The organism is Buchnera aphidicola, from assembly GCF_900128725.1.
GTDB lineage: Bacteria > Pseudomonadota > Gammaproteobacteria > Enterobacterales > Enterobacteriaceae > Buchnera_F > Buchnera_F aphidicola_K.
Map to the genome: position 1 here is coordinate 403,700 of NZ_LT667500.1, position 43,974 is coordinate 447,673.

At 27.0% G+C, this 43,974-nt stretch carries 40 protein-coding genes, 8 tRNA genes and 1 pseudogene (1 of these 49 running past the window's edge); 18 read left to right on the forward strand and 31 right to left on the reverse strand.

The window, feature by feature from the left end; translation table 11 throughout:
* From tusD to aroK, 5 genes are all read right to left on the reverse strand, one after another.
* On the reverse strand, positions 1 to 137 hold the 5' end (the start) of the coding sequence (gene tusD, locus CINFORN2912_RS01810) for a sulfurtransferase complex subunit TusD (RefSeq protein WP_075434146.1). Its footprint begins 250 nt before the window's first position; only the first 137 of its 387 coding nucleotides appear in the window; its start codon is at positions 135 to 137; its stop codon lies beyond the left edge, outside the window.
* A 365-nt stretch (positions 138 to 502) separates the two neighbouring features.
* Positions 503 to 1,516, reverse strand: coding sequence for a tryptophan--tRNA ligase (gene trpS / locus CINFORN2912_RS01815; RefSeq protein ID WP_075434148.1), 1,014 nt, complete (start codon positions 1,514 to 1,516; stop codon positions 503 to 505).
* A 72-nt stretch (positions 1,517 to 1,588) separates the two neighbouring features.
* A complete protein-coding gene (gene rpe, locus CINFORN2912_RS01820; protein ID WP_075434150.1) occupies positions 1,589 to 2,251 on the reverse strand; it encodes a ribulose-phosphate 3-epimerase in 663 nt (220 codons plus the stop codon).
* 125 nt (positions 2,252 to 2,376) lie between these two features.
* Complete coding sequence (gene aroB / locus CINFORN2912_RS01825) at positions 2,377 to 3,489, reverse strand: 3-dehydroquinate synthase (RefSeq protein WP_075434151.1); 1,113 nt, start codon at positions 3,487 to 3,489, stop codon at positions 2,377 to 2,379.
* 47 nt (positions 3,490 to 3,536) lie between these two features.
* Positions 3,537 to 4,073: a shikimate kinase AroK gene (aroK, locus tag CINFORN2912_RS01830; RefSeq protein ID WP_075434252.1), complete on the reverse strand. Its 537-nt coding sequence runs from the start codon at positions 4,071 to 4,073 to the stop codon at positions 3,537 to 3,539.
* Between the two features lie 215 nt (positions 4,074 to 4,288).
* Between aroK and CINFORN2912_RS01835 the strand changes: the two genes are divergently transcribed.
* Positions 4,289 to 4,376, forward strand: a tRNA-Ser gene (locus tag CINFORN2912_RS01835).
* Between the two features lie 285 nt (positions 4,377 to 4,661).
* Here CINFORN2912_RS01835 and CINFORN2912_RS01840 read toward each other — a convergent pair.
* Complete coding sequence (locus tag CINFORN2912_RS01840) at positions 4,662 to 5,243, reverse strand: NfuA family Fe-S biogenesis protein (protein WP_075434153.1); 582 nt, start codon at positions 5,241 to 5,243, stop codon at positions 4,662 to 4,664.
* Positions 5,244 to 5,355: 112 nt separating this feature from the next.
* On the opposite strand from CINFORN2912_RS01840, the gene CINFORN2912_RS01845 reads away from it, so the two are divergent.
* Positions 5,356 to 6,153 (forward strand): alpha/beta fold hydrolase, encoded by a 798-nt coding sequence (locus tag CINFORN2912_RS01845; RefSeq protein ID WP_075434155.1) that lies wholly within the window; start codon positions 5,356 to 5,358, stop codon positions 6,151 to 6,153.
* A gap of 64 nt (positions 6,154 to 6,217) precedes the next feature.
* Here the strand turns inward: CINFORN2912_RS01845 and ssb are convergent, their stop codons facing one another.
* The gene (gene ssb / locus CINFORN2912_RS01850; protein ID WP_075434157.1) at positions 6,218 to 6,760 is read right to left on the reverse strand and encodes a single-stranded DNA-binding protein; all 543 of its coding nucleotides are present in this window, start codon (positions 6,758 to 6,760) and stop codon (positions 6,218 to 6,220) included.
* Between the two features lie 222 nt (positions 6,761 to 6,982).
* Here ssb and dusA point away from each other — a divergent pair, with 222 nt between their 5' ends.
* The 4 genes from dusA to hemW all read left to right on the forward strand — a co-directional run bounded on the left by dusA (position 6,983) and on the right by hemW (position 11,869).
* On the forward strand, positions 6,983 to 8,026 hold the full coding sequence (gene dusA / locus CINFORN2912_RS01855) for a tRNA dihydrouridine(20/20a) synthase DusA (RefSeq protein ID WP_082253692.1): 1,044 nt from the start codon (positions 6,983 to 6,985) through the stop codon (positions 8,024 to 8,026).
* A 317-nt stretch (positions 8,027 to 8,343) separates the two neighbouring features.
* Positions 8,344 to 9,714 carry a replicative DNA helicase gene (gene dnaB, locus CINFORN2912_RS01860; protein ID WP_154101270.1) on the forward strand — a complete coding sequence of 457 codons (1,371 nt, stop codon included), beginning with the start codon at positions 8,344 to 8,346 and terminating at the stop codon, positions 9,712 to 9,714.
* A gap of 500 nt (positions 9,715 to 10,214) precedes the next feature.
* On the forward strand, positions 10,215 to 10,634 hold the full coding sequence (gene ruvX, locus CINFORN2912_RS01865) for a Holliday junction resolvase RuvX (RefSeq protein ID WP_075434158.1): 420 nt from the start codon (positions 10,215 to 10,217) through the stop codon (positions 10,632 to 10,634).
* 86 nt (positions 10,635 to 10,720) lie between these two features.
* Positions 10,721 to 11,869, forward strand: coding sequence for a radical SAM family heme chaperone HemW (hemW, locus tag CINFORN2912_RS01870; RefSeq protein ID WP_075434160.1), 1,149 nt, complete (start codon positions 10,721 to 10,723; stop codon positions 11,867 to 11,869).
* 13 nt (positions 11,870 to 11,882) lie between these two features.
* Here the strand turns inward: hemW and trmB are convergent, their stop codons facing one another.
* A complete protein-coding gene (gene trmB, locus CINFORN2912_RS01875; protein ID WP_075434162.1) occupies positions 11,883 to 12,614 on the reverse strand; it encodes a tRNA (guanosine(46)-N7)-methyltransferase TrmB in 732 nt (243 codons plus the stop codon).
* Positions 12,615 to 12,728: 114 nt separating this feature from the next.
* Between trmB and CINFORN2912_RS01880 the strand changes: the two genes are divergently transcribed.
* Positions 12,729 to 14,003, forward strand: a complete 1,275-nt coding sequence (locus CINFORN2912_RS01880) for an oxidative damage protection protein (protein ID WP_075434164.1) — start codon at positions 12,729 to 12,731, stop codon at positions 14,001 to 14,003.
* Between the two features lie 79 nt (positions 14,004 to 14,082).
* On the opposite strand, the gene sbcB is transcribed toward CINFORN2912_RS01880, so the two are convergent.
* Together sbcB and CINFORN2912_RS01890 are read right to left on the reverse strand one after the other, a co-directional pair.
* Complete coding sequence (sbcB, locus tag CINFORN2912_RS01885; protein ID WP_082253694.1) at positions 14,083 to 15,531, reverse strand: exodeoxyribonuclease I; 1,449 nt, start codon at positions 15,529 to 15,531, stop codon at positions 14,083 to 14,085.
* Positions 15,532 to 15,654: 123 nt separating this feature from the next.
* Positions 15,655 to 15,727: transfer RNA gene (locus CINFORN2912_RS01890), tRNA-Asn, on the reverse strand.
* A gap of 158 nt (positions 15,728 to 15,885) precedes the next feature.
* Here CINFORN2912_RS01890 and CINFORN2912_RS01895 point away from each other — a divergent pair.
* Positions 15,886 to 15,958 (forward strand) — tRNA-Ile (locus CINFORN2912_RS01895).
* A gap of 67 nt (positions 15,959 to 16,025) precedes the next feature.
* On the opposite strand, the gene CINFORN2912_RS01900 is transcribed toward CINFORN2912_RS01895, so the two are convergent.
* The 6 genes from CINFORN2912_RS01900 to pgi all read right to left on the reverse strand — a co-directional run bounded on the left by CINFORN2912_RS01900 (position 16,026) and on the right by pgi (position 20,682).
* On the reverse strand, positions 16,026 to 16,430 hold the full coding sequence (locus tag CINFORN2912_RS01900; RefSeq protein WP_075434166.1) for a hypothetical protein: 405 nt from the start codon (positions 16,428 to 16,430) through the stop codon (positions 16,026 to 16,028).
* Between the two features lie 28 nt (positions 16,431 to 16,458).
* Positions 16,459 to 16,908: a 50S ribosomal protein L9 gene (gene rplI / locus CINFORN2912_RS01905; RefSeq protein ID WP_075434168.1), complete on the reverse strand. Its 450-nt coding sequence runs from the start codon at positions 16,906 to 16,908 to the stop codon at positions 16,459 to 16,461.
* Positions 16,909 to 16,965: 57 nt separating this feature from the next.
* On the reverse strand, positions 16,966 to 17,193 hold the full coding sequence (gene rpsR / locus CINFORN2912_RS01910; RefSeq protein ID WP_075434170.1) for a 30S ribosomal protein S18: 228 nt from the start codon (positions 17,191 to 17,193) through the stop codon (positions 16,966 to 16,968).
* Between the two features lie 77 nt (positions 17,194 to 17,270).
* A complete protein-coding gene (gene rpsF, locus CINFORN2912_RS01915) occupies positions 17,271 to 17,648 on the reverse strand; it encodes a 30S ribosomal protein S6 (protein ID WP_075434171.1) in 378 nt (125 codons plus the stop codon).
* Positions 17,649 to 17,925: 277 nt separating this feature from the next.
* Positions 17,926 to 18,867 carry a tRNA (adenosine(37)-N6)-dimethylallyltransferase MiaA gene (miaA, locus tag CINFORN2912_RS01920; RefSeq protein ID WP_075434174.1) on the reverse strand — a complete coding sequence of 314 codons (942 nt, stop codon included), beginning with the start codon at positions 18,865 to 18,867 and terminating at the stop codon, positions 17,926 to 17,928.
* A 174-nt stretch (positions 18,868 to 19,041) separates the two neighbouring features.
* Complete coding sequence (pgi, locus tag CINFORN2912_RS01925) at positions 19,042 to 20,682, reverse strand: glucose-6-phosphate isomerase (RefSeq protein WP_075434175.1); 1,641 nt, start codon at positions 20,680 to 20,682, stop codon at positions 19,042 to 19,044.
* Between the two features lie 155 nt (positions 20,683 to 20,837).
* Here pgi and orn point away from each other — a divergent pair, with 155 nt between their 5' ends.
* Positions 20,838 to 21,386, forward strand: a complete 549-nt coding sequence (gene orn, locus CINFORN2912_RS01930) for an oligoribonuclease (RefSeq protein WP_075434177.1) — start codon at positions 20,838 to 20,840, stop codon at positions 21,384 to 21,386.
* A 109-nt stretch (positions 21,387 to 21,495) separates the two neighbouring features.
* Positions 21,496 to 21,568, forward strand: a tRNA-Gly gene (locus CINFORN2912_RS01935).
* A gap of 176 nt (positions 21,569 to 21,744) precedes the next feature.
* Here CINFORN2912_RS01935 and rpmE read toward each other — a convergent pair.
* The gene (rpmE, locus tag CINFORN2912_RS01940; RefSeq protein ID WP_075434179.1) at positions 21,745 to 21,957 is read right to left on the reverse strand and encodes a 50S ribosomal protein L31; all 213 of its coding nucleotides are present in this window, start codon (positions 21,955 to 21,957) and stop codon (positions 21,745 to 21,747) included.
* 234 nt (positions 21,958 to 22,191) lie between these two features.
* On the opposite strand from rpmE, the gene hslV reads away from it, so the two are divergent.
* Together hslV and hslU are read left to right on the forward strand one after the other, a co-directional pair.
* On the forward strand, positions 22,192 to 22,722 hold the full coding sequence (hslV, locus tag CINFORN2912_RS01945; RefSeq protein WP_075434181.1) for an ATP-dependent protease subunit HslV: 531 nt from the start codon (positions 22,192 to 22,194) through the stop codon (positions 22,720 to 22,722).
* Between the two features lie 13 nt (positions 22,723 to 22,735).
* Positions 22,736 to 24,073 carry an ATP-dependent protease ATPase subunit HslU gene (gene hslU, locus CINFORN2912_RS01950; protein WP_075434183.1) on the forward strand — a complete coding sequence of 446 codons (1,338 nt, stop codon included), beginning with the start codon at positions 22,736 to 22,738 and terminating at the stop codon, positions 24,071 to 24,073.
* Positions 24,074 to 24,255: 182 nt separating this feature from the next.
* Here hslU and zapB read toward each other — a convergent pair whose 3' ends face one another.
* On the reverse strand, positions 24,256 to 24,498 hold the full coding sequence (zapB, locus tag CINFORN2912_RS01955) for a cell division protein ZapB (RefSeq protein WP_075434185.1): 243 nt from the start codon (positions 24,496 to 24,498) through the stop codon (positions 24,256 to 24,258).
* A 381-nt stretch (positions 24,499 to 24,879) separates the two neighbouring features.
* On the opposite strand from zapB, the gene CINFORN2912_RS01960 reads away from it, so the two are divergent.
* On the forward strand, positions 24,880 to 25,626 hold the full coding sequence (locus CINFORN2912_RS01960; RefSeq protein WP_075434187.1) for a ferredoxin--NADP(+) reductase: 747 nt from the start codon (positions 24,880 to 24,882) through the stop codon (positions 25,624 to 25,626).
* Between the two features lie 125 nt (positions 25,627 to 25,751).
* Here CINFORN2912_RS01960 and CINFORN2912_RS01965 read toward each other — a convergent pair whose 3' ends face one another.
* The 11 genes and pseudogenes from CINFORN2912_RS01965 to CINFORN2912_RS02015 all read right to left on the reverse strand — a co-directional run bounded on the left by CINFORN2912_RS01965 (position 25,752) and on the right by CINFORN2912_RS02015 (position 37,295).
* The gene (locus CINFORN2912_RS01965; RefSeq protein ID WP_075434189.1) at positions 25,752 to 26,666 is read right to left on the reverse strand and encodes a hypothetical protein; all 915 of its coding nucleotides are present in this window, start codon (positions 26,664 to 26,666) and stop codon (positions 25,752 to 25,754) included.
* 717 nt (positions 26,667 to 27,383) lie between these two features.
* Positions 27,384 to 28,195: pseudogene (gene dapF, locus CINFORN2912_RS01970) on the reverse strand (diaminopimelate epimerase).
* Between the two features lie 430 nt (positions 28,196 to 28,625).
* Positions 28,626 to 28,699: transfer RNA gene (locus tag CINFORN2912_RS01975), tRNA-Pro, on the reverse strand.
* An 87-nt stretch (positions 28,700 to 28,786) separates the two neighbouring features.
* Positions 28,787 to 28,859, reverse strand: a tRNA-His gene (locus tag CINFORN2912_RS01980).
* Between the two features lie 30 nt (positions 28,860 to 28,889).
* Positions 28,890 to 28,964, reverse strand: a tRNA-Arg gene (locus CINFORN2912_RS01985).
* A 505-nt stretch (positions 28,965 to 29,469) separates the two neighbouring features.
* The gene (gene rho, locus CINFORN2912_RS01990; RefSeq protein WP_075434191.1) at positions 29,470 to 30,732 is read right to left on the reverse strand and encodes a transcription termination factor Rho; all 1,263 of its coding nucleotides are present in this window, start codon (positions 30,730 to 30,732) and stop codon (positions 29,470 to 29,472) included.
* 283 nt (positions 30,733 to 31,015) lie between these two features.
* On the reverse strand, positions 31,016 to 31,348 hold the full coding sequence (gene trxA, locus CINFORN2912_RS01995) for a thioredoxin (RefSeq protein WP_075434193.1): 333 nt from the start codon (positions 31,346 to 31,348) through the stop codon (positions 31,016 to 31,018).
* Between the two features lie 137 nt (positions 31,349 to 31,485).
* Positions 31,486 to 33,426: a UvrD-helicase domain-containing protein gene (locus CINFORN2912_RS02000; RefSeq protein WP_075434195.1), complete on the reverse strand. Its 1,941-nt coding sequence runs from the start codon at positions 33,424 to 33,426 to the stop codon at positions 31,486 to 31,488.
* Positions 33,427 to 33,542: 116 nt separating this feature from the next.
* Complete coding sequence (gene ilvC / locus CINFORN2912_RS02005) at positions 33,543 to 35,024, reverse strand: ketol-acid reductoisomerase (RefSeq protein ID WP_075434197.1); 1,482 nt, start codon at positions 35,022 to 35,024, stop codon at positions 33,543 to 33,545.
* An 89-nt stretch (positions 35,025 to 35,113) separates the two neighbouring features.
* Positions 35,114 to 36,970, reverse strand: a complete 1,857-nt coding sequence (gene ilvD / locus CINFORN2912_RS02010) for a dihydroxy-acid dehydratase (RefSeq protein ID WP_075434199.1) — start codon at positions 36,968 to 36,970, stop codon at positions 35,114 to 35,116.
* A gap of 251 nt (positions 36,971 to 37,221) precedes the next feature.
* Positions 37,222 to 37,295: transfer RNA gene (locus CINFORN2912_RS02015), tRNA-Trp, on the reverse strand.
* A gap of 284 nt (positions 37,296 to 37,579) precedes the next feature.
* On the opposite strand from CINFORN2912_RS02015, the gene CINFORN2912_RS02020 reads away from it, so the two are divergent.
* From CINFORN2912_RS02020 to fdx, 5 genes are all read left to right on the forward strand, one after another.
* The gene (locus CINFORN2912_RS02020) at positions 37,580 to 38,788 is read left to right on the forward strand and encodes an IscS subfamily cysteine desulfurase (RefSeq protein ID WP_075434201.1); all 1,209 of its coding nucleotides are present in this window, start codon (positions 37,580 to 37,582) and stop codon (positions 38,786 to 38,788) included.
* 27 nt (positions 38,789 to 38,815) lie between these two features.
* Positions 38,816 to 39,208: a Fe-S cluster assembly scaffold IscU gene (iscU, locus tag CINFORN2912_RS02025; RefSeq protein ID WP_075434203.1), complete on the forward strand. Its 393-nt coding sequence runs from the start codon at positions 38,816 to 38,818 to the stop codon at positions 39,206 to 39,208.
* A gap of 174 nt (positions 39,209 to 39,382) precedes the next feature.
* Positions 39,383 to 39,895 (forward strand): Fe-S protein assembly co-chaperone HscB, encoded by a 513-nt coding sequence (gene hscB / locus CINFORN2912_RS02030; protein ID WP_075434205.1) that lies wholly within the window; start codon positions 39,383 to 39,385, stop codon positions 39,893 to 39,895.
* A 98-nt stretch (positions 39,896 to 39,993) separates the two neighbouring features.
* Entirely contained in the window at positions 39,994 to 41,421 is a 1,428-nt protein-coding gene (locus CINFORN2912_RS02035) for an Hsp70 family protein (protein WP_244268607.1), read from the forward strand.
* 102 nt (positions 41,422 to 41,523) lie between these two features.
* Positions 41,524 to 41,856, forward strand: a complete 333-nt coding sequence (fdx, locus tag CINFORN2912_RS02040; protein WP_075434209.1) for an ISC system 2Fe-2S type ferredoxin — start codon at positions 41,524 to 41,526, stop codon at positions 41,854 to 41,856.
* A 23-nt stretch (positions 41,857 to 41,879) separates the two neighbouring features.
* Here the strand turns inward: fdx and der are convergent, their stop codons facing one another.
* Positions 41,880 to 43,277, reverse strand: coding sequence for a ribosome biogenesis GTPase Der (der, locus tag CINFORN2912_RS02045; RefSeq protein WP_075434211.1), 1,398 nt, complete (start codon positions 43,275 to 43,277; stop codon positions 41,880 to 41,882).
* Positions 43,278 to 43,292: 15 nt separating this feature from the next.
* Entirely contained in the window at positions 43,293 to 43,781 is a 489-nt protein-coding gene (locus tag CINFORN2912_RS02050; protein WP_075434213.1) for a tetratricopeptide repeat protein, read from the reverse strand.
* Positions 43,782 to 43,974: the final 193 nt, after the last annotated feature.

Here is a 43,974-nt window from a genome sequence, read left to right on the forward strand (position 1 = left end):
TTATATACACCGGAAGAATAAAAAAAAATTTTTTTTACATAGTGATGTAACAAAAAAACAGATTTAACAAATAAATAGGCGGTCACAGAATTTTGAGTACCGTAAGGAGCTCCTGTTACAAAAACTATATAATTCATATTATTATCACTATTAAAAATACTTATTATGTTAAAATATATAAAAATATTAAATTAAATAACCATAATTATTAAGTACTTTATATTCAGGGCATTTACAAAAGGCACAATAATTAGTATAGAAATTACTAGTATTTTACAAATACTTATTCATAAAAATAAAATTAATGAATCATAAAATATTTAAAGAATTAAAGATGCTAATAAATAAAAATATCATATATTTTTCAATAAAGCAGAAAATATAGTGAAATATTTTAATAATAGCGTTTTATTACATAAAAAAAAGATATTTTATACCTTAATACAAGCAGAGTTCACCTCAATTATATCAATTGTTATATTTTATGGTCAGATATAAAAAATTATAAATCCAAGGCCTTAAAAACTTTATACAAATTTTCTGTACTATAATGTATAGCTTTTTTTTTTCCAAATTTTAAAATATCAATTAAATAATCTTCATCTTTTCTGAAACTGAAATATAATTTTTGAATCATAGATATTCGGTCACATACTAGGTCTGATAATTGTTGCTTAAAACTAGAATATTGGTGATCTTTAAACTCAAGTTCTATTTGAGAAATAGTCTTTTCGGCAAGAGATGAAAAAATTGATAATAAATTGGAAACTCCCGGCTTTCTTTGGGGATCGTATATAACTTGAGCTGGAAAATCGGAATCAGTTAAAGATCTCTTTAATTTCGAGCGTACAATATTAATGTCATCTAATAAAAAAATTGTATTGTTGACATTGGCATCTGATTTAGACATTTTTTTTTGTGGATCTTGTAGAGCCATAACGCGAAAACCCGTAGGATTTATTAAAACGCGCGGAATAGTAAAAATACCTCCGTATAGTTTATTAAACCGGCGCGCAATATTTTGCGCTAACTCTAGATGTTGTTTTTGATCTAAACCTACTGAAACATAACTTGTTTGATACAATAAAATGTCAGCAGCCATAAGGACCGGATAACAAAATAAAGACAAGTTAATGTCGACTTGACTATGTTTTGATTTTTGTTTAAATTGAGTCATTCTAGACAATTCACCAAAATAACAAAAATTACTTAAAAGCCAATATAGTTGGCTATGAGTATGAATTTGAGATTGTACGAAAATAACGTTATTTTCGGGATCTACCCCGCATGATAAATACAGCGCTACCATATCTAATATTTTTTTAGAAGAATGATATTTTGCGCGTTTTTTTCCAGTAGACATTAAAGCATGTAAATCAGCAACACAAAAAAAACACTGATAATATTTTTGTAAATTACCCCAACTACACATAGTTCCGCAATAATTCCCTAGAGTCAATGATCCGGTCGGCTGTATGCCGGTAAACATTACGCTTTTTTTTTTTAATTCTAGCATATACAAAAAATCCTTAAACAGAATAATGTTTGTAAATACAAACAAAAATATTAATCTGAATGTTTGTACACATCAAAGAACAGCATTTTTAAAATTTTGAATTGTATGCACATAATCGGATGACTTAAAAATAGAAGAACCCACGACGACAACATCAGCACCCGCTTTAATAATGTCTGCAACATTAAAAATATTGATTCCGCCATCAACTGATAACAAAATACTTTTATTGCTTTGATTAATTAGTCTGCGCACATGTCGAATTTTTTTAAATATATGAGTCAAAAAGCATTGACCTCCAAAACCCGGATTTACAGCCATTACTAAAATTAAATCTAGTTCTTCCATAATATAATCTAAGCAAGTTAAAGGAGTCGACGGATTAAGAGCGACTCCTGCCCCATAACCCATTTGCTTTATTAGTCGTATTGTTTTATCTAAATGATTAGTTGTTTCTGGATGAATAGTAATAAATTTAATATTTAAATTAGAAAACAACGAAAGTATCGCATCTACTGGAGAAGCCATTAAATGCACGTCAAAAAATACCTGAATTCCGTTATCTTGAATAGATCTGAGTATCATCGGACCCATTGTAAAATTCGGCACATAATGATTATCCATTACATCAAAGTGAATTAAATCACAACCTGCCTGTAAAATTAATTGAATTTCTTGCCCTAAATTACAAAAATTAGCAGATAAAATAGATGGAACTAATAAAAAATTTTTCATTGATTTCCTCTGACACTAATAATACTGTATTATACAGGATCAATATTTTTTCCTAGGTATTAGTTTAAAAATAATATACCTCCTCATATAAAATATTATATCCATATTATATAATTTGATACTCCTTAATATACAAAACTATACGTCTCTACTTGACTCGCTTGAATAGCACGTAGTAAAACATTTGTATCCACGAATGAAACGGTCTTGACTTTTCCGATTGAAAAAGGCAGCACAAACCGCATAGTATTGTTTAAAACCTTTTTATCTCTTGACATTAAGGAAATATAATCTTGAGGTAACATTTTTTTAGGTCCGCGTATAGGCAAACCTGTGATATATAAAATTTTTATTATACTTAATAAATCATGTTTATTTAAAAAATTAGAAAAATAAGATACATAAGAAGCGATAACAATACCCACAGACACCGCATTACCGTGTAACCAGTTTCCGTAACCCGTATAAGCTTCAATGGCATGAGCAAAGCTGTGACCTAAATTTAAAAAAATCCTTAAACCATTAACTTCTTTTTCATCTTCTTGAACAACTTTAGACTTCAAGGCGCAGCATTTTTTTATACAATGTAACAACGCCTCTTCTTGCAAATCTAATATATTAGAAATATTTTGCTCTAACCAAATAAAAAACGTCTTTTCAAAAATAATAGCATATTTAATAATTTCCGCCATTCCGGCAATCAAGTGTTGTTTAGGTAAAGAAGATAGAAAATTAATATCTACAAATACGCCTTGTGGTTGCCAGAAAGTACCTATCATATTTTTTCCTAAAATATGATTTACGCCTGTTTTTCCACCAATGGAAGCATCTACTTGTGCTAACAAAGTTGTTGGAATTTGAATAAAATTAACACCTCTTTGGTATATAGAAGCAACAAAACCAGTAATATCTCCAACAACTCCTCCACCCAATGCTATTAATGTTAAATCACGCCCATAAGCTTTTTTTAATAAAAAAGATAATATTTTTTCAACTACAGTTAAAGTTTTATACATTTCTCCATCTTGGATAATAAAATAAGGGATATGTTTAATTACATTAAAAACACATGGGTTTTTTTTACTACAAAAGATATTTTGAATAGTATCATTCGTAATTAATACACTATTTTTTTTTTTAAAAAAACTAGACAAAATATCTAAATTCGTTAATAATTTAGAACCAATATATATATTATAACTATTTTGGTTTAAAGGAACATGTATTATCTTTACCATTGCTTATTCCTGTTTATATTTGTCTAAAGTAGACACTAGCAACAAAATTAAAAAAATATAGAAAACTCATTCAGATCATACAAGAGATTAGATATAATTAATCCGGACTTTCTGTTACTAGTATCTATAATAATATTAGCGATATCTCTATATAATGGAGATCTTACCTCTAATAGAGAAGAAAGCGTTTTTTTGCTAATTTCATGATTTTGAGACAGCAACGGTCTATTTTTATTGGTACTTACTCTTTTTAATTGTTCATGAATTGTAGTTCTCAAATATATAACAATTCCTCTAGAAGATAATAAATTTCTCGATTTTAGTGACATAATCGATCCTCCGCCGGTAGCTAAAATTATACCCTTTTCGCCTGTTAACTCTTTAATAATTTTTTCTTCTTGAATTCGAAACTCCGGTTCACCCTTTAAATTAAATATATCACATATACTTAATCCCGCTCTTGTTTCAGCCTCTTGATCTACATCGTAAAACTTCATATTTAATTGAGTAGATAACAGATAACCTATAGTACTCTTTCCTGAGCCCATCGGTCCAACTAAAAAAATGTTTTTCTGTTTATGCACTTGCATGAAAACCCTCAAAATAATATAAAAAAATAAAATAAAGAAATATTATAAATCATTTACAATCATTCATATACAGTATAACGTATTTTTTTAGTAATTTGATGTAAATACTGCTTGTATAAAACGCAAATCTTGCTTTTAAAAAATAATTTTTTATATTATAATTAATATATAAAGTATTAATATATACTTTGTAAGAGCATACAAAAAACGGTGAGATGTCCGAGTGGCTGAAGGAGCATGCCTGGAAAGCATGTATATTTTAAACGAGTATCAAGGGTTCGAATCCCTTTCTCACCATGAAAATCTTATATACTAAAAATAAAAAACAAAGTTAAATTATTGCATCTAAATATTCAGTCAATAAATTTTTCGGTACCATTTTTAACGAGCGGTTAACAAAATTGTTATCAAATATACTGATACAATATATCGACCACAAAAAATCTATTCATAAGCAGATTCAACAAAATGCTTTTCATATGAACTAATAATTATATAAAAAAAATAAAAACAAGTTGTCTTGCATTCAATATTAATGCATATATCACATGTGTTGCTAAAAAGCTAATTAATATGTTAAAACTAATAATACGAGTGCTGTCCTGAAACATGATTTGTAACATCTTGAACGCCAGTAATCTCTGGAAAATATTTCATTAATTTTGCTTCTATTCCCGACTTTAATGTCATATCTATCATAGAGCAACCGTTACAACCTCCTAAAAATTGTAGAATGACGACTTTAGAACTACTAATTTTAATTAGCCGAACAGAACCACCGTGCAGCGCAAGTGTTGGATTAACTTTAACGAATAAAAAATTTTTTATATCTCTTTCTAATTGAGAAACTGGTCGCGATATTTTTAAAGATTTTGCATGGGGAGCCTTTAAAGTAATTTGAATCCCTAAATCATTTTGAATCAAGTCAATTTCAGTGTTCCTTAAAAAAGGAACTAAAAACCTGTTAACGTAGATATTAAATCCATTAAAAGAAAACTTTTTATCACAAGCATCATCAATCTCTTGATTATCACAGTATGCCAAGCCACATTCAGCGTGCATGGTCCCAGGTGAATTAATAAAAATTCTAATATTTGTTTCATTTTTTTGCTTAGATAATAATTGTATTATATATCGACGAGCTTGACGAGAGATAGTAATCATAGAATTTTTCTGTATAATATGTTATTATTAGATTTTTAAAAATAATAGAGATATATATAGTTTTTTACAATTAATTTTTTATTTACAAAAAATTTATATAAAAACCACTTGAATGAAAAAAAAAAATAAAAAAATATATTGGTCTATTCAAGGCAAGGGAAAAATCAACATAGTTTTTTTTCATGGATGGGGAATCTACTCCATTGTATGGAAAAATATTGTTAATTTACTAAAACCATATTTTACATTACATTTAATAGACTTGCCTGGATTTGGAAAAAGCATTTATTACCCGATCATGACATTTAAACAATTATCCCAATATTTATTAAAAAAAACAAAAAATAAGGTAATATGGCTAGGATGGTCCATGGGAGGATTAATAGCTCATTATTTAGGCTATTATTTCCCTAATCAAACTCTTGCTGTCATCTACGTAACTTCATCGCCTTATTTTATAAGAGAAAAAAAATGGCCCGGCACTACCATAGACACATTAAATGTTATGAAAAAGAATATATTGTTTAATTATGAAGAATTTTTTAAACAATTTATCATCTTGCACGCATTAAACTCCCAACAAAAAGATGTTCTAAATGTTAAAAAAAAATATTTATTTTTAAAAAAATATCCTAATCCAAAAAAAAAATCTATTGAAGTAGGATATCAGTGGTTAACCAAAACCGATCAGAGAAATCAAAAACTTTCTCATCATATTCCAATATTACGAATATATGGTGCACTAGATAATCTTGTCCCAATACAAACGTGTTATCACGCCAATTTGCTATGGCCTCATAGTAATTATTATATTATTGCTCATGCAAGACATGCACCTTTTTTATCTCATCCTCATGCTTTTTGTAACATTATAAATAAATTTATACAAGAAAAGACTTTATTGCGTTAACTAGGCATATACAAAAATTGTATTAATTTTCATTATTATCTATACATAAAAAAATTATAAAAAACTAAAACGGAATATCGTCATCATCAAAATCAATCTTTGATGCTGTATCCACTAAATGGGATTTATCATTATATTCTGAAGAAAGGTCATTATTAACATTTTTTTCAGAAAGGTTAGAAGTAGTTAAATTTTTGTCTAGGGCAATAGGCGTTTTTTTATTACCAGAAGATTCTGGATTCATATTGCTGTTTGTGTTGCGAGAACCTAACATTTGCATAGATCCAGTAACACTAACTACGACTTCAGTTGTATAACGATCCAGTCCATTTTGATCTTTCCATTTACGCGTTTGTAGAGATCCCTCAATATATACTTGAGATCCTTTTTTCAAATATTGACCAGAAATTTCTGCTATTTTACCAAACAAAACTACACGATGCCATTCAGTTTTTTCTTTAGTTTCACCTGTATTTTTGTCTCGCCAAACATCAGAGGTAGCAATAGTAATATTCACTACCGCCCCGCCATTAGGCATATAACGAACATCAGGATCTTGACCTAAATAACCGATCAAAATAACTTTATTTACACCTCTACTTGCCATGCTATTAACCCAAATATTATTAGTCTCAAAGTAAAATAATTATAATTAATATGTCATTAAATAAAAAAAACATAATTTCATAATCTTCATCGATATTCAGAAATTTAGTTATTCTGAAAGCATACATCTTAAAATTTTATACAAATAACTTGATATAAAGATATATCATTATACTAAATTTATACAATGATTCATAATATATTTTAAAAAAAAAATTAAAATATGATATTCTTGTTGATATCAGCAAATCATATCATTAAAAATATTAAAATACCTAATATGAAAAAAAATAATTTAAATATATTTTCAGTAGCCCCGATGCTGAAATATACTGATAAACATTGTTTATTTTTTTATAGACAATTAACAAAAAAAGCATTTTTATATACCGAAATGATTACTAGCCAGCAAATCTTAAAAAAAAAATTAATATTTAAAAGCAAAGAAATTAAAAAAACAAAACCTATAGCAATACAATTAGCTGGCAATGACCCAATAAATTTATCTAAATGTGCTAAAATTGCATACTCTAAAGGATTTGATGAAATTAATTTAAATATCGGCTGTCCATCACAAAACGCTCAATTTGGAAATTTTGGTGTGTGCTTAATGCACAACGCCGCTTTAGTGTATCAGTTAATAAAGTCAATATACTTTTCTGTCCCAATACCTATTAGCATAAAAATAAGGTTAGGGACTAGTAAACATCATAGTTATCAGTTTCTTAGTCAATTTATTCGCCGAGTATCAAAAAATAAATATTGTATTAAATTTATTATACATGCTAGAATTGCTGATTTGAGAATTAATAATACAAAAAAAAATCGCAATATACCTTTATTAAACTATCAATTTGTATATCAAATAAAAAAAGATTTTCCTCATTTAAAAATTATTTTAAATGGAGGAATCAAGTCTATTCAGGAAATTAAATATCACTTAAAGCACGTTGATGGCGTAATGATGGGCAGAGGAATATACAAAAATCCGTTACTTTTATGTAAAATCAATACAGAAATATTTGCTCAAAAAAATATCTCGTTAAATAAGTGTTTCCAAACAATGCTGATATACATTAATCAAGAGACATGTACCGGAACACCTATTTTTCATATTATGAAACACATGTTACATATCTTTTATAATCACCCTCAAGCAAAAAAATGGAAAAAATATGTTTTATCTTACATAAATAAAAAAAAAAACATATATAAGTTATTTAAAAAAATATCTGAAAACTTTAACCGAAAAATATTACTGGATTAATTATTCAGGCATGAATTGATATTTAAAAAAAATATTTTATATATAACTACTTGTTGAGGTAAAAATTTAAATCACTTCCAATACGTCGAAAAATATATTTACAAATATAGCAAACGTACTAGGCTAAAAAATTTTTACTTTCATAGATTTTATATATTCTTGAATTATATTTTTTAATAAAGCAAAATATCAGATATATTTCTATTACTCTAAATTAAAAAATTTTCCTTAAAAATATTAACATATACTCTAAAAACATAATTTATATCATATCTTAAAAGTATATTTTAGAGATTTGTGTAGAGAAACTGCTATTTATGATAGAAAAAAAAAATACAATGCAACTTAAAATCCCTCCACACTCATTAGAAGCTGAACAGTCGGTATTAGGAGGGTTAATGCTAGATAATCAACAATGGGATATAATTTCTGAACATATTGTCATGGAAGATTTTTATAACCGACAACATCAATTAATTTTTTGTGAAATGAAATGCTTGATGGAAAAAGGTTCACCAATAGATCTAATTACTTTATCTGAATCGTTAGAACAGAAAGGAGAATTAAATAGCGTAGGTAAATTTTCATATTTAGCTGAAATTTCAAAAAATACACCTAGTGTCACTAATATCGTAGCCTATGCGGAGATAATAAGAGAAAGAGCAATTATAAGAGAAATTATTGTAGCCGCACATAATATTGCATATGCAGGATATTATCCGAAAGGAAGGAAAAGCGCAGAACTATTAGATTACGCTGAATCGAGAGTATTTAAAATTTCAGAAATGCGGGTAAAAAATAATGACGGACCGAAAAACATAGAAAAAATTTTAGATACTACAATTCAATCCATTGAAAAATTAATCAATAATCCTAACAACGGAATTACAGGCTTAAATACCGGATATCATGATTTAAATAAAAAAACATCAGGATTACAAAAATCAGATCTGATTATTATTGCCGCCCGACCCTCTATGGGTAAAACAACATTTGCAATGAATTTATGCGAAAATACCGCTTTATTATATGAAAAACCAATTTTAATTTTTAGTTTAGAGATGCCAGGAGAGCAGATCATGATACGAATGCTGTCTTCTTTGTCACGAGTAAATCAATCTAAAATTCGAACCGGACAATTAAACGATGAAGAATGGAGCCGTATATCAAGTACTATAAATATTTTATTAAAAAAAAAAAATATTTACATTGATGATTCATCTGGACTGACGCCTAATGAAGTTCGATCTCGTTCACGTAAAATATACAGGGAAAATAATGGATTAAGTTTAATAATGATTGATTACCTTCAGTTAATTAAAATACCGTCACTATCTGGCAACCGTACTCTAGAAATAGCCGAAATTTCAAGAACATTAAAATCATTAGCTAAAGAATTAAATATTCCTATTATCGCGTTATCACAGTTAAACCGATCTCTTGAGCAAAGATCTGATAAAAGACCAGTAAATTCTGATCTGAGAGAATCCGGATCATTAGAACAAGATGCTGATTTAATTTTATTTATTTATCGAGATGAATTGTATCATGAAAATAGTGAATTAAAAGGAATCGCAGAAATTATCATAGGAAAACAAAGAAACGGACCAACGGGGACAATACGGTTAACATTTAACGGACAATGGTCCAGATTTGATAACTATGCTAATCCTGAATATCATTTTTAAAAACTCAAGCCAATTAAAAGATATATAGAATATACTTATTAATTAAAAGTTTTTACAAAAATACAAAAATAAGGATTTTGAATAGCTCTATGATATCAAAAAAAATAAAAACAAGCATATTTATTTAGTTCATTGTATCACGGGACTATTTTCTAAAAATCTTCGTATAGATTTAATAATATTAATAAAATTGAATATTAAAATAAAAAATATTCACAATAATCCTAACGAAAACATCAAAAAAAAATAAATTACTTTTTATACACGATTTATTTATTAATAATATATTTTATGCATATGTACTTTAAGAACCTTCCATCATTATATAAATAAGTATATAATAGTTATTCAAACAACTAATTGATTACATAATGATGGCTATAGCGCATACTAAAAAACAGAAACTATTTTTTAGTATGCGCTATTTAAAAGCATAATTATTTATATTTGATTTATATCCCTTAACTTTTTAAAACTTACCTATTTTGCAATTCTTAAATATGATTATTTTATCTATCGATTACGGAACTAAAACTACCGGCCTGGCTATTGCTGAAACTCAATTAAATTATTCTATCCCCATATGTTCGGTCACTAGCCAACCACAATTCCAGTTTTGGAAACAAGTGGATGAAGTTATTAATTGCTGGAGTCCTGAATATATTGTTGTAGGCTATCCTTATCATATAAAAAAAAAAATTAACAAAAAAATAAAAAATTTTTATATAAAGATCCAACAAAGATTTCAAAAATCTGTTTTTTTATATAACGAAAATTATTCTACTACAGAAGCTCGTATATTTTTAAAAAAAAAAAAAAAACCATATTGCATACATTCGATATCAGCAAAAATTATTTTAGATAGCTGGTTAGCAGAGAATAACGATATTATTGCGCCCCGAACAACCCGAAAAAAATAATTTTTTAATATTATCAATATATTCATTCTTATTATTAATTGTTTTTTTCAATAAACCCATTAATTAACAAAAATTGAAACAACCCTATGCAGATAAATAAAAAAAATCTTCTACCACCACTAAGTTTATATATTCACATTCCCTGGTGTATAAAAAAATGTCCATATTGTGATTTTCACTCACTCAAAAATGCGCATAAAATATCAGAAAAAAAATATCTTCGCGCTCTAATTAAAGACCTTCGGAATGATCAAACAATCACGTCAAAAAGACCTATTCAGTCTATTTTTATTGGAGGAGGAACTCCGAGTTTATTAAAAACTACAACAATAAGAAATCTAATCAAAAAAATTAAAAAAATTACTTTTATTTCTAAAAAAGTAGAAATCTCTATAGAAATTAATCCCGATATAGATGAGCAAAATAAATTAATTAAATACATAAAGTACGGAATAAATCGCCTCTCAATAGGCGTACAAACATTTAATGATTATTTATTAAAACAAATTCAACGAGAGTATACAAAACAAAAATCCATAGATTTAATTCAATTAACCAGAAATATATTAAATAGAAATTTAAACATAGATATAATATATGGTTTGCCAAAACAATCCATTCAAGACGCATTAAATGATTTAAAAACAACAATTGATTTAAAACCCGAACATATTTCATGGTATCAATTAGACGTTGAACCAAATACTAAATTTTATATACAGGATATTAAATTACCATCTATATCAAAAATAGAAAAAATACATCAAGAAGGACAAAAAATACTAAAACAGGCCGGATATACACAATACGAAATATCATCGTACGCGCGAAAAAAAAAATATCAATGCATTCACAATCTTAATTATTGGAATTTTGGTGATTATATAGGTATTGGTTGCGGAGCTCATGGTAAAATTACTCAAAAAGACCAACAAGTGATGCGTCTTATTAAAACAAAAAGCGACGCTGTATACGCAGAAGGATTGTACTTACAAAAAAAATATACCGTTCCTAAAAAAAATCTTCCGCTAGAATTTTTTTTAAATCAATTTAGGCTGTTAAAACCTATTTTATATAAAGATTTTGAAACCATGACTCAGATCAATAAAAAAAAAATTGAAAAAAAAATTCTTACTGCTACAATTAAGAAATATTTAACTTCCGATGATTGTTCTTGGAAAGTTACAAATTATGGAAGAAAAAAACTAAATTCTTTATTATCATTGTTTTTATAATTTAAATCCGATTCTAATAATTATTTTGAAAGCATAATTGATATTTATAATCAAAAATTGTATGGTCCATAAACATGGCTTTTTTTTCAAATTTCGTTTTTTTTCGATAGCCTAATAAGGGAGAAATATTTTTCTCACAAAAAATACGTTTGAACTTATTGTTTGTCGATATTATTGTTCGAATATTATCTGAATATGATTTGCAATCTGTAATTATATGTAAAGAACCACCATAAACAATTTTTTTCTCTAATAAGTTCATAAAAGATTTATTGATTAATCTTCTCTTGTGATGTTTTTTTTTATGCCAAGGATCTGGAAAAAAAATTTGAAGCATATCAATTGTATGATCAGGCACCATATACGAAAGCACTTCGAAAGCATCGTAAAATATAATTTTTATATTAGAAACACAATATATATTTGCATATCGGATAGCAGAAAAAATTCCTGAAAGATATACCTCTATACCAATAAAATTAACATGAGGGTTTCTTAAAGCTTTTTCTATAAATTGCTTTCCATTTCCAAATCCGATCTCAAGGATAACCTGTTGATTGATGGAAAATAAAGAAGACATATTCAAAAATGAATAATGAAAACTCATCCCATATGTTTTCCAATATTTTAAAATATATTGTTTTTTCTTTTCACCAACACGTCGTCTCCGATTAACGTAACTTTTAATAGAAGATAAAAAAATTTTTTTATTTTTAAAAAACAAATTATCTTTTAATAAAACCATATTTATCATTACCTTCAAATAAAAAACAAAAAAGATTACACAATGTTACATAATACTTCTAAGTATACGCTAATTATAAAAATTCACCTTTCACAATAAAAAAATTAGGTTAATATGTTTTTTACACAAAAAATACTTAATTGGTTCCATTTCAACGGAAGAAAAACACTACCTTGGCAAAAAAAAAATATTTATCTAGTTTGGATATCTGAAATCATGTTACAGCAAACACAAGTAAATACGGTCGTTCCTTACTTTAAAAAGTTTAAAAGAAAATTCCCTACCATTTTATCATTATTTAAAGCCAATATTAATGAAATACTTCATTTGTGGAGTGGGTTAGGTCTCTATCGTAGAGCCCATAACATATTTAAGACAGCTTTAATAATAAAGAACCGTTATAATGGTATTTTTCCGAACAACTATTATGAAATTAAAAAATTACCAGGAATCGGAAAATCCACAGCTCATGCTATTTTATCATTCTCTTATAACTTTGGATATGCAGTTTTAGATGGAAATGTAAAACGCATACTAATAAGATATCACTTTATAAATACTACAAACAAAACAATAAGCCAATTAGATAAACTATTATGGAAGTTAATTGATCGATATCTATCCATTCATCATTCTAATAAGTTTAATCAAGCTATGATGGATATCGGTTCATTAATCTGTATAAAAAATAGTCCTAAATGTATAATATGTCCTTTAAAAAATTCTTGTCGATATCATCAACAACAAATAAGCATTCCTTATAAAAATAAAAAAACAAAAAAAAAAGAAATTGGAATATTACTTTCAATAATACAATATAAAAATTTTGTTATCCTTGAAAAACAAAATAATACATCTGTATGGCAAGGACTCTTTTATTTTCCTATAACATGTTTTAAGCCGCATCAAGATCACTGGAAGAATATTAAAAATAAAAATATACCTATAAAAATTTATCCTTATATACATTATATAGGAAACACCAAACTAAATATTATTACTCACACTATTCATATCAAAAAAAAAATTATTCATAAAAATAAAATATGGTATAACATGAATTCAGATACAAAGATTGGCATTCCTGCGCCAATTAAAAAAATAATAGCGCTATTAAACGATACGGTAATGGAGAAAAATATGAAAAAAAAAAAAAGAGTTATTTTTTGCTCTTTTCTTAATAAAACCGAAGAAGGATTAGATTATCCGTTTTTACCTGGAAAAATAGGACAAAAAATTTACCAAGAGATATCTAAAACTGCGTGGAATTGTTGGATTGAACGACAAACAAAAATTATTAATGAAAAAAAATTAAATATGTTTTTGGACAAAGATAGAGTACTCCTAGAAAAAAAAATGAAAGAATTTTTGTTTTCTAAAAAAAAATAATCAATTCTCCGCAATGTACGGAGATCAAAGAAATAAATAAATATTATTTTATAAAAAAAATAAATTGAAAAATAAAAATTCAAATTAAAAATTTAATTTTGTATAAAATATAATTAACATAATCCATTAAACGCTCTAACAAATAGCTGTATTCTGTATGATCCTGAAACTTTAACTTCAGTGTTAAAAGATCGTTAGTATATAATTGTATAGCTTTAAGATTAAATTTATTTTTACAATATAACTGCCATTTTTGTTTATCAGTTGTACTCAATAAATCTATAAAATTACGAGCCTTTAACCGGAAAAAAAGTTCTTTTATGCGATTATCAAAGAAAATAGGATTCCAACTTACCCAAAGAGATGGAGAAGTTTTATGAATTAAAGCAAATAATTGTTTATCTTTATCTGTAAAGAAGTTCTGATATAGCATTAAATCAACATCATTGTTATTATTAGTAAAATCATTATTTACAAAATAGGATAAAATCCAGCGTTTTATTTGAATATTTTTTTGTAATAAAAAGAAATTTTTTTGGCACCGAGTATAATTTAAACCCAATCTTTTACAATTATTCAAAGATATAGAATTATAAGAAAATAATAAAGGAGCTTTATTTAAGTAAATAATATGAATGCCTCTAGCAAGTATTTTTTTTATATTTAATTTTTTTTTTAAAGATAAATCATATAAATCAAATAGTTTCTTGAAATTTCTTGATAAATTAATAGTAACTAAACAATTTTTGTAGAATGGGTGAAAACCTAAAATTAGTATACAACCTAAATTATGATTCTTAGACCCAAAATAGCTAGAAATATAAAAAATAGGTTTTTTATAATTGCTAGATACAAATAAAAAAATATTTTTTTTATGAGAAAGAGAATACAAAAACAAAAAAAAACATTTATTTGCACGATATAAATGTCGAACTACTGAAATAGTAGCCATAACATCAGAAGAGGCATCATGAATCTTAGTATGTGCAATTTTATTAACAATAGTCACATCAGATAATTTAAAACTTATTGTTCCGTTAGAATTTCGAAACCAAATCATAGAATTTGGAAAAAATATATAAAAAGCACGTAATACATTTAATATATCCCAGCTAAAATTATTATTTTTCCAAGACCACGAATACGGATCCAATAAATTTCTATAAAATAAGTTTCGAGTAAAAAGATCATCAAAATGAATATTATTATAACCAACAATACATGTATTTTTTTTCAAAAAAATACTACTAATTTTCTTAGCAAAAGAATATTCATTTAAACCATATGATTGTGCATATTGTGGTAATATTTTAGTAATTAAAACAGCTTGAGGATCAGGTAAATAGTCTAGAGGAGGGGAGCAGAATAATACCGTTTTTTTTTGAATGCGGGAAAACGTATTATCTATTTCTATACTACAAAACTGAGCTACTTTATCTAAAGATAAATTGGTACCAAAAGTTTCATAATCATAAAAAATAAAATTTTTGTTAATAGCAATATCAGTGATATATTTTTTTTCTAACATTAGAGTAGTTGATAACTAATTGCGGCGATTGTATTGATAACTGGATTCAAGTGATTATTTTAATTATTTTAGTAATATTATTTATATTTCAGAATATACAATTCAAATAAACTAAAAAAATTTCTCCCCTGACTGGACTCGAACCAGTGACATACGGATTAACAGTCCGCCGTTCTACCAACTGAACTACAGAGGAATATATTTATATATATCAGATAAAACTTTTTATGTCAATGAATAATTAAAAATATTTGTCTTAAAAAATTAATAACAGCAAAAAAAATATAGATTAGTGTAGTGATTTGCTTTATAATATAAAAAAAATTATATAAAAGATACTGGAAAATTCGAAACGGCCCTTTAGCTCAGTGGTAAGAGCACACGACTCATAATCGTTTGGTCGCTGGTTCAAATCCAGCAAGGGCCATAAAAAATTTATATATTAAAAAATAAATATACTTAAAAATTAATTACTATTAATAATCTTAATATTGCTATTTATAAATAAATTTAATAAATTTATTAGAGTTGATGAACAGCTGAGCAAGATTATCTCCCGGATTAATTTGTACATCTTTTTTACTACAATTCCAGAATGATATTTTTAATTCATTCAAAGAAAAAAAATTAATAAAAGAAAACGCATGACCTACAATAATGTCACTTTTTTTTTTCTTTTTGATTAAAGATTTAATCGTAAAACAAGTATTTTTATCAATAATATCTATTGATATACCGGTAGAAATCAATATAGTATGATTAACCATTAAACATACGGAACGCTTAATACACGCTTTTAAAAAAAAACCAGAAAATTTATTCGATACATACTCTGGAAATAAAAATTCGGTGCCTAGGCGTGAATCAAGAACGCGGATCTTGACTGTAATAACATCCATACAAACACCTAAAATCCTGTTAAAAAATTTATTTTGATAAAACTGCAACCTGAAATTCAACAGAAATGTTTTTGTGTGGGTTAAAAATAACCTGATGAACCCCTAAATAACGCAGCAAACCTTTAGGCATTTTAATTTCACTTTTTTTAACCGAGATACCGATTTCAAAAAAATGATCTGAAATATCATTTGCATTAATCGAACCAAAAATTCTCTTTGTTTCACTAGACTTCATGAAAAAAACCAGCGCGCCAATTGATTTAATTTGATTAATTCTAGAGAGAGCATGGTTAATTTTTTCTGATCTTTGTTTTTCCTCGATTCTTTTAGATTGTTCAAACATTTTAATATTATGGGAAGTAGCTAATAACGCTTTTTTCATAGGTATCAGATAATTTCTTGCATATCCATTTTTTACAGTAATTAATTGACCCTTTTTCCCTACTTTTTCTAAAATATCTAATAAAATAACTTTCATAAAATAAAACCTTAATTGTATGAATTAAAAAATTTAAAAAAATATCTGCTGATATTTTTATCGATGTTGATCAGTATAAGGAATTAAGCTAAGAAAACGAGCTCTTTTAATAGCGCGAGATAATTGTCTTTGGTATCTTGCCTTAGTTCCAGTAATACGACTTGGAACAATTTTTCCATTTTCAGTAATATAGTTTTTTAACATATCTATGTCTTTATAGTCTATATATTTAATGCCTTCAGCGGTAAATCGACAAAACTTTCTACGACGAAAATAACGAACCATTATATACCTCTCCATAAGAAATAAAATAAATATTCATATGCTCTTATTAATTAGTCCAAAAATATACTACTAACTCATTATTTAATTTGTTTATTCGTTTCTCTAGTAAGAGAAGTAAGGTTTGGGTTATTTTTTTCTTGACCTTTCATCATTATAGAACTCTTCGTAACAGCTTCAGAGCAACCGAGAACTAAATTACGTATTATACTAGAATTAAATTTAAAGTGATTCTCTAAATATTGCATACATTCAATAGAAACTTCAATATTCATTAAGATATAATGCGCCTTCTGCAATTTCTTTATCATGTACGACAAAGAACGTTTGCCCCAATCTTCTACTCGATGAATTTTACCTTTTCGAATTATGACAAGATTTGAATAAAATTCAATAATTTGTGAAACTTTTTCACTTTTATCGGGATGAATCATTAAAATAATCTCATAATGTCGCACAAATACAACTCCTTTGAAATATAAAAATATTTATAATTTATAATAAAGAATATTTTTAGTGATGTGAAAATATATAACGTTATTTTATCATAAAATATATCAAGACAAAAAAATTGTTTTTATTATTTTCTAAAATTATTCTTCCGCACGAACAACTAATTTAGAATTACCAATTCATTATTTATAGATTTTTAAAGCTTATTATGAATAATACCGGTTTTCTTTTATGTGTATTAACGTACTCACACGATGAAAAGAGGTATTGAAAAAAATTATTTTAAATATTATTCGTGAGTATTCGCTCTATTTTTTGTATTAAGATATTTACTTGATTGTCTCGCACTAGAAGAATATCTGGCCAATTATTTAACCAAGTTAACTGATGCTTTACTAATTGTCGAGTAGCTTGAATCGTACTATTAATCATTTCTTGATACGTACATTTTTTTTGAATATAATGCCACATTTGCCGATACCCAATACTGTTAATAGAAGGACAAGCTAGGGTTAAGTCTGTGCGTTGATACAAACGACGGACCTCATTTTCAAATCCAAGCTCTAACATATTATTAAATCGATTGATTATTTTTTTATATAAAAAATCTTTATTATGTGGGACTAATCCAAACTGAAATATTTTATACGGTAACTTTATATGAATCGATTCTTCGGTCAATTGGCTAAGTGACTTCCCTCCCGATACAAAAAATACTTCTACAGCACGTAAAACGCGCTGAATATCATTTTTGTGAATTTTCTTGCTAGACTTTTTATCTATTTTTTTTAACATACTAAATAATTTTTTTTTTTTTCCTAAAAATAAATCATTAAAAATATAATCTCTAATCAACGGATTAGAAGGGGGAAGGGAAGCAAATCCATTAATTAACGTCTTAAAATACAACATAGTTCCACCAACTAATAATGGAATTTTACCGGAATCTATAATATTTTTTATTTCTCTTGTTGCGTCATTATAAAAATCAATAACAGAATAAACATTCTGTGGCTGTACAATGTTTACTAATCGATAAAAATTTTTACATAAATCTTCTTTTTTCGGTTTATCGGTTCCAATATCTAAACCTTGATATATAGATTTAGAGTCTACACTCAATAATTCTATTTGCGGAAATCTCGCTTTAATCTCTAAAGCTAAAGAACTTTTTCCAATAGCAGTTGGGCCCATTAAAAAAAAAACAACAGATTGATTATTCATTTTTTTATTTTTTTATTTATCGTAATGACTATGAATAAAAACTATATATTAAATATTTTTAAAGTAATATACCTTAAGATTTGAACGCACTGGTAGAATTCAATTAATGAGTCGAAATCTTAAAAATAAATATTATATTACTACATGAATATCTAGATGCTTTTAACTTATACGTTATCTAGAGCGCCATGCCTTATAAATATTTAATAAACCAAGTGTAGAAGAATCATATGATTCATGAGATATTTCTTTCTCAATATTTTTATATATTTTTTCCGCGAAGGATTTGCCCAATTCTACTCCCCATTGATCAAAACTAAAAATATTAAGAATCACTCCTTGAGTAAATACTTTGTGCTCATATAAGGCTAGCAAGGACCCTAAAGAGTATGGGGTAATTTTTTTTAACATAATAGAATTAGTGGGCTGATTACCTGAGCAAAGTTTATGCACGAGATTAGGATACTCAGTACGATAGTTTAAAAAACCTTTTTTCTCTGAAGCATAGTTACTTCCAAAAGCTAAAGAGCGCGTCTGAGCTAAAAAATTGGATAATAATTTTTCATGATGATTATTAACGGAGTTATGGCTAATCACTGGAATAATAAAATCACATGGAACTAAAAAAGTGCCCTGATGAAGTAATTGAAAAAACGAATGTTGACCATTTGTACCTGATTGCCCCCAAATAATCGGACTAGTCTTCCAACCAACCAGACATCCGTTTCGATCTACTGATTTTCCGTTCGACTCCATGACACTTTGTTGCAAATATTCGGGCAAAGCATGCATATATGCGTCATACGGAAAAATAGCTTCAGTTTCTGTATGAAAAAAATTAGTGTACCAAATGCTAACTAAAGCTAGAATAACGGGAATATTTTGGGATAATTTAGAATGTAAAAAATGCTGATCCATGGCATGCGCGCCATTTAATAATAATTTAAAATTCTTAAAACCAATTGATAAAGCAATTGATAATCCTGAAGACGACCATAAAGAAAATCGACCTCCCACCCAATCCCAAAATTTAAAAATATTTTCATATTTAATACCAAACTTTACTGCTAAGTGCGCGTTGTCACATAAAGCAAAAAAATGATTTTCTAAATATTGTGGATTATTAGTTTTTAAAACACACCAATGTTTTAAATAATTAGCATTACTAAGGGTTTCATCGGTAGAAAACGATTTCGAGGCTATTAAAAAAATTGTCGTTTCTAAATTGATCTTTCGTAATACTTCTGTAACGTCAGTACCATCAATATTTGAGATATAATGAACGTTTAAATGGTTTTTATAAGCTCTTAAAGCTTCAGTGACCATATAAGGGCCAAGATAAGAGCCTCCAATTCCAACGTTAACAATATCTGAAATGCTTTTTCCTGTATATCCTTTCCACCGGCCCTGAATGACTAAATTAGAAAAAATTTTTATTTTTTCTAATTCTTTGTTAATTTCTGCCATGATGTTTATATGATTCACGGTAATACTTTTATCACTGGTATTACGCAAAGCTGTATGCAGCACAGCTCGATTTTCTGTTGCATTAATTAATTTTCCTGCAAACATATCCTGTATTGCTTCTTCTAAAAAACACTCCCTTGCTAACTCCAATAACAATTGCAATGTTTGTTTAGTAATGCGATTCTTAGAAAAATCTACTATCATAAAATCCTGAAAAACAATCGAATTCTTCTTAAACCTATACTTATCCATAAAAAATAAATCTTTTATATGAATTGCTTTAATATCTAAAAAGTGATTTCTTAACTGATTCCACGCATATGTTTGAGTAGGATTAATATTTTTCATATTATACCTCATTTGTTTTAAATAACTTTTCAAAATACTTAAACTTGATATATAATAAATAAGTGAATGCACGTGAATAATTTATATTTTAATCTTCAAGATTAAATATGTAGTTAACAAAATCAACAACTATTGCAATTCCTATAAAGGAAAACATGCCAAAAAAAAAATATGAACATTTAATTTGGGTAGATTTAGAAATGACAGGATTAAATCCGCGCGTTCATAAAATTCTAGAAATATCTACAATTATAACAGATAAATATTTAAAAATTCTAGATATAGGACCTAATATAATAATTTTTCAAAAACAAAAAGAATTAAAAAAAATGAGTAGCTCTGTATTGGGTATACATACTAGAAGCAAATTAATTAACAATATTCAAAATAGTCACGACGACGAGGCAAGCGCAGAAAAAAAAACATTAGTATTCCTAAAAAAATGGATTCCTAAAAATTGTTCCCCAATGTGTGGCAACACAATATCTACAGATCGAAATTTTTTAATCAAATATATGCCTAAATTAGAAAAATATTTTCATTATAGAAACATCGATGTTAGCTCGATTCATGAATTAGCAAAACGCTGGTTTAGTAATACTATGCAACATGTAAGAAAAAAAAAAGAACACCGCTCTCAACAAGATTTAATTGAATCAATCGAGGAACTAAAATTCTACAAAAAAACCATATTTTCTTTGTAGGAAGAATATATTAAAGATATTACTAAAATTATTGTAATATAGTTATTTTTTTTAAATAACTCTTGCAAAAAAAAAATAATCTTTATATAATCAAGCATTATAATTTATTGCGGGAATAGCTCAGCTGGTAGAGCGCAACCTTGCCAAGGTTGAGGTCGCGAGTTCAAGCCTCGTTTCCCGCTAAAAATTATATACTTTTAAATAATTAAAAATAAAAAATTTATCATTATAAATTATTTGAAATTTTACATGTCATACTTATGAGGCATAAGATATAAAAATAATTTATTAAAATTATTTAAAATCCGACTTTCTTCCTAAATATCCAATATTTCATTTTTTATAAAAAATTATTTTTTTATTCTATATTAGAAATATTAAAACGTTTCTGAAATCTTTGTATGCGGCCCTTTGTGTTCGTTGTTCTCTGTTTTCCTGTATAAAAAGGATGACATTGAGAACAACGATCAAGCAACATATCAGATTTTTTAGTAGAAAAAATTGAAATTTTATATCCACATGAACAAATTGCAAAAATTTTTTTATATTCTGGATGAATATTTTTTTTCATAACATGCTCTCTAGGTAAAATACTATATAATAGATATATAAACGATATATATCAAAAATATAATGGCTCCTTAAAGAAATAAAAATATTAGTACGAGCCTTTAAATATATATAATATATGTAATATTTTTTAAAATCAATATTTAATTGTATAAAAATGTATATATCGAAAACTATTTTAAAAAATTAAAAAAAATTTATATATCAATAAACTAAAGAAGAGAAATACGGATTTATGACAACCATACTAAGCGTGCGCGCGCACGGAAAAGTAGTAATCGGAGGAGATGGTCAGGTTACTTTCGGAAATACCGTTATGAAAAGTAATGTAAAAAAAGTTAGATCAATTTACCATAACAAGGTTATTACTGGATTTGCAGGCGCCACTGCAGATGCCTTTACATTATTTGAGCTATTTGAAAAAAAACTAGAAAAATGCCAAGGACACCTACAACGAGCGGCTATTGAGTTAGCTAAAGATTGGAGAACAGATCGACTATTAAGAAAACTCGAGGCCTTGCTAGCGGTTGCTGACAAAAACAACTCTCTTATTATTTCAGGCAACGGAGATGTTATACAACCAGAACATGATATTATTGCTATTGGTTCAGGAGGTCCTTTTGCACAAGCAGCAGCTTATTCGTTAGTATATAATACTAATTTAAGTGCATTTGATATAGTAAAAAAATCACTAGAAATCGCCTCTAAAATATGCATATATACAAACCAGTCATTTACTATTAAAGAAATATCCTCAGAAAAGTAATAAGGAACAATCAATGTCAGCAATGACTCCTCAAAAAATTGTACAGGAATTAGATAAATATATTATTGGCCAAGAAAATGCAAAACGAGCTGTGGCTATTGCTTTAAGAAATCGTTGGAGAAGACGGCAATTGAGTAACGATCTGCGCTACGAAGTAACTCCAAAAAATATTTTAATGATTGGACCTACTGGAGTAGGAAAAACAGAAATTGCTCGCAGGCTAGCTAAACTAGCGAACGCTCCGTTTATTAAGGTAGAAGCAACTAAATTTACTGAAGTTGGATATGTGGGAAAAGAAGTTGATTCTATCATCCGGGACTTAATGGATTTAGCGATAAAAATGATGCGCCTAAAGAGCATTCAAAGTAATAAAAAACAAGCAAAAAAAAAAGCAGAAGAAAAAATTTTAAAAATTTTAATACCTACACCAGACAAAACACAAACGCCTGAACAGAACATAAAAAAACCTGAAACTACTATTCAAATTTTCCGACAACAATTACGTGAAGGAAAATTAGATAACAAAAAAATTGAAATACAGCTAAACTCTTCTCTAACAGGCGTGGAAATGATGTCCTCCTCCGGTATGGAAGAATTAACAAATCAACTACAATCCTTATTTCAAAGTTTTAGTGAAAAGAAAAAAAAATCTCGTAGATTAAAAATAAAAGATGCAATGAAATTCATCATTGAAGAAGAAGCTGTTAAATTAATTAATTTAGAAACACTCAAGAAAAATGCTATACATTCAGTAGAACAAAATAGCATTGTATTTATTGATGAAATTGATAAAATTTGTAGAACTGATTCCTCAATACCAAACAATACTGAAGTGTCAAGAGAAGGAGTTCAAAGAGATTTATTACCGTTAATTGAAGGATGCACTGTATTTACAAAATTTGGATCCGTAAAAACTGATCATATTTTATTTATAGCTTCGGGCGCATTTCAAACATCTACTCCTTCAGATTTAATTCCGGAATTACAAGGAAGGTTACCTATACGTGTCGAGTTAAATGCATTAAAAATAGATGATTTCGAACGAATTTTAACAGAACCCAACGCATCTATTGTTACACAATATACTTCTTTAATAAAAACTGAAGGAGTAGATGTTTTTTTTACAAAAAAAGGAATTCGTAAAATAGCAGAAGTTGCATGGAAAATTAATGAAACTATAGAAAATATTGGTGCACGCAGATTATATACCGTATTAGAAAAATTGATGGAAGATATTTCATTTCACGCAAATGAACAATATGGACAAAGAATTTATATTGATGAAAAATATGTAACCTTACATTTAGACAAACTGATAGAAAATAAAGACTTAAGTCGATTTATTTTATAAACTATCTTTATATAAAATTTTTTTTATTTGATAATAAAAATAGTATTTAATAAAATTATTGCCCATAGTAGACAAAAGTCTAAAATAGGCAATAATTTACTTTATTCTTGTACTCAAGTATTTCAATTTCTATTCCTTTTTTTTTTAAAAAACATTTATCATAAAAATTAAAAATATAAAAATTATTCTAGACTATTAACCTTTTCTAGCAACATCTTTAGTTTCTTCTTCCATTGAATACGCTCTTCTTGAATTAAAAGATTTTTATTTTCTATACTTTTTTGTATAGAATAAATATTATTTAATTTTTCCTGTAAGCTTTTGTTTTTTAATTGTAAATTATGTATTTGTGTTTTCAATAATTCAATATAATCTACTGATTGTTTAACTTTAATTTCTAGATTCGAGAATACGTCTAAAACCATAGTAATACCATTAAAATATTAAAGATGCGGTTAAAGTATTAAAATACTAAAATATTATATTATATTTTAAATTATAATTATATCTCAATATTTTTGATTAAAAATAATGTGCTGAAACTAAGGTAAAAATTCGATCAAAAAAATACTTTTATATATATGTTAAATAAAAAGGTAAAGATAACTGTTTTAATTATATAAAGAATATTAATAAAGTAAATTAACAATTTTTTAATCAAATCAATTGATAGAAAAAAATATTTCTTTAAAAACTAAAACTAGTATAAAAAATCCTAAAAATAAGAAACAAATTAACTCTAAAACAGACTGTGTACAAAATATCTGCTCATGATAGAAACAAATAATATACTGGAACCCTAATATATGAGTTATTGGTTAAATACAAAAATCATAAGTCTTAACAAGTGGAAAAACGGTTTATTTACATTAAAAATACAGGCTCCAATTAATTCTTTTGTTGCCGGACAATTTACTAAATTATCGTATATTAATAATCAGAAAAAAAGAATACAAAGAGCATATTCCTTTGTTAATACGCCGCAAGAACAAATTCTAGAATTTTATATTCTATTAATTAAAGAAGGAAAACTCACCCCAAAATTATATGATATTTATAATCATAAAATTTTCATTTCTAAAAATGCATTTGGTTTTTTTACTCTATCTGAACTACCGCCAAAAAAAAATCTTTGGATGATTGCTACAGGAACCGCTATTGGGCCTTATTTTTCTATCTTAAGGCACGAAGATATTTTAAAAAAATTTAAAAAAATAATTTTAATATATGCAGTAAAATATAGCGAAAATCTTAATTATTTAAACGTGTTTAACCAATTAAAACAAAAATATAAAAGCGCAATCACTATTAAGATTATATTAAGCCAAGAAAAAAATAAAAAATATTTATACGGGCGCATTCCTCACTTAATTTATTCAGGACAGTTAGAAGAACGCGTTCAAGAGCCTCTTAGCGCCGAAAAATCGCATGTTATGCTTTGCGGAAATCCTAATATGATTCAAGATACACGAAAAGTATTATTTACGCTAAAAAATATGACTAAACATTTCCGAAGAAATCCAGGACATATTACTAGCGAAAATTACTGGTAATATTCAATGATCTGTTGTTTTTCGGAATTGATTCCCGTAAATTACAGGAATCAATTCTAAATACATGTAATAAATTAACTAAACTTTACACCAAAACGAAAATTAAAAATACTAAAAAATCATGCCTAACTTACAAAAAAAGCATATCTTACTTCTGGATTAACGTTTTTATTAATAATCATCGTCGATCGAATGCCATATTGATTAATTTCGCTCATGTCATCGCTAAAATTAGAAGGCTTCAAGTCTGCAAATTTAGTAACAGCTACTTTATATGTATCAGAATTTATTTTATCAATCTCGTATACAATGCGCTCATTATGAGATTCTCTATATTCCACTTCTGGAAAACGTGTTGATAAATTTTCTAGGGCTATATCTAACATTTTCGGATGCGTATAAGTAGAAATTAATTGTTGAGCTTCCAGGTCCTTGACAGACTTATGAAGCGCATGTACTATATCCTCGAATTGATTAGATGAAATTTTTCTTCTATTTAAATAAATAGTCTTACCTAGCAAGTTATTTAGGAATATTTGATTTAATACACTGGTTTGAATTAATTTTTTAAAAGATTTTTGTAATTTTTTTAAATTTGAAACCGTTGTACTTGAAAAATAAGCAGATTTTAATACACGCCATCTTATATCAGAATTATTTAAACATTTATTATATAAATTATTAATTGAATTATCAGAATTGTAGTATTCGGGCGCGGAAACAAAAGAAGATGCATCAATTGGCTTCTCAGAACGTAATGTTAAATATATAGGGTTCAAAACTTCATCTGAGTTATTATCGTTTTCTTTCAAACTATCATCTGAAAAATCAGATTGAGCTGCGTTAACGTTGGTAACGCTGTTTTTGTTAAGCTGACTCTTAGATCGAATATGCGCTATATACTCTTTATTTTCGTTATTAATAATTGCAACATCAGAATCATTTAAATTTTTATTATCTGGTGCGCTGATATTGTCAACATTTTTTACCATTTTTGAATAAATATTTAAGCGAGGTCTTATTGAAGAAACTGATGACATAATATTTTCTGTCCTTTATATTTATAAAAGATAACATATCAATAAAATTATTATATATAAATGTTTTTAAAGCAAAAAAGGCTAAAAAAATAAAGTAAAAAAAATAATAAATTTTTTAAATAAACAATGGTATAAAAAATAAAAAAATTTGCTTTTAAAAATTCACATCCAGAGATATATGAAAAATAAAATTTAATTTTTAAACTTATATTTAAAGACACGATATACCATAAAAATTACCTTATAAAAACAATTCACATAACTATTCAACTAAGAAAAAAATTTTTATTGCTTCTAACATTATTTACTTCTTAGTAATTTTATATTTCTTGTATACTTTACTATATAAAAAAAGTCAAACAATAAATTAGCTTTTAAAAAAAATTAAACTAATCGTCTATTATTATCAATGTTTACACAATAAATATTATAAAGCGCTCTTATTCTTAAGAACAATATTGCTTAACTTTTCAAAACAGTAACACGTATATATAAAATATATCTTATTATAAATATAAGCTATTTAATATTTAAAACCTCAGATTCAAACTACTCAAAAAAAATAAAAAGATTTTTATTTAAAAAGCAATATCAGCATATTTAATCACAATTAAATAATTTTAAATTATCTTTTTTTTAAATTAAATACTATATTATTTTAATATGCTACTAATAGCAATAATAACTAAAGGTCTAAAAGAACGACTTGTTTGCGTTCTAGTACTTAATATAGCCGTCGTATACATGTGAAGCAGGCCCGGACATATATAATGAAGAATCGGACATTCCGTTCCAAAAAATTTTTAGTTGACCCTGAAAAAGCTGAACACAAACGTCGTTAGACAATATTTGATTACGTATGCCAATAGCAACAGCTGCGCAAGCACCACTCCCGCAGGCCTGGGTTTCACCTACATGCCTCTCGTATACACGTAATAAAATTTTTTCTTTTGAAACTACTTGCATAAAGCCCACATTTACACCTTGAGGGAATAAAAAATGCTTTGACAATTTAGAGCCCACCTCATCAACTGGATAATCATAAATATCACTTACTTGCAATACACAATGAGGATTACCTAAAGAAACTACACTGCAACGAAGTTTTTGTTCATCCAAGAAAATTGGGTAATATTTTTTAATCTCTGTATCTAAGAATGGAATTGAAGAAGGATGGAAAATTGGTTCACCCATATCTATTTTAAAAAAATTATCTTTAATATGTTCTAAAAACAAATATCTCTTCTTTGTACTTACGCAAATCTGCTTATGATGAATTTTTTTTTTTAAAAATAAATAATACGCAATACATCGAGCCCCGTTTCCGCACTGCTCTACCTCTATTCCGTTGGAATTAAAAATCCTATAATGAAATTGAGCCTTTAAACATTTCGTTGGTTGAATTACTAAAAGCTGATCAAATCCAATGCCGGAGGATCGATTAGACCATTGTTTTATTAATTCAGGATAAAAAAAAAATTATATTTTGTCGCATCCACAACAACAAAATCATTTCCTAAACCATGCATTTTAGAAAAAAAAACGACCTTATTTTTTTTTAACACCTCGCTATTTCCTTATATAACACACTAAATAGTAAGATAAAAATTTTTATAAAATATCATACACAAAAAACTATAAATTAAATTAATTGAAGTTAAAAACTTAAACATAAACCATATAAAAAAAATAAGGTTAAAAATATAAAGTAATTTGTTTTTTTATTACAAGCTCTTAATTTTTTATACCTTAAAGTAAAAACTATTTTTCAGCTCTATAGAGTATCAATGATTCATTGAGGATTATGTAAAATTGCATTATCTACAGTTATCTTTAATTATTGCAAAAAGTAAAAATTTTTAATAATATTATTCTTTATAAAAATAAAAAATAATGCTCGTAATAAACTGAGTTTAGTGAAATTGAAACACATGAGTCAGAAATGGAATTTATATTTTATCGGCGAAAGAGGATTTGAACCTCTGACCCACTGGTCCCAAACCAGTTGCGCTACCAAACTGCGCTATTCGCCGATGAAATTAAAAAAAATATACATAAGATTAATAATTACAATCTTTCTTTAAAAAATTTTAATTATTTATTATATAGAATTTTATGTGGGTGGTCAATGGGATTTGAACCCATGACCGCTGGAATCACAATCCAGAGCTCTACCTGCTAAGCTATGACCACCAACTATAATATGCGAAAATAAAAACTAATTGCGTCCGACAGGATTTGAACCTGACACCTTTACTTTCGGAAAGTAATGCTCTATCCACACTGAGCTACGGACGCAAAAATATTTTTGGTAAAATTCAAATTTAAAATAAATAATAATTATTTAAAAAACATATCTAAGTTAATCTCTTAATATTATATATAGGCTAGAAAAAAAAATCTAGCACTTTATTTGAAAAACAAAATATATATATCGTTCATAATAAAATTTTATTACGAAAAAAATAATTTTATTTAAAACAACAAAATAGCGAGATAGGATAACCAAAAAATACATTATCTTTGAATATATTCAATCCAACTAATCACGTTCAATCCATAGTTGGTATAAATATAAAAAATATTTAACTCTTACAATAAGAAACGGAATATCAATTAAAACATATCAAAAATTTATTTAAAATAATAGACAAGTCTGCAAAAACTATTAATAAGTATTAAAAAAATATTTTTTGTCATTAAATATGCATAAAAATATAATTAAATTGTTTCTTAAAATAGTTTGCTAATATGATTTTCCAGAGTAACTTGGCGGTTAATAACTAATAGATACAGCATAATATTATTTAGATCGTTTCATCATATCGAAAAATTGATTATTGGTTTTTGTCATAGATAATTTATTGATTAAAAATTCCATAGCATCTATTTCGCTCATAGGATGGATGATCTTACGCAAAATCCACATTTTTTGTAACTCTTCAGGATTCGTTAATAACTCCTCTTTTCTAGTACCAGAGCGGTTGTAATCAATAGCCGGAAACACGCGTTTTTCTGCTATTTTTCGGGATAAAGGTAATTCCATATTACCGGTTCCTTTAAATTCCTCGTAAATAACTTCATCCATTTTAGAGCCTGTATCAATTAATGCCGTTGCAATAATAGTTAAACTCCCGCCTTCCTTAACATTTCGTGCTGCGCCAAAAAATCTTTTAGGCCTATGTAATGCATTGGCATCAACTCCTCCTGTTAAAACTTTTCCAGAGGAAGGGACTACTGTATTATATGCTCTAGCTAATCGAGTAATGGAATCTAATAATATAATTACATCTTTTTTATGCTCAACCAATCGTTTTGCTCTTTCAATAACCATTTCTGCTACCTGCACATGTCTAGAAGCAGGTTCATCAAAAGTAGATGCAACAACTTCTCCTTTGACTAAGCGTTGCATTTCAGTTACTTCTTCTGGACGTTCATCGATTAATAAAACCATTAAAACACAATCAGGGTGATTATGCGCAATACTTTGTGCAATGTTTTGCAATAACATGGTTTTTCCGGCTTTAGGGGGGGCTACGATTAATCCTCTTTGTCCTCGGCCGATTGGAGAAGCTAAATCTAATACGCGCGCAGTTAAATCTTCTTTAGATCCATTTCCTTGTTCCATTTTCAATCTAGAATTAGCATGCAGTGGAGTTAAATTTTCAAACAAAATTTTACTACGTGAATTTTCTGGTTTATCATAATTCACTTTATTTACCTTGAGCAAAGCAAAATATCTTTCTCCTTCCTTAGGGGGTCTAATTTTTCCAGAAATAGTATCTCCGGTTCTTAAATTAAATCGACGAATCTGACTAGGAGAAACATATATATCATCAGGACCTGCTAAGTAAGAGCTGTCAGACGATCTTAAAAAACCAAATCCATCTTGTAAAATTTCTAAAACACCATCGCCAAATATATCTTCTCCGCTTTTTGAGTGTTGTTTGAGTATAGAAAAAATAATATCTTGTTTTCGTATACGCGCTAAATTTTCTAGACCAATACTTTGGCCTAAGATAATGAGTTTCGAAACGGAAGTATTTTTTAATTCGGTAAGATTCATAAGAGTGTATTTCTCAATCTATTTAGAGAAAACTGAAAAATGTTTGCATGTAACAAAAACGTTATATGCGTACAACTACATTGTATTAAAATATTTTAAATTTATATTGAAAATGCTGTTTTAGTATAAAAACTTTCTGTATATATATTTATAATATAGTCATTTAAATAAAAACTTTTTTTTTGTTATTACGATAATTATTTTATATAATTAGTTTTATTAGTTTTATTAGTTTTATTAGTTTTAAACAAATATTTATAAAAATATAAAATTTACTTTTTTATTATGATAATTTTTCATCTAAAAAATTTGTTAATTCTATTTTTGAAATAACCCCAACTTTTTTTCCTAAAATTTTATTCTTTTCAAACAATAATAAAGTAGGAATGCCTCGAATAGAATACATAATAGGTGTTTTTTTATTCATATCAATATTCACTGTTCCTACAATAATTTTTTCTGAATATTCACAAGCAATTTCTTCTAATATTGGTGATAAAACTTTGCAAGGTCCACACCAATCTGCCCAAAAATCGACTAAGAAAGGTTTGTTTGACAAAAATACATTTTTTTCAAAATTCTGATCTGTTAATTCAATAATTTTAGTAATTTCCATAAAAATCCTATTTTTTTTATAAAATGTTTTTAATAAAATTTCTAAATACCATAAATAACGTTACTACTGATAACAGTGATAAATAAAATCTCTTTTGTTGTACGCTTTAATACAAAAAAATTTATTTTTTTTAAATTTTAATACGTTATCCAGCGTATTTCGCGCTTCGGTAATTCAAGTAAAAACCGACTTGGTTGTAAATGAACCATTATACCAAATTTTTTTTTTTTTTTACAAAAACTGAGAAACAACTGTTGTTTTGCTCGAGTCATGCCCACATACATTAAACGACGCTCTTCGGTAACATTATTATCAAGAATACTTTTGTGATGCGGTAAAGTTCCTTCTTCTATGCCGATAATACATACTACTAAAAATTCTAATCCTTTAGATGCATGAATAGTCATTAATTGCAGCTTATTCAGATGCTTAATTTTATTGTTCTGTAACGAACAATCAAAATCTCCGCAAATAAACCGTATTAATACCTCTTCTAGGCGAAGCGGCGGATTACCCTTGCTTCCAATTAACATCTTTTTCAACCATTTAGAGAAAAAAATTACATCTTGAGTTCTTCTATCTATTAGTATTCTATCTTTGTAGCGCTGATTAATCCATGAAAAATAATTTATATCTTTCATAATGCGCTTTAAAATTTTTTCAGGAAAATCAGATAAAAGAGCAGAAAGTTTTATTATCCAAAGCACAAAGCTATGCAAATAAAGAACAGTATTTTTACTTAATTGTTGTGCCATTCGATTATCGGTGCTAGCATTAAATAAACTCATTTTATTACATTTAGCAAAAATCTTTAATTTAGATACTGTAACTAAACCGATTTTTCGGTTAGGCGTATTAATAATACGCAAAAAAGCAAAATCATCATGATGATTAACAATTAATCGTAAATATGACAATAAGTCTTTGATTTCAGATAAACTAAAAAAAGAATTTCCGGAATGAATATAATACGGTATATTTTTATAAATTAACTCTGATTCTACGACTTTTACCTGATAATTGCTTCGATATAAAATGGCGTAATCTCGATATGTAGTATTATATCGACGTTTATGATAAGTAATATATTGAATAATTTTTTTTGCTTCTTGTATCTCATCATTAAAAACGGATACATAAATCCTATTACCGTAATCTAATTCTGAAAATAACTTTTTATTAAAAAAATTTATGTTATTAGAGATTAAAATATTTGCTGCATGTAAAATTCGCTTCGAAGAACGATAATTTTGTTCCATTTTTATGATATTTAAATTTGGAAAATCATATTTTAATAAATGAAAAACTTTTTGTTGAGCTCCTCTCCATGAATAAATTGACTGGTCATCATCTCCTACAACTGTAAAATTAGAATTATAACCACATAATAATTTAATTAACTGATATTGACTAATATTAATATCTTGATATTCATCTACTAACAAATATTGAATTTTTTTTTGCCATTTCAATCTAATATTTATATTTTCTGCTAATAAAATAGTTGGTAAATAAATTAAATCATTAAAATCTAATATATTATGCTCTTTAAGAAAAGAATTGTATTGCTCGTAAAATGAAATACATTGTTCTTCTAAAAGAGAAGAAATACATTTTCTTGCTGACTGGGGGTTTAATAATTTATTTTTCCAACCAGCAATTTGATTATGCAGTTTTTTTAAGAAAGAGATATTGTTATATTGCTTATTAGTTGAAATAATATTTTTCAATAAACGTATTTGCTCTTGATCATCAAACAACGTAAAATTTGAAGTTAATCCTAATAATTTGTATTCATGACGAATAATTTTTAAACCTAGCGCATGAAATGTAGACACAGTAATATCGTGGACTTGATTCGTAGATAATTTATTGAATAAACGCAATTCAATCTCTTTAGCTGCTTTATTAGTAAAAGTTACTGCTATAATTTTTTTAGGATCATAGTGATAAATTTTAATTAAAGTTATAACTTTATTAATAATTACACTTGTTTTTCCCGAACCTGCGCCAGCTAAAATTAAACATGGATTATTAATAATATGAATTGCTTGTTTTTGAATTTTATTTAAAATCATAAATGTATGACGATGAAAAAATAGTGTTTAAAATTTATTTATTTTAATAAAGACCACAAAATTTTAATTATAAAGTTATCAAATCATGTACATGAATAACAAATTCCAGCACTTTGTTAAATACCTTGAGAAGCTAAAGACTTCATATAAGTCATATATAATCGTAATTTCTTTCCAATTTGTTCAATGGCATGATAGTCAATCTTATTATTTACATTAAGTAACTCTTCATTTCTAATGGAATAGTTTTTTATTGATTCACCTAAATCATCACTATTCACAGACTTTAAAAAACTTTTTAAAATAGGAAGAGCGCGTTCCGAAAACAAATGACTACCATATTCTGCTGTATCAGAAATCACTAAATTCATTTCATATAATCTTTTTCTGGCAATTGTATTAGCAATTAAAGGTAATTCATGTAAAGATTCATAATACGCTGATTCTAATGTAATCCCAGTTTCTACCATAGTTTCAAATGATAACTCGATACCTGCTTTTAACATAGCAACCATCAAAGTGCATTTTTCAAAATATTCGTGATCTAAAATTTTTCTATTTAGGTATAAACTAGCATTTTCAAATCGTGATGTTTTTAAATTTTTTCTCCACTGATGTAATTTATTATCCCCGTTATTCCAATCTAAAATCATATTTTTAGAAAAATGACCGGAAATAATATCATCCATATGCGAACAAAATAAAGGTTTTAATAAACTTTTTAATTGAACAGACAGTTTATATGCCCGCATTTTAGAAGCATCAGACAAACGATTGAATAATAATCGTATTCCCCCAACTTTCATGCACTCAGACAATCTTTCCCAACCAAATTGCAATAAAGTAGCTGAGTAATCAGAACTGTATCCTTTTTCTATTAGAAAATCATAACACGCTAAAGAACAAGCTTGAAGCATGCCGCATAAAATAGTTTGCTCGCCCATTAAATCAGACTTGACTTCTGCGACAAAAGAAGATTTTAAAATACCTGCCTTGTGTGAGCCTAAACCGACAGCCCAAGATTTAGCTATATTCAGTCCCTTTAAATCTGGATCATTGTCTTTATGAACAGCTATTAAAGCTGGAACACCAAAGCCTAATAAAAATTCTTTCCTCACTTCTGTTCCGGGACACTTAGGCGCCACCATAACAACAGTGATATCGGAACGAATTTTTTCACCCTCTTCTACGATATTAAAACCATGCGAATAGCCTAAGGTAGAACCCTGCTTCATTAAAGGTTGTAATTCTTTTATGACTTGAGAATGTTGTTTATCCGGAGTTAAATTAATCACCAAATCAGCATCAGGAATTAGATTTTCATATATATCTACACAAAACTTTTCTTTAACTGCGTTATACCAAGAATTAGATCGATTTTTTATAGAATCCTTTTTAAGAGCAAAAGAAACATTTAAACCCGAATCACGTAAATTTAATCCTTGATTTAATCCTTGAGCTCCACATCCAACAATAACAATTTTTTTATCTTTTAAAACGTGAATAACATTTAAAAATTCATTTTTATTCACTAAAGAACCAGTGCTTAATTCAATTAATTTTTCTCTAAAAGAGAGAGAATTAAAAAAATTTTTCATAATTATACTCCTATTGGTAAAAAAATAATACATACGCTTCATGTAAAAAATTTTTTTTAAAAAATAAAAAAATGAATACTTAATTGTATTTAATCAAGAAAATATATTTTGCTTATGTCTCTAACAGCTCCAGTATCAGCGCTAGTTGCTAAAATACTATACATTTTTAAAGAATCGGAAATGTGTCGTATTCGATTTCTAGGGGTATAAGCCTTTTTTCCTCTTTTTTCCTCTTTATTTTTTCTGTTATTGAGTTCGGTAGGCGAAACATGAAGAGTTAAACTCCGATTAGGAATATTGATGCTAATTATATCGCCATTATTGACTAGTGCAATGATACCTCGACTAGAAGCTTCGGGAGAAACATGACCAACAGAAATGCCAGACGTACCACCAGAAAACCGACCATCAGTTATTAAAGCACACTTCTTATCTAAGCCTACTGATTTTAAATATGTAGTTGGATACAACATTTCTTGCATTCCCGGTCCTCCACATGGACCCTCATATCTTACTACTACTACATCGCCAGATTTAACTTTATGGTTTAAAATAGCATGTACCGCATCATCTTGACTTTCATAAACTTTCGCGGGACCTGAAAAAATCATATTATTTTTCTCTATACCAGCAGTTTTTACTATACAGCCATTTTTTGCTAAATTACCAGTTAAAACGGCTAAACCCCCATCTTGACTATATGCGTTTTCTTTGGAACGAATACATCCCTGAAAACGATCTACGTCTACTTTAGACCACCTAAATGATTGTGAAAACGGGATAATAGTTTTAATACCTGCAGGACCTGCAGAATAAAAAGTTATTTTATCTAAATTATTTTTATTCAAAATATCGTGTTGATTAATTGTTTCTTGTAACGTTAAACCTAATACATTAAGCTCTGCAGTATTTAATAAATTTGCTTTATTAAGTTCAGATAATATACCAAAAACCCCTCCTGCACGATGTAAATCTTCAACATGATAAACGGGAGTACTTGGAGATAATTTACATAAATGAGGAACCTTTCTTGATAAACGATCAATATCTGACATTTTAAAATCTACTTTAGCTTCATGGGCCATAGCGAGTAAATGTAAAACCGTATTTGTTGAACCGCCCATCGCGATATCTAAAATCATAGCATTTTCTAAAGCAGCTTTAGTTAAAATATTTTTCGGCAATAAACGAGGATTATTATTTTCATAATATTCTTTAGCGTTATTTACAATCAATTTGCCTGCTTGTAAAAAAAATTTCTTTCTATCTACGTGCGTCGCTAATACAGTTCCGTTTCCAGGAAATGAAAAACCAATAGCTTCGGTTAAACAATTCATTGAATTAGCTGTAAACATTCCTGAACACGAACCACAGGTTGGGCAAGCCGATTGTTCTATATCTAATAATTTTTTTTCTGATACCGTCTCACTTGCTCCGTGAATTATAGCATCAACTAGATCAATTTTAATCGTAGTATTAACAGATTTAATTTTTCCAGATTCCATCGGTCCGCCTGAAACAAAAATAGAAGGAATATTCAATCTCAATGCAGCTAATAACATTCCGGGTGTAATTTTATCGCAGTTAGAAATACATACCATTGCATCTACACAATGTGCATTAATCATATACTCAATAGAATCAGCAATTAATTCTCGGGACGGAAGAGAGTACAGCATTCCCGAATGCCCCATTGCAATCCCGTCATCAATAGCAATTGTGTTAAATTCTTTAGGAATTCCTCCGTGCTTTAAAATTTCTTGAGAAACTAATTTTCCTACCTCTCTTAAATGTATATGACCAGGAACAAATTCAGTGAAAGAATTTACTACCGCAATAATAGGTTTTCCGAAGTCTTGATCTCGAACGCCAGTAGCGCGCCATAAAGCTCTTGCGCCCGACATGTTTCTTCCATTAATGCTTGTAAAAGAACGATATATGGGCATTTTTTTACTCTATTTTAAATAATTAATTAAATATAATAATATTTTTTATGAATTTAATCTGGTTATAAGAACACGTGAATATGGTCTGTTGATATAAATCATTTTACAGATGTTAAAGAAAATATACTTTTTTTAAAACTATGAAATGCGCTGGTAAAATTCTTATAAAGAACTAGTTAAAATAGTTCATTTTAATTAAGAAAATTATTATAAAAGAAACAAAAGAGTTGGTTTGTTGATTTTTTTTTCTTCAGGGGCGGGGGGAATCGAACCCACAACTTTCGGTTTTGGAGACCGATGCTCTACCATATTGAACTACACCCCTAAAATCGAATATAGTACTTATAAGCGTCAAAAAAATAAAAATATTTTATTAAAATATTATACACTAGAAAAAAAAAAATTCAACTTTTCCTTACCTCTTGGCAATGACAAGAAAACTAAACCCGTTTTTTCATATATTCAATTAATTGAAATAATATAATTATTAAATAAGAGAGTGAAATTTATTTAAACAAAAAATAAAAATTAAAGATATAATAGTTTTAAAAAATTTGCTAATAAATAAAATTAATAATATATTTTATCATAAAAAGGTTTATTTAAAATATGAAATTTCCCATTTATTTAGATTACGCTGCTACAACCCCGGCAGATCCTCAGGTTAAAAAAAAAATGCACCAATATCTTTCTGTAGAAGATATTTTTGGCAACCCAGCATCTAGATCACATAAACTGGGATGGGAAGCAGAAGAAGCCGTAGAGATATCTAGAAATGAAATTGCTCAATTAATCCACGCAGATCCCAGAGAAATAATCTTTACTTCGGGTGCTACCGAATCAAATAACTTAGCAATTAAAGGAATTTATGAATTTCATAAAAAAGAAAAAAATCATATTATTACTAGCAAGATAGAGCATAAATCTGTTTTAGATTGTTGTCGATATTTAGAAAACAAAGGGTGCAGCATAACTTATATTTCTCCTAATAAATACGGAGTTGTTGATATAGCGGATATTAAAGAGTCAGTCAATAAAAATACATTATTAATTTCTATTATGCATGTAAATAACGAAGTAGGTTCTATTCAAAACATTGAAAGTATCGGCAATTTATGTCGAAAAAAAGAAATTTTTTTTCATGTAGATGCAACTCAAAGCATAGGAAAAATAAAAATAAACCTGAAGAAGCTAAAAATTGATCTATTATCGTTATCCGCGCATAAAATATATGGCCCCAAGGGGATAGGCGCATTGTATATTCGTCGAAAACCGCGTATTAGATTAACAGCACAAATACATGGCGGCGGGCATGAGCGTGGATTTCGCTCCGGAACTTTACCAGTTCATCAGATTGTTGGTTTTGGCGCAGCTTGTAAGATACTTAGAAAAAACATGTATAAAGACATATTACATATTAAAAAATTACGAGATATGTTATGGCAAGGTTTACACGATATTCCTGAAATACATTCAAACAGTCATCTTAATTACGCAGTAAGCAATATACTTAACATTAGTTTTAATTTTATTGAAGGTGAATCGCTCTTAATGGCATTAAAGAATTTGGCCGTTTCTTCTGGATCTGCCTGTACTTCAGCAAGTTTAGAGCCTTCATATGTATTACGAGCTATGGGAGTCAAGGACGAATTAGCTCACAGCTCTATCCGGTTTTCTATCGGACGCTTTACGACGGTCGAAGACATTAAATATGCTATACTCGAAATTCGAAAAGCAGTTAATAAACTAAGAAGTTTATCACCCTTATGGGAAATGTTCCAATCTGGGATTGATATAAATAAAATTATTTGGAATTAAAAAATCAAGATAGGAATATACAATATTATGGCTTATAGCAAAAAAGTATTAGACCATTATGATAATCCTCGAAATGTTGGGTCGTTTCCTGAAGAAGAAAAAAACATTGGGACTAGTTTGGTTGGAGCCCCTGCTTGCGGCGATGTCATGAAGCTACAAATTAAAGTTAATAAAGATAAAGTGATAGAAGATGCGTGTTTTAAAACCTATGGATGCGGCTCAGCAATTGCCTCTAGCTCTCTCATGACTGAATGGGTAAAAGGAAAAACTTTAAAAGAAGCTAAAAAAATAAAAAATACTGATATAGCAAAAGAATTAGATTTACCTCCTGTAAAAATTCATTGCTCTGTCTTAGCCGAAGATGCTATTAAAAGAGCAATTGCTAATTATCATCAAAAATGTAAAAATAAAAACAAGTAAATTAAAAAAAATTAAAAGGTTATATTTCGGTGCTGAAGCTAAATATCCCTATTCAGCACTAATACATCGATACAAAAATATATTTTTTTATAAAATATACATTAATAATATTTATGAAACATAAATATTACATTAAATTTTAACAATAGTTATTTATTTGCAATAAGGCATTCAATGAATTACTTTAATTTATTTCAATTACCGCAAATTTTGCATATTGATAAAAAAAAATTAATTAATACCTTTTATTCTTTACAAAAAAAATATCATCCGGATGCTCAAAATCATTTAGAACTAAGTAAAAAAGAAAAACTAAACATGTCTATTAAGATTAATCAAGGGTTTACTATCTTAAAAAATAAATATACTAGAGCAAAATATTTGTTAAAATTAAATAAAAAAAAGCTTTTGTTTAAAAAAATAATCGTAGATAATCAAAAAAAATGGTTAATTAAACAATTTCAACTTCATGAAACTATACAAAACATACAAAATAACCAGAATGCATTCATAAAAATAAATAAGCTGATTAAAGAAATTAAACAAGAAATATCGTTGTATTTTTGTAAATTTGAAAAAAAATTGGAAAAACAAAATATTTATTCAGCTAATAAAATATTTTATCAATTATCATTTATTTATAAAATTTATAAAAAAGCAAAAAAAATTCAAGCAAAAAATCATTAAAACAAAAATAGAAAAAAACATATGAAAAAAAAAAAATTATTTTAGGAATAGATTTCGGAACTACATATTGTCTAGTTTCTTCCGTAAAAAACAAAAAAATAAAAATAATTAATATTTTCGATAACAAACGCTCTTTTCCTTCTATTATATATTTAAATAAAGAAAAAACAGTAATCGGCTGGAAAGCAAAAAAATTTTTATCTATTGATCCAAAAAATACAATTAAATCGATAAAACGATTTATAGGAATAAAATATTCCGAAATAAATAAAAAAAAAGTAAATATTTCATGTGAAATATCTGAAAATATTGAAAAAGAATTAGTTTTTCATACTGACGCAGGAAAAATAACTGTTTCTTCTATTATTAAAAAATTTTTTAGCAATATTAAAAAAATTATTGAAAAAAAACTTCAAAAACATATTGGTGGAATAGTTGTTACCGTTCCAGCATATTTTAATAATATACAAAAAAACATCATAAGAAAATCTATAGAGCGTAGTCAAATAAAAGTATTGCGTTTACTTAATGAGCCCACTGCTGCAGCTATTGCCTATGGATTGGAGAAAAAGAGAAAAGGTTTCATATGCGTATATGATTTAGGGGGTGGTACTTTTGATGTATCCATATTAAAAATATCAAAAGGAATTTTTGAGGTTCTTTCTACTAATGGTGATAGTAAATTAGGGGGTGATGATTTTGATTATTTGCTAGCTGTTTTTTTATACTCTAAAATTAAGAATAAAATTAAAATTAATAGTAAAATATTTAGAAAATTGATTTTTATTGCAGAAAAAGTTAAAATTAATCTCAGTTCACAAAAATTAGTAACACTTGAATTCTTAAACCAAAAAATAACTTGTTCAATAAAAGAGTTTAATGATTTAATTGATTCTCATATTGAAAAAACATTACAAATTGTAAGTATAGCGTTAAAAGACGCTCGTCTTAAAATATCCCACATTGACGACATCATCTTAGTTGGAGGATCAACATACATACCTATAATTCAAAGCAAAGTAAATTTATTTTTTAATAAAATACCATTGGTTCTAATTAATCCTACCGAAGTAGTTGTTCGAGGAGCTGGTATACAAGCATATTTTTTATCTAATATTAAAAATAATATAAAAAAATCAATTTTATTATTAGATATTATTCCTCTTTCTATCGGAATTGAATTAATAGGAGGAATAATGGAAAAAATGATAAAAAAGAATACAAAAATTCCTACCGAGTCTATTAAAGTATTTACAACATTTCAAGATAACCAAACAGGATTTTGTATAAACGTTTATCAAGGTGAAGATAAATATGTTAAAAATTGCAAATTATTAACAAAATTTAAAATAAAGGGTTTGCCTTACAAAAAAGAAGAAAAAATTAAACTAATTGTGATATTTCGTATCGATGTAGACAATATTTTATCTATTATTGTGAAAGAAAAACAACTAAATATCAAGCGTACTATAAAGATTGACTCAATATATAATAATAAAAATTATATTGATCTAAAAAATAATTAAATTAATATATTGGATTTATTTACAATGTAAAATTTACGATAATATATTTTATATATATAGAATATATTATTAATTATTATTTATAAAAATTTGGAAAATATTATGCCTAAAGTAATTTTTTATCCCCATAAAATTATTCTACCAAAGGGATTATCTGTACAAGGTAAAAAAGGAGATACAATTTTAGACACAGCTTTATCTAATAATATAAAAATGGAGCATGCGTGCGAAAAATCTTGTGCTTGCTGCACATGTCATTGCATAATTAGAAAAGGATTTTATTCGTTATCTCCCTGTGAAGAAAAAGAAGAAGATCTTCTAGATAAGGCGTGGGGATTAGAAAAAAATAGCCGTCTAGGCTGCCAAGCCCGGTTAGGAGACCAGGATATAGAAGTAGAAATACCTCTTTATCACATTAATCATGTTAATGAATAAATATTTATAATTAGATATAAATCTTATTTTTGTGAACTAAGATATTTATTATTAACGTATGGATTAATATTATTTTTAAAAAAAATTTTAATGGGTGTATTTAGGATCTGTAATTTTTTTTGTAAAAAACGTATTAAGTATTTTTTATATGTTGCTGGTATATTTTGTGTTTGAGTTCCGTGCACAATAATTAACATAGGATTTTTACTACTTAAGTGCGCATATTTTAATCGTATTACTTTTCCTGTTGCACCCATAGGCAAAGGATTTTTAATAATTGCTTTATGAATGACTGAAGTTAAATAAGAAGAGTTGAAATCTTTCTGAGATTCTTTAAAGATATTATTTATTTGAGATATAATTTTTTTTAAACCAATTCTATTTAAAGCCGAAATATGCAAATATGTTATATTTTTAATAAAATTTAATCGATTATTAATTATTTTTTTAATTTCATTATTCTTTTTTTTAGGAATTAAATCCCATTTATTAAAAACAATAAAAAAAGGACTTCCAGATTTTAAAGTTGCATTAATAATAAATAAATCTTGAGAGCAAATACCCATATATGCATCTAATACTACTATAATCATTTGACTATTTTTCATTATTTTGAGGGATTTTGTTTCCGATATGTGCTCTAATCTTGTTTTTCTTTTATTGCTTTTTCTAATTCCCGAAGTGTCAGTAAAGATATAAGTTGTATTTTTTTGCTTTAAAGATACTTGAACCGAGCCCCTAGTTGTACCAGGTGTAGAATGAGTAATTATTCTATTCGAAGATAATAAGCTATTAATTAAAGAAGATTTTCCAACATTGGGTTTACCCAAAACACAGATTTTTATTTTTTTTTTTAAAAAATCAGAACCAAAATAAGTTTTTTTATTTTCTATTAAAAAGTTTGTTTTATTAAGTTTTTTCCAAAAAATTAACATTTTTTTTGAAAAAAGATCAATTCCAATTTTTCTTAATATGGATATTTGATAAATTTTTTTAATCCCAAATGAATAAAATTCTGTTATTTGACTAATATCATCAATATTATCAATTTTATTAATTAATAAAAGAATTGGTTTATTTGTTTTCCTGATTTTTCTGAAGATATGAAAATCTAAATCTGTAATTCCTATATGTGCGTCTACCATAAAAATTAGAAAATCTGATTCTTGAATTGCTCGTTCTGTTTGTTGATTTGACTGATATTTTATTGAGTTTTTATTTTCTTTTTTTTTAAGGTAACAAATACCCGCTGTATCAATAATACAAAATTGATTTTGTTTAATCAGACAATATCCATAAATTCGATCTCGTGTAGTTTGTAAAGTTTGATCAATTAACGCATTCCTAGAATTTGTTAATGCATTAAATAAACTAGATTTTCCTACATTAGATCGACCGATTAAAGCAATTTTTGGAATCATTAAAATTTTCTCTTTTTATAAAATACATTGTTTTTTGTAGCTTTGAAATATAGGTTTCCAGTCATTATTTTTGACATTATTAATTATATTTAGAGCTGAAGAAAATTGTTTGTTTTTAATAAAAATTTTAACTAAATTTAATTCCATAAAACACCTTAAATTTTCGTCCGAAATAGACAAAAGAATCTTTCTTATCGTTTTAACTGATTCTTTATAATTTTTTTTTAAGAAATATCTTTTTGCTAAATTAATTCCAATAAGTGAATTAAATATACTATTTTGTTTTTTAAAAAAACATTTTTGTTTTTTTATAGGAAACAATTTCTTATTATCAGGAGCGCTAATTATATTTTTAAATTCTGTTATCATTTGCTCTTTTTTTTTTAAGGATTTTTTATAAATTATTAATGTACAGATTAATAATGATAAAAAAAACAAAAAAAATGTTATAAAAAAATATTTTTTGTATCTATTAAAAAAATCAAAGTATGTTTTATATTTCATTTCATTTCTTGTTTTTTACAAATATTCGTTTTAATTTAATTTTTTAGTATAATATCATGTTTTTGGAATATTTCAATTGTTATTTTTTTTATAAGTTAAAAGAGCGCCGCATATTAGTTTTATTCAACTAAACAGTATGTTTAATTTTTTTAGCACTAAACTAAAAAATTTATTCGCTTATTTTTTTTGATTT

Excerpts from the sequence above, each read along its gene's own strand:
- trpS (WP_075434148.1), bottom strand. The coding sequence starts at position 1,516 with ATGCTAGAATTAAAAAAAAAAAGCGTAATGTTTACCGGCATACAGCCG.
- rpe (WP_075434150.1), bottom strand. The coding sequence starts at position 2,251 with ATGAAAAATTTTTTATTAGTTCCATCTATTTTATCTGCTAATTTTTGT.
- aroB (WP_075434151.1), bottom strand. The coding sequence starts at position 3,489 with ATGGTAAAGATAATACATGTTCCTTTAAACCAAAATAGTTATAATATA.
- CINFORN2912_RS01840 (WP_075434153.1), bottom strand. The coding sequence starts at position 5,243 with ATGATTACTATCTCTCGTCAAGCTCGTCGATATATAATACAATTATTA.
- CINFORN2912_RS01845 (WP_075434155.1), top strand. The coding sequence starts at position 5,356 with ATGAAAAAAAAAAATAAAAAAATATATTGGTCTATTCAAGGCAAGGGA.
- ssb (WP_075434157.1), bottom strand. The coding sequence starts at position 6,760 with ATGGCAAGTAGAGGTGTAAATAAAGTTATTTTGATCGGTTATTTAGGT.
- dusA (WP_082253692.1), top strand. The coding sequence starts at position 6,983 with ATGATATTCTTGTTGATATCAGCAAATCATATCATTAAAAATATTAAA.
- dnaB (WP_154101270.1), top strand. The coding sequence starts at position 8,344 with ATGATAGAAAAAAAAAATACAATGCAACTTAAAATCCCTCCACACTCA.
- ruvX (WP_075434158.1), top strand. The coding sequence starts at position 10,215 with ATGATTATTTTATCTATCGATTACGGAACTAAAACTACCGGCCTGGCT.
- hemW (WP_075434160.1), top strand. The coding sequence starts at position 10,721 with ATGCAGATAAATAAAAAAAATCTTCTACCACCACTAAGTTTATATATT.
- trmB (WP_075434162.1), bottom strand. The coding sequence starts at position 12,614 with ATGGTTTTATTAAAAGATAATTTGTTTTTTAAAAATAAAAAAATTTTT.
- CINFORN2912_RS01880 (WP_075434164.1), top strand. The coding sequence starts at position 12,729 with ATGTTTTTTACACAAAAAATACTTAATTGGTTCCATTTCAACGGAAGA.
- sbcB (WP_082253694.1), bottom strand. The coding sequence starts at position 15,531 with ATGTTAGAAAAAAAATATATCACTGATATTGCTATTAACAAAAATTTT.
- CINFORN2912_RS01900 (WP_075434166.1), bottom strand. The coding sequence starts at position 16,430 with ATGGATGTTATTACAGTCAAGATCCGCGTTCTTGATTCACGCCTAGGC.
- rplI (WP_075434168.1), bottom strand. The coding sequence starts at position 16,908 with ATGAAAGTTATTTTATTAGATATTTTAGAAAAAGTAGGGAAAAAGGGT.
- rpsR (WP_075434170.1), bottom strand. The coding sequence starts at position 17,193 with ATGGTTCGTTATTTTCGTCGTAGAAAGTTTTGTCGATTTACCGCTGAA.
- miaA (WP_075434174.1), bottom strand. The coding sequence starts at position 18,867 with ATGAATAATCAATCTGTTGTTTTTTTTTTAATGGGCCCAACTGCTATT.
- pgi (WP_075434175.1), bottom strand. The coding sequence starts at position 20,682 with ATGAAAAATATTAATCCTACTCAAACATATGCGTGGAATCAGTTAAGA.
- orn (WP_075434177.1), top strand. The coding sequence starts at position 20,838 with ATGCCAAAAAAAAAATATGAACATTTAATTTGGGTAGATTTAGAAATG.
- rpmE (WP_075434179.1), bottom strand. The coding sequence starts at position 21,957 with ATGAAAAAAAATATTCATCCAGAATATAAAAAAATTTTTGCAATTTGT.
- hslV (WP_075434181.1), top strand. The coding sequence starts at position 22,192 with ATGACAACCATACTAAGCGTGCGCGCGCACGGAAAAGTAGTAATCGGA.
- hslU (WP_075434183.1), top strand. The coding sequence starts at position 22,736 with ATGTCAGCAATGACTCCTCAAAAAATTGTACAGGAATTAGATAAATAT.
- zapB (WP_075434185.1), bottom strand. The coding sequence starts at position 24,498 with ATGGTTTTAGACGTATTCTCGAATCTAGAAATTAAAGTTAAACAATCA.
- CINFORN2912_RS01960 (WP_075434187.1), top strand. The coding sequence starts at position 24,880 with ATGAGTTATTGGTTAAATACAAAAATCATAAGTCTTAACAAGTGGAAA.
- CINFORN2912_RS01965 (WP_075434189.1), bottom strand. The coding sequence starts at position 26,666 with ATGTCATCAGTTTCTTCAATAAGACCTCGCTTAAATATTTATTCAAAA.
- rho (WP_075434191.1), bottom strand. The coding sequence starts at position 30,732 with ATGAATCTTACCGAATTAAAAAATACTTCCGTTTCGAAACTCATTATC.
- trxA (WP_075434193.1), bottom strand. The coding sequence starts at position 31,348 with ATGGAAATTACTAAAATTATTGAATTAACAGATCAGAATTTTGAAAAA.
- CINFORN2912_RS02000 (WP_075434195.1), bottom strand. The coding sequence starts at position 33,426 with ATGATTTTAAATAAAATTCAAAAACAAGCAATTCATATTATTAATAAT.
- ilvC (WP_075434197.1), bottom strand. The coding sequence starts at position 35,024 with ATGAAAAATTTTTTTAATTCTCTCTCTTTTAGAGAAAAATTAATTGAA.
- ilvD (WP_075434199.1), bottom strand. The coding sequence starts at position 36,970 with ATGCCCATATATCGTTCTTTTACAAGCATTAATGGAAGAAACATGTCG.
- CINFORN2912_RS02020 (WP_075434201.1), top strand. The coding sequence starts at position 37,580 with ATGAAATTTCCCATTTATTTAGATTACGCTGCTACAACCCCGGCAGAT.
- iscU (WP_075434203.1), top strand. The coding sequence starts at position 38,816 with ATGGCTTATAGCAAAAAAGTATTAGACCATTATGATAATCCTCGAAAT.
- hscB (WP_075434205.1), top strand. The coding sequence starts at position 39,383 with ATGAATTACTTTAATTTATTTCAATTACCGCAAATTTTGCATATTGAT.
- fdx (WP_075434209.1), top strand. The coding sequence starts at position 41,524 with ATGCCTAAAGTAATTTTTTATCCCCATAAAATTATTCTACCAAAGGGA.
- der (WP_075434211.1), bottom strand. The coding sequence starts at position 43,277 with ATGATTCCAAAAATTGCTTTAATCGGTCGATCTAATGTAGGAAAATCT.
- CINFORN2912_RS02050 (WP_075434213.1), bottom strand. The coding sequence starts at position 43,781 with ATGAAATATAAAACATACTTTGATTTTTTTAATAGATACAAAAAATAT.